General features: G+C 43.0%; 41 protein-coding genes and 1 riboswitch. Of the genes, 30 read left to right on the top strand and 11 right to left on the bottom strand.

Translation table 11 applies throughout. The annotated features are described in order from the left end of the window. Window positions 1-265: 265 nt before the first annotated feature. The 4 genes from J2Z37_RS23085 to J2Z37_RS23070 all read right to left on the bottom strand — a co-directional run bounded on the left by J2Z37_RS23085 (window position 266) and on the right by J2Z37_RS23070 (window position 5,434). On the bottom strand, window positions 266-2,410 hold the full coding sequence (locus J2Z37_RS23085) for a PAS domain-containing sensor histidine kinase (RefSeq protein WP_209812691.1): 2,145 nt from the start codon (window positions 2,408-2,410) through the stop codon (window positions 266-268). Between the two features lie 352 nt (window positions 2,411-2,762). Beyond that, on the bottom strand, window positions 2,763-4,037 hold the full coding sequence (locus J2Z37_RS23080) for a sensor domain-containing diguanylate cyclase (RefSeq protein ID WP_209812690.1): 1,275 nt from the start codon (window positions 4,035-4,037) through the stop codon (window positions 2,763-2,765). Between the two features lie 240 nt (window positions 4,038-4,277). Next, a complete protein-coding gene (locus J2Z37_RS23075) occupies window positions 4,278-4,580 on the bottom strand; it encodes a hypothetical protein (RefSeq protein ID WP_209812689.1) in 303 nt (100 codons plus the stop codon). 83 nt (window positions 4,581-4,663) lie between these two features. After that, window positions 4,664-5,434: an SDR family NAD(P)-dependent oxidoreductase gene (locus tag J2Z37_RS23070; RefSeq protein ID WP_209812688.1), complete on the bottom strand. Its 771-nt coding sequence runs from the start codon at window positions 5,432-5,434 to the stop codon at window positions 4,664-4,666. A gap of 258 nt (window positions 5,435-5,692) precedes the next feature. Between J2Z37_RS23070 and J2Z37_RS23065 the strand changes: the two genes are divergently transcribed. The 12 genes from J2Z37_RS23065 (at window position 5,693) to J2Z37_RS23010 (ending at window position 18,133) form a co-directional block, all read left to right on the top strand. Next, on the top strand, window positions 5,693-6,307 hold the full coding sequence (locus J2Z37_RS23065; RefSeq protein WP_209812687.1) for a GntR family transcriptional regulator: 615 nt from the start codon (window positions 5,693-5,695) through the stop codon (window positions 6,305-6,307). A gap of 161 nt (window positions 6,308-6,468) precedes the next feature. Next, on the top strand, window positions 6,469-7,590 hold the full coding sequence (locus tag J2Z37_RS23060; protein ID WP_209812686.1) for a TRAP transporter substrate-binding protein: 1,122 nt from the start codon (window positions 6,469-6,471) through the stop codon (window positions 7,588-7,590). A 64-nt stretch (window positions 7,591-7,654) separates the two neighbouring features. Then, the gene (locus tag J2Z37_RS23055; RefSeq protein WP_209812685.1) at window positions 7,655-8,152 is read left to right on the top strand and encodes a TRAP transporter small permease; all 498 of its coding nucleotides are present in this window, start codon (window positions 7,655-7,657) and stop codon (window positions 8,150-8,152) included. Further along, window positions 8,149-9,417 carry a TRAP transporter large permease gene (locus J2Z37_RS23050; protein WP_280922259.1) on the top strand — a complete coding sequence of 423 codons (1,269 nt, stop codon included), beginning with the start codon at window positions 8,149-8,151 and terminating at the stop codon, window positions 9,415-9,417. Before J2Z37_RS23055 ends, J2Z37_RS23050 begins: the two co-directional genes overlap by 4 nt. Before the next feature lie 57 nt (window positions 9,418-9,474). Next, the gene (locus J2Z37_RS23045; RefSeq protein ID WP_209812683.1) at window positions 9,475-10,605 is read left to right on the top strand and encodes a mandelate racemase/muconate lactonizing enzyme family protein; all 1,131 of its coding nucleotides are present in this window, start codon (window positions 9,475-9,477) and stop codon (window positions 10,603-10,605) included. A 334-nt stretch (window positions 10,606-10,939) separates the two neighbouring features. Further along, on the top strand, window positions 10,940-11,443 hold the full coding sequence (locus J2Z37_RS23040; protein ID WP_209812682.1) for a hypothetical protein: 504 nt from the start codon (window positions 10,940-10,942) through the stop codon (window positions 11,441-11,443). A gap of 845 nt (window positions 11,444-12,288) precedes the next feature. Then, window positions 12,289-13,308 (top strand): cytochrome c oxidase subunit II, encoded by a 1,020-nt coding sequence (coxB, locus tag J2Z37_RS23035; RefSeq protein WP_209812694.1) that lies wholly within the window; start codon window positions 12,289-12,291, stop codon window positions 13,306-13,308. A 16-nt stretch (window positions 13,309-13,324) separates the two neighbouring features. After that, window positions 13,325-15,163 carry a cytochrome c oxidase subunit I gene (locus J2Z37_RS23030; RefSeq protein ID WP_209812681.1) on the top strand — a complete coding sequence of 613 codons (1,839 nt, stop codon included), beginning with the start codon at window positions 13,325-13,327 and terminating at the stop codon, window positions 15,161-15,163. Beyond that, on the top strand, window positions 15,160-15,777 hold the full coding sequence (locus J2Z37_RS23025) for a cytochrome c oxidase subunit 3 (protein ID WP_209812680.1): 618 nt from the start codon (window positions 15,160-15,162) through the stop codon (window positions 15,775-15,777). The genes J2Z37_RS23030 and J2Z37_RS23025 overlap by 4 nt, the downstream gene beginning before the upstream one ends. Before the next feature lie 3 nt (window positions 15,778-15,780). Continuing rightward, window positions 15,781-16,059, top strand: a complete 279-nt coding sequence (locus tag J2Z37_RS23020; protein ID WP_209812679.1) for a cytochrome C oxidase subunit IV family protein — start codon at window positions 15,781-15,783, stop codon at window positions 16,057-16,059. Between the two features lie 98 nt (window positions 16,060-16,157). Then, window positions 16,158-17,123, top strand: coding sequence for a cytochrome c oxidase assembly protein (locus J2Z37_RS23015; RefSeq protein ID WP_209812678.1), 966 nt, complete (start codon window positions 16,158-16,160; stop codon window positions 17,121-17,123). Window positions 17,124-17,131: 8 nt separating this feature from the next. Then, window positions 17,132-18,133, top strand: a complete 1,002-nt coding sequence (locus tag J2Z37_RS23010; protein WP_209812677.1) for a COX15/CtaA family protein — start codon at window positions 17,132-17,134, stop codon at window positions 18,131-18,133. A gap of 819 nt (window positions 18,134-18,952) precedes the next feature. Here J2Z37_RS23010 and J2Z37_RS23005 read toward each other — a convergent pair. Beyond that, window positions 18,953-19,141 (bottom strand): hypothetical protein, encoded by a 189-nt coding sequence (locus tag J2Z37_RS23005; RefSeq protein ID WP_209812676.1) that lies wholly within the window; start codon window positions 19,139-19,141, stop codon window positions 18,953-18,955. Window positions 19,142-19,519: 378 nt separating this feature from the next. On the opposite strand from J2Z37_RS23005, the gene J2Z37_RS23000 reads away from it, so the two are divergent. Continuing rightward, window positions 19,520-20,059: a polysaccharide deacetylase family protein gene (locus tag J2Z37_RS23000; protein WP_245204166.1), complete on the top strand. Its 540-nt coding sequence runs from the start codon at window positions 19,520-19,522 to the stop codon at window positions 20,057-20,059. 312 nt (window positions 20,060-20,371) lie between these two features. Continuing rightward, window positions 20,372-20,752 (top strand): hypothetical protein, encoded by a 381-nt coding sequence (locus J2Z37_RS22995; protein WP_209812674.1) that lies wholly within the window; start codon window positions 20,372-20,374, stop codon window positions 20,750-20,752. 19 nt (window positions 20,753-20,771) lie between these two features. On the opposite strand, the gene J2Z37_RS22990 is transcribed toward J2Z37_RS22995, so the two are convergent. Continuing rightward, window positions 20,772-20,915, bottom strand: coding sequence for a hypothetical protein (locus J2Z37_RS22990; RefSeq protein WP_209812673.1), 144 nt, complete (start codon window positions 20,913-20,915; stop codon window positions 20,772-20,774). A 72-nt stretch (window positions 20,916-20,987) separates the two neighbouring features. Here J2Z37_RS22990 and J2Z37_RS22985 point away from each other — a divergent pair, with 72 nt between their 5' ends. From J2Z37_RS22985 to J2Z37_RS22970, 4 genes are read left to right on the top strand one after another with little or no spacing between them, the layout of a single operon-like run. Further along, entirely contained in the window at window positions 20,988-21,317 is a 330-nt protein-coding gene (locus J2Z37_RS22985) for an aminotransferase yhxA (RefSeq protein ID WP_425340347.1), read from the top strand. 35 nt (window positions 21,318-21,352) lie between these two features. Continuing rightward, entirely contained in the window at window positions 21,353-21,751 is a 399-nt protein-coding gene (locus tag J2Z37_RS22980; RefSeq protein ID WP_209812671.1) for a DUF350 domain-containing protein, read from the top strand. An 18-nt stretch (window positions 21,752-21,769) separates the two neighbouring features. Further along, complete coding sequence (locus J2Z37_RS22975) at window positions 21,770-22,231, top strand: RNA helicase (protein ID WP_209812670.1); 462 nt, start codon at window positions 21,770-21,772, stop codon at window positions 22,229-22,231. Then, window positions 22,228-23,448, top strand: a complete 1,221-nt coding sequence (locus tag J2Z37_RS22970; protein WP_209812669.1) for a glutathionylspermidine synthase family protein — start codon at window positions 22,228-22,230, stop codon at window positions 23,446-23,448. The genes J2Z37_RS22975 and J2Z37_RS22970 overlap by 4 nt, the downstream gene beginning before the upstream one ends. 4 nt (window positions 23,449-23,452) lie before the next feature. Here the strand turns inward: J2Z37_RS22970 and J2Z37_RS22965 are convergent, their stop codons facing one another. After that, on the bottom strand, window positions 23,453-24,247 hold the full coding sequence (locus J2Z37_RS22965; protein ID WP_245204164.1) for a DUF2935 domain-containing protein: 795 nt from the start codon (window positions 24,245-24,247) through the stop codon (window positions 23,453-23,455). A gap of 928 nt (window positions 24,248-25,175) precedes the next feature. Here J2Z37_RS22965 and J2Z37_RS22960 point away from each other — a divergent pair. The 3 genes from J2Z37_RS22960 to J2Z37_RS26050 are packed head-to-tail and all read left to right on the top strand — an operon-like array spanning window position 25,176 to window position 30,937. Further along, window positions 25,176-27,350 (top strand): bifunctional diguanylate cyclase/phosphodiesterase, encoded by a 2,175-nt coding sequence (locus tag J2Z37_RS22960; RefSeq protein WP_209812668.1) that lies wholly within the window; start codon window positions 25,176-25,178, stop codon window positions 27,348-27,350. After that, window positions 27,347-29,443, top strand: a complete 2,097-nt coding sequence (locus J2Z37_RS22955; protein WP_209812667.1) for a methyl-accepting chemotaxis protein — start codon at window positions 27,347-27,349, stop codon at window positions 29,441-29,443. The genes J2Z37_RS22960 and J2Z37_RS22955 overlap by 4 nt, the downstream gene beginning before the upstream one ends. An 18-nt stretch (window positions 29,444-29,461) precedes the next feature. Then, window positions 29,462-30,937 carry a diguanylate cyclase domain-containing protein gene (locus tag J2Z37_RS26050; RefSeq protein ID WP_209812666.1) on the top strand — a complete coding sequence of 492 codons (1,476 nt, stop codon included), beginning with the start codon at window positions 29,462-29,464 and terminating at the stop codon, window positions 30,935-30,937. A 17-nt stretch (window positions 30,938-30,954) separates the two neighbouring features. Here J2Z37_RS26050 and J2Z37_RS22945 read toward each other — a convergent pair whose 3' ends face one another. The 3 genes from J2Z37_RS22945 to J2Z37_RS22935 form a co-directional block, all read right to left on the bottom strand. Beyond that, window positions 30,955-32,244, bottom strand: a complete 1,290-nt coding sequence (locus tag J2Z37_RS22945) for a diguanylate cyclase domain-containing protein (RefSeq protein ID WP_209812665.1) — start codon at window positions 32,242-32,244, stop codon at window positions 30,955-30,957. Window positions 32,245-32,258: 14 nt separating this feature from the next. Beyond that, window positions 32,259-32,343, bottom strand: a riboswitch (cyclic di-GMP riboswitch). Window positions 32,344-32,445: 102 nt separating this feature from the next. Continuing rightward, a complete protein-coding gene (locus J2Z37_RS22940; RefSeq protein WP_209812664.1) occupies window positions 32,446-34,965 on the bottom strand; it encodes a bifunctional diguanylate cyclase/phosphodiesterase in 2,520 nt (839 codons plus the stop codon). After that, window positions 34,965-36,206 carry a DNA methyltransferase gene (locus tag J2Z37_RS22935; RefSeq protein ID WP_209812663.1) on the bottom strand — a complete coding sequence of 414 codons (1,242 nt, stop codon included), beginning with the start codon at window positions 36,204-36,206 and terminating at the stop codon, window positions 34,965-34,967. Before J2Z37_RS22935 ends, J2Z37_RS22940 begins: the two co-directional genes overlap by 1 nt. Window positions 36,207-36,827: 621 nt before the next feature. Here J2Z37_RS22935 and J2Z37_RS22930 point away from each other — a divergent pair. Next, window positions 36,828-37,775: a chemotaxis protein CheV gene (locus J2Z37_RS22930; protein WP_245204162.1), complete on the top strand. Its 948-nt coding sequence runs from the start codon at window positions 36,828-36,830 to the stop codon at window positions 37,773-37,775. 47 nt (window positions 37,776-37,822) lie between these two features. On the opposite strand, the gene J2Z37_RS22925 is transcribed toward J2Z37_RS22930, so the two are convergent. Then, the gene (locus J2Z37_RS22925) at window positions 37,823-39,508 is read right to left on the bottom strand and encodes a methyl-accepting chemotaxis protein (protein ID WP_209812662.1); all 1,686 of its coding nucleotides are present in this window, start codon (window positions 39,506-39,508) and stop codon (window positions 37,823-37,825) included. Between the two features lie 275 nt (window positions 39,509-39,783). Here J2Z37_RS22925 and J2Z37_RS22920 point away from each other — a divergent pair, with 275 nt between their 5' ends. From J2Z37_RS22920 to J2Z37_RS22885, 8 genes are all read left to right on the top strand, one after another. After that, a complete protein-coding gene (locus J2Z37_RS22920) occupies window positions 39,784-40,500 on the top strand; it encodes a nuclease-related domain-containing protein (protein ID WP_209812661.1) in 717 nt (238 codons plus the stop codon). 21 nt (window positions 40,501-40,521) lie between these two features. Next, on the top strand, window positions 40,522-41,301 hold the full coding sequence (locus J2Z37_RS22915) for a hypothetical protein (protein ID WP_209812660.1): 780 nt from the start codon (window positions 40,522-40,524) through the stop codon (window positions 41,299-41,301). Between the two features lie 3 nt (window positions 41,302-41,304). After that, window positions 41,305-43,224 (top strand): protein kinase domain-containing protein, encoded by a 1,920-nt coding sequence (locus J2Z37_RS22910; protein ID WP_209812659.1) that lies wholly within the window; start codon window positions 41,305-41,307, stop codon window positions 43,222-43,224. A gap of 15 nt (window positions 43,225-43,239) precedes the next feature. Beyond that, window positions 43,240-43,911 (top strand): vWA domain-containing protein, encoded by a 672-nt coding sequence (locus J2Z37_RS22905; protein WP_209812658.1) that lies wholly within the window; start codon window positions 43,240-43,242, stop codon window positions 43,909-43,911. An 11-nt stretch (window positions 43,912-43,922) separates the two neighbouring features. Further along, complete coding sequence (locus J2Z37_RS22900; protein WP_209812657.1) at window positions 43,923-44,660, top strand: PP2C family serine/threonine-protein phosphatase; 738 nt, start codon at window positions 43,923-43,925, stop codon at window positions 44,658-44,660. Window positions 44,661-44,758: 98 nt separating this feature from the next. Next, a complete protein-coding gene (locus tag J2Z37_RS22895) occupies window positions 44,759-46,102 on the top strand; it encodes a FecR family protein (protein WP_209812656.1) in 1,344 nt (447 codons plus the stop codon). A gap of 87 nt (window positions 46,103-46,189) precedes the next feature. Next, window positions 46,190-46,828, top strand: coding sequence for a nuclease-related domain-containing protein (locus J2Z37_RS22890; protein ID WP_209812655.1), 639 nt, complete (start codon window positions 46,190-46,192; stop codon window positions 46,826-46,828). Beyond that, entirely contained in the window at window positions 46,825-47,463 is a 639-nt protein-coding gene (locus J2Z37_RS22885; RefSeq protein WP_209812654.1) for a hypothetical protein, read from the top strand. Before J2Z37_RS22890 ends, J2Z37_RS22885 begins: the two co-directional genes overlap by 4 nt. Window positions 47,464-47,551: the final 88 nt, after the last annotated feature.

Genomic DNA, 47,551 nt, shown 5'->3' with positions numbered 1-47,551 from the left:
AAAGAAATGCACTTGACAGGATTAGTTTAGTGCGCAAAAAAACAAAAAGGGTGCTTAGGGGTTGACAGGTTTCGTTCATATCAGGGGGAGAAAATCACCCTAATCTAAAAAATCGCCTCAAATAAGGTGAAAGAGGGGGATTTTCCCCCATTCTATTAAAAACCTTGTAAACGTTTGCAACCCCGGATAGGGGGTGATTCCCCCCTTCTTTCCTCTAGGCTCGCTCCTTTTGGAAAAATAGGCGCAAAAACTCCCCCTAAGAAGCTTACTTCCCTTGCTCAACCGGCAGAATGACTTGTATGGTCGTTCCGTTATTTACTTTACTCATGATCTTCACGTCACCAGCGTGGTTTTCAATGATTTTTCTGCTTATCATAAAGCCTAATCCGGTGCCTTTTTCCTTCGTCGTGAAGAAAGGTTGCCCTAATTTTGCTAGGACTTCTTCAGGCATGCCGACTCCGTTATCGCAGAAGCTAATCGACATTTGTTTACTGTCTATTTTTTCTGTTCGAATAATGAGTCGGCCTCCGGATGGCATCGCATCGATGGCATTTTTTATATAATTGATAAAAACTTGTTTGATTTGGTTCTCATCACATTCAATGAAGGCCATTGTGGCCTCGAAATCCTTGACGATTTCTACATCATTCAGGATCGCCTGGGTACTTAACAAGGTAACGACTTGGTCTAACAGAAGGCTAATATCTTTTCTCACAAATTTGCTGACTTGGGGTTTTGCAAGCATCAGCAGTTCACTGAGGATCTGTTCGATGCGTTCAATTTCAGAAGTCATAATATCGAGATACTCTTTTTTATCTTCCATGCCTGACTGCATCAATTGAACAAACCCTTTAATCGCCGTGATGGGATTGCGAATCTCATGCGCGATTCCTGCCGCCAGTTGTCCGGCTACGGATAATTTCTCGGTTAATTGCAGCATTTCCTGTGACTTTTTCCATTGTGTTAGGTCTCTAATGGTGGAAGCCCAACCGTCGACCTTTCCACTTCCGTCGTAAATCGGCGACAGGTTGACCATGACATTCAGCTGGACGCCATCCTTTCTGAGGAGAATGAATTCAATCCCGTGCAAGGACCTGCCTGCTTTTACCTCTTCGCTATACTGTCTAACCTCACTTCTGTATCCCGCTGGGACCATAGGCAAGTCATCTAATTCAACACCAATGATCTCTTCCTTGGACCAACCAAAAGTCCGTTCAAAAGCTCTATTGGCCCGCTGGACAGTTCCGTGCACATTGAAGACCAAGATCGTGTCTTCATTGGTTTCGATAAAGGACTCCAGTTGCTGGGTTTTGGCTTGGAGTGTACTCTCTGCCTTTTTTCTAGGTGTGACATCGCGGCAGATTCCCGTTATGCCGATGACTTCCCCGCTGCTGTCGGTAATCGGCGAGAGGGTGGCACTGACATAGAGAAGTGTGCCGTCCTTCCTCTTGCGGATGGTTTCTAAGCTCGCTACCGAAATTCCCGCTTTTACACTTTGATGAATCTGGTCCATCAATTCTTTCATGAAATCAGGAATAATAGGCAGCTGTTCCCCAATGACATCTGCGGCGCGCCATTGAAACATCGTTTCAAACGCTGGGTTGACCTCCAACACGCGCTCTTCTAAATTAATCACCCAAATGGCATCGGCATTATTCTGAACAAAAGACTGAAGCCTTTCTTTCGTTTTGCGCAGTTCATTCTCCGCTAACTTTCGATCGGTAATATCGCGACTGATCCCGATTGCATGGATCATTTCGTCCTGCTCATCTTTCTTAATAGAGACGGAGGTCTCGACCCATACATAGTGACCGTTTTTATGTTTAACCCGCCGGGAAAAGGTGGTTCCGTCGATGTGATTCATCGAAGTGGAGCTTGTAAATTTCTTCGCGTCATGAGGATGCCAAAAATCATAACGGATGGAGCCGATCACTTCCTCCGGTTCATAGCCCAGCACGGTACGGATAGAAGGTGAAACATACACTACACGTCCTTCAGCGGATGTGATGGAAATCATGTCTTGCGTATTTTCTGTAATTAAATGAAATAGCTCTTCATGTTTCTGTTGCTCTAATTTTTTCTTCGTTACATCTTGAAAATAAATACTGAGCCCATTCGCCGAAGGATAGGCCTTTACATCAAACCAAGCATCCAGCGGAGCATAATAGGCATCAAAAGCAACAGGTGTCTGTTCCTGAACGGCCTGTTGATACTTCTCGAAAAATGGCAAATTCACTGCTTTAGGGAATTCCTGCCATACATTTTTGCCAACTAGATCATTGCGACTCCGAAAGAGCAGACGAGTGGCCTTTTCATTAACATAAGTAAAATTCCAATGTTGATCTAAGGCAAAAAATCCATCTTGAATTCTTTCTAATATCTCAAACGCATCTGTAATTGGAGCGCTCATCATGTTCCCCTTTTTCTTCGTATTTACCCACGTATACCCTAATGGGTATAATAGATAATAAACCAAGATAGTTAGTCTACTATCTTGGTTTATGTAATAGCTCAACGAAAGTTGTCTACATCATCATCCCAAAGGTCTAATATTATTCTATTTTCTGAAACGTGCAAGTATGTACGAAAACTGAGATCACGGCGTTGATCCATGCATCCTTTCTAATAGTAATTGAAATAGTCGATATTTTCAATAGAGTGGGTGGGGATTATGTATCCATCCAGACCTCGGGAAATCGGGTTTTTCCTTGGAATAAGTGCCTCTTTGTCGGCAACCCTAATCCCCCCGCTGTACTTCGAAGTCATTCCTCAGTGGAATAAACTTGAAAATTATTTCTCCCAAATTGTTTCGCGCGATACATGGCTTCGTCGGCTTTTTTTAACAATGTTTTAGCCGAGTTTCCATGTTCTGGATACAAAGAAATTCCGATGCTGGGGGTAACGATGACTTGACTGTTAGCCATGCCAAATGGCTTTTGAATCTCCTGAATAAATTTTTGTGAAATTCGGATCGCTTCAGCTTCATTCGCATGGGGGATGAAGATGGTAAACTCATCGCCGGCAAATCGGGACAAGACCCCACTCTCTTTGTTGCCAATACAGGTTTTACAGCGGACAGCAACTTCCTGGAGTAGAAGATCCCCTGCATCATGTCCTAAGGTATCATTCACTTTCTTGAAACCGTCTAAATCCATGAATAAAACAGCCATCTGTTCCATTTCACTGTCTTTCGCTTGAGTGATGGCACGAAATAGCTCTTTTTCAAAATAGCGACGATTAGGCAATCCAGTTAAAGGATCTTGAAAAGCCATGGCTTTGATCTTGTCATGTGCCATTTTTGATTCGGTAATATCAATGACTACACCATCAATTCGTCTCACGCGCCCAGATGAATCAGCAAGGGGAACCCCTCGATCCTCGACCCACCTTTCTTCACCATCACGTCTAATAATGCGATAGATCGCTTTGCTTGGCTGACCTGAGGATAATTGCTGATCCAAGTTTTCTGAAACCCAGCGATCCTCCGGATGGATCATTTCCTTCCACAAAGAAATCGGGTTCTCCAGAATCTCCTCACGGGTAATGCCATAAATCTTTTCTAGTGCGGTAGAAACATGGATAGACTGTTCCTGCACATCCAGAGACCAAATGGCTACATCGAGATGATTAAAAATATTTTGAAGCTGTTCTTTACTTTTAGTTAGCTCTTGGGTTACCGATTGAAGATGTGCTTTTTCCGCTTTCAGCTTTTCCATTAATAGACTTATAGGAACGATCAAAAGAATGTTGGCAAAGGCAAGTTCTGCAATAATGAATAGTTCATCTTTAGAAATGCCTTTCGGATCAATGAATTCCATGGTTAAATGAGCAGCCAAGAATAGGATAATGGAAAAAATTCCACCTTTTAATCCATAATAATACGAAAAAAATACGGAAGGAATCATATAAAGAAGCCAGGCAATGGCAGATACAACCTCTAGTAAAAAAGTATCCGCAGCAAAAAACTCAAATAAAATGGGGATTAAGAAGCAAATGAATAGGAGTAACCTGACTTTTATTGGAATGCGTTTTACCATGATGAATTCCCCCAGAAAGATGAAAGCTATCAATGTATTATAAAATATTTATCTTTTCTCTTCTATATAATAGAAAAGTGAAAAATTGGATAGGGGAAATAGGAGGGGTACATTCATGGAATACACTTTTGTGAATCTGAGGACCTCACGAGTTGTTAGATATTGAGGGGGCAATTTGAAGGGAAGACTAAGGATGGTTGATCAAGGCATAAGAAAGAAGGGTGGATGTGCCACCCCACCTTAAGTAATTGAAATGTCGTCACGGTATTCCCCGGTTTCATATCCGGAAGTTAATAAATGCTCAGCAAGAACGTCCCTGATTTCGTCGGCGCGTTCCCGGATTGCATCAATATTAATTTGATCAGGATCATCGAAACGAAATTCCAAGAAGCCTGTCATTCCCTTTTCGTGCCGACCCTGGAAAGGAACATCAGCCACTTGATTCATGCTCTCAATATGAGCCACTCCAGAAAACTGGGCGTTATTTTCTTCTTGGTTAAGATTATAATCGTGAATATCATACCCTCTGATTTGAATTGTCATCTATTTCCACTCCTTTCATCTCTTGTTAGTCTGATTCAATTGGTTATTTTTTATGAAAGAACCTACACGATTTTTATAGCTTACTAAAAACCATAAACACTCATCCCGCCATCGACAAAAAGTGTTTGACCCGTAATATAATTTGCTCCGTCAGAAGCTAAAAAAACAACGGGGCCTACTAGTTCTTCTAGGACTCCTATTCGTTTCATGGGTGTTCGGACGAGGATATCCTGTAAATATTCTTTCTTATCGAGTAGCTTCTCGGTAATTGGTGTACGGAAGTACCAAGGTCCGATGGAGTTTACTGTGATGCCATATGGGGCCCATTCCACTGCTAAATTTTTCGTCATTTGGATCATCGCAGCTTTCGTGGCACCATAAACTACTCCGGTTCGTAGGGAAACATGTCCGGCTACCGATGAGATGTTAATGATTTTCCCTCCACCATTTGATTGCATCACTTGGGCGACCTTTTGAGAGAGAAAGAATGCCGATTTTAAGTTTAGTTGCATCAACATTTCCCACTCTTCATTTGTCACATGATGGGCAGGCGTTCGAATATTTGTCCCTGCATTGTTAACAAGAATGTCGATCGTGTCTGCCCATTTTAGGGTTGTTTGGAGAATCTTATCTAGGTTATCCATTTCCGTGATATCCGCACGGATGGGATAGGCTTTACGTCCCAATCTTTCGATTTCTTCTGCTACCCCCCTTAGATCACCTTCTGACCTTGCAACGAGGACAACGTTTGCCCCAGCTTCTGCCAATCCAATGGCTAGAGCTTTTCCAATTCCACGTCCCGCTCCTGTAACTAAAGCAACTTTATCTTCTAAACGAAATGATGGTAAATACATCTTTGAACCCTCCCGTCAACTGATTCATTCTAAATTAAATTATATAGTTTTTAAGTTATAATTAAAATAAAATTGTTTTAAATATTATATTAATAAAATATAAATAAAAAATAATATAAAATTAGAATATTCAATTGACTGGAAAATAGAAAATTGCTACCATAGCCTTAATAACTAGATTCTGATGTGTAGCTCACATAAATAGAGGGGGGGTAAATAATAAAAAAGATTAATAAAAAAACGGTCCGATTCCGGGAATTGGCTTATGAGGAGATCCGTGGGGCAATTTTCAACGGGAATTTAAAGCCAGGCCAACTTATTGTTGAAACGGAACTCTCCGAAATTTTAGGGATCAGTCGTACACCCCTTAGAGAAGCTCTAGCCTTACTAGAACATGAAGGTCTAATTGAAACCATTCCTTATAAGGGGACCTTTATTGCTGGGCTAGATAGTAGAACCGTAAGAGAAATCTATGATATTCGTATGATTTTGGAATGTCGGGCAATCGAACTTTCAGTTGGGAAAATTCCAATGGAACTACTTCTTCAACTTGAGTCAGAGATTCTATCGGCTTTCTCTGAACAAGATTATAGATTACCAGTTTTACTGACGGGGAAAAAGTTGCATTATCTCATTTCCAACTACTCAGGTAATGAAACATTAGCAAAACTTATCTATACGTACACCGAAAAGATTCACCAGTATTTAATTACTGAACAAATTGTTTTTGAATTTAAACATTTAAAGCAGGAAACAGAGGAACATTTGGAAATTGTACGAGCCTTGATTGAAGAAAATGAAGTTTTAGCGAAAAAGAAGCTTTGGGAGCATTTGCACTTTACCCATCAAAGAACCCTACCCTATTTCCGCTAACTGGTACTTTAATGGTCATATTGTATACAATCATACGTTATGACAATGAGAAGAAAATGGTTTATCGATATGAGTTTGTCGGAAAGTGCTTAAAGTGACATACGTGATCAGCGATCATACCATATCCATTTCTTATAAAATTTTGGAGGTGCTCAATCTTAATGATCAATAAAAAATATTTTTTGTCGACAGCTATTTTTAGTATGTTAGCTCTATCGCTTGTAACAGGTTGCGGAGGTTCAACTAGCAGTTCAAGTTCTGGAGGATCTAACGGTGGGGCGTCTGGAGGCTCTTCAGATAACCAAAATTATCAAGGCACTAGTGAAAAACCGCAGGCAGAAGCTCCTAAATTTGAGAAGATGACAATTAAATTTGGACACAGCTCAGAAACAAGTGAACCCACGCACAAAGCAGCTTTAGCGTTTGCAGAAAAAGTTAAGGAAAGAACGGGTGGTGCTGTAGAAGTTAAAGTATATCCTGCAGAGCAAATCGGGGTTGAGCGGGATATGATCGAACAGACTAAATCAGGTGCCATTCAATTGGTATTCAGTTCACCTGGAGCCTTAGGTGTATTTAACCCGGAGATTGAAATCTTTAATGGACCGTTTCTATGGGATAACTGGGATCAAGCGAAGTGGGTAATGCGTGAATCCGATCTAGGAAAAGAAGTGTATGCAAATCTTGAAAAAGACCACGGATTAAAAGTTCTTGACCCAGCTTGGTATTGGGGTTGGCGTCATATCACGGCAAATAAAGAGATTCGCACACCCGCCGATATGGTCGGCCAGAAGTTCCGGGTTTCTAATGTTCCAATCTTTGTAGAGATGGGAAAAGCCATGGGAGCTAGCCCGACACCAATTAACTTCTCTGAGGTCTACACGGCTCTTCAGCAAGGGGTAGTAGATTCTCAGGAAAATCCAATCCCAACCATTTGGGCAAAGAAGTTTTATGAAGTGCAAGACTATGTCATGATGAGCGGCCATATGCTTCAGTCCAACCATGTGACAGCAAATGCAGCCTGGTTCAACGGCTTATCCCCTGAGCTGCAGCAAATTATCCAGGAAGAGATTACAGCAGCAGGCGATGCCATGACAGAAATGCAAATGGAAGCGGAAATAAGTGATTTAGAAAAAATCAAAGCTGAAGGTGTAAAGATCATTGAGGATGTAGATAAGAAAGCTTTTGAAGAAGCTACTCGGGGCGTTTACGACCTATTTGCCGATAAATGGGGAGCAGACCTTTATGATCGCGTACAAAAAGCAAAATCTGAATTTAAACCCTAATAGCTTAAACTAAAATGTCCCGGCTGTTATGCAGCTGGGACTTACACACATCGGAGGTGGAAATGTGGGGGGATTGCTGAAAGGAATACGCTGGATAGAAAATATCATCTCTGGTCTAACTTTGGTTGTCCTAACTGTCAGTGTTTTTCTGGGGGTTATATTTCGTTATGTGCTTAATAATCCTTTGGTTTGGTCAGAGGAAATGGCGTTAGTTTGCTTTATTTGGATGACCTTCGTTGGAAGCAGTATTGTTCTTCGAGAGAAGGGTCACATCCAACTTGATCTTACCAAATTAATTAAAGTGGATAGGCTCCGAAACGGTTTGGAATGGCTTGGACATCTTGCAGTAATCCTTATTTTGGTCGTCTTTATCTATTACGGATTTAAACAGGTTGCCTTTGCAACTGATAAAACAACAGCCCTTCAACTTCCTTGGAAATATGTTTTCTTAGCTGTCCCCGTCGGTTCAATCCTTATGCTGATTCGCATGCTGGAAAAACTATCAAAGCTTATTTTCACGAAAAAAGAGGCAAAGGAGAGTGATTCCTCTTGGTCTCTATGATCCTCTTTGTCTTATTCGGGCTTTTTTTATTGAATGTCCCTATTGCATTTGCAATTGCATTGACATCTTTTGTCTTCATTATGCTGGCAGACACACCTGGGACCATGTTTATTCAACGGGTCATGGCCGGAGCAAACAGCTTTCCTTTGCTGGCGATACCGCTCTTCATTTTGGCTGGATCTATTATGAATCACACAAGCATGGCGAACAAGCTGTTTGGTTTAGCGAATGCAATTGTTGGTCATATCCGTGGGGGGCTTGCCCAGGTTAACGTCTTGGCCAGTGTGATGATGGCGGGAGTTTCTGGAAGCTCGATTGCGGATGCAGCCGCCACAACAAAGATTCTAGTTCCTCAAATGGTGGCTAAAGGATATCCTAAACCATTTTCCGTTGCTGTAACAGCAGCGTCAGCTACCATTGGGCCGATTATTCCACCGAGTATATTGTTCGTCGTCTACGGTTGGTTAGCCGGTGTTTCGGTTGGAAAGATGTTTATTGCGGGGGCTATCCCCGGTTTAATCGTCGGACTTTATTTGATGATCACCGTGTACATTCTCTCCAAAAGATACGGGTATGGGTTAAGTGACAAAATGAAGTTTTCATTACTAAACCTGTGGAACAGTACAAAGGCTGCTTCTTGGTCATTGTTTATGCCCATAGTCATTCTCGGGGGAATTCTTACCGGTGTATTCACCACAACGGAAGCTGCAGCGGTAGCGGCTGTCTATGCTTTAGTCGTAGGAGTTGTTACTAGAGAGCTGAAATTGGAGCATGTGCCTTCCATTATGAAGGAAACAATCATGGATACGACCGTGATCATGCTGATTGTCGCAGCTGCCTCTCCTTTTGGATGGATTCTGGCGCTTGAGCAGGTTCCTCAAATGGTATTGGAACTGTTCACTTCAATCTCAAGCAATGTGTATATCACACTCTTCATGCTCAATATTTTCTTCTTTATTTTAGGTCTATTTATGGAAACCATGGCAGTCATGATTATTCTGGTACCAGTCCTTATGCCTTTGGTTACTGAATTAGGGATCGATCCCCTTCACTTTGGGGTGATTATAGTGATTAACTTATTAATCGGGCAATTAACGCCACCTCTCGGCATGCTAATGTTTGCCACTTGTTCGATTGCTGGCGTAAAAATTGTTGATTTCCAGAAAGCTGTATGGCCTTTCTATATTGCGTTATTTGTTGCTCTTATTGTAATTACCTACTTGCCCCAGTTATATATGTGGCTTCCAGATCTAGTTATTAAATAAAGGGGAGCAAGTAAGTCGAGTTCAAATAAATTTACTAAGAGAGGGTGTTCATTCGTTATGAGAGTAGCTCAAATCGAAACCAATACGTACAATGTTCCTTTAAAAAAGCCTTGGGGTGATCAGACCCATCAGGTCACCCACATCGAAGTGGTTGTAACCGATATTACTGCCGATAATGGATTGGTTGGAACAGGCTTTAGTTATAGTGTTGGAGTCGGGGGAAAGGCCATCCAGGCCCTCATCGATTGGTATATTGCTCCTAAATTGATAGGTGCCGAAATTGCCCCTCGCGTACAGTGGCATCAATTATGGAAAGAAGCACATGATGCAGGTGGCGGCGGAATTTCCACCATGGCATTATCAGCCCTTGATATTGCATTATGGGACCTTGTGGCAAAAGAACAAAATAGGCCGCTTGTGCAAGTGCTTGGCCAAACCCGCCAGGCCATTCCGGCTTATGGAAGTGGTGTGAATCTGAATCTAAATCTTTCTGAGCTTGAAGATCAAATTCGTCGCTGGTTGGATCAAGGTTATCAAGCATTTAAAATCAAAGTAGGGAAGCCAGATCTAGAAGAAGATTTGGAACGGCTAAATATGGTTCGTAACTTAATTGGAAAGCGCAATCTGATGGTCGATGCGAATCAAGGGTGGGATATTACTTCTGCTGTCGAAGCGATCAAAGCTTATGCCCCCTTCAATCTTTATTGGATTGAAGAGCCACTCTTATCAGATGATACCCAAGGCCATGCCCGCTTGCGTCGTTTGGTAGATGCACCAATTGCTATCGGTGAAAACGTTTATACCAAATATCAGTTTAACGAATATCTAGCAAGTGGGGCTTGTGACTTTGTTCAGGCGGATGTCATTCGAGTGGGTGGGGTAACCCCGTATCTTGAAATCGCGAGTATGGCCCAAGCTTGGAATGTACCTATGGCTCCTCATTTCATGCTGGAAATTACCGGTCAACTACTCTGCTGTATCCCAAATGCTAGAATCCTTGAAGATGTGGAAGGAGGTTCGTTCCGCGAACTCGGCATCTTGGCAAATGATGTCGGTGTAAACAACGGATTATTTGTACCGCCAACTGAACCGGGACATGGAATCATCTTCAACCGTGATATATTGGCACAATATAAGCTCGGTGAAACACCGCCTAAAACAGCAGATCGGTTGTGGCATGCTATATAGGGTAGGTGGGGAGGATAGAGTATTCCTTGCAAGGGGCATGGGCAGGGTGGTTTTAACTTCACCTTAATAATCGTCAGATAATGTTTTGCCTTGGTTCTCATTTTGAGAATCAAGGCTTTTTTATTACTCATGACTTCACCGAGTACGGTATCCTTTTGGTACAGTTTTGATAGTAGTTGCACAACGTCAATCCAGGCTAGTAACCAGAACCTAGTAATCTAGTGGTTCCTATCAAACGCTCGCTGCAAATGGGAATTTATTCTTTGGAAATCGAGATGCGAATTCACTAGATGGAAAGACAGAACAGATCTCATACGGGTTACTAGCCAAAAATGTGTCCAAATATGAATCTACCATCCTGGAATTAGCCAATCTACGAATAGATGATATCAGGGAGTTTCAAAATGACGGGGATACCGTAACCGAGGCGCTCGCCCATTGGGGTGGAACCACACAGGATCCTGTTTATGTACAAATCGTATATTATGGGTCGAACAATATTACTAAAGGGGATCTAGCAACCGTGCGGGCCCTTCCGGTTGGCGAGTCGATCGTGTATCTAACAGATGCTTTTGGAAGAGAGTACACCCAACCCATGTATGTCGTTGTTGCTGGAAACTTTGGAAGCGTGTTGGATAACTATTTTTATGAAAAGGAAAAAGGGCAAAACCAGCCAGTCGAGTTGACCCAAGAAGCTCAAGACTACATGGAACAGATGCGGAAAATCCAAGATTCTGATGGAGGAATCCCTATCGACCAGCTGTCCGATCAAGCCAAAAAGAACATGGAGCAATATGAAGCAACCCAACGGGCTGTGGAGGAATTAACGAATAGATAGAGATGCCGAATCCGGTAGGATTTCGGACAAGCTTCGATGCATAATTGGATTTTCTCCACTAAACCTGAACGGGAGAGATAATAATCCTCAAAATAGTGGGAAAGGGTCCAATTATGCCAGTTTCAAAGGGCCAAAAATAGCATCTTTCAAAAAGGTAAGTGGAGAATTTCCAACTAAACCGCCTATCCAAAGGATCAATGATTGGGTTAGTTGGATTTGTTCCATCTATTCATCCCTTGATCAATCTGCCTAGTACTCTTTTGGACCCCTAATGAAATAGGGGTAAAAAATTCGCTTAAATCCAAAAAAAGGGGTAAAAATTCCCGAAATAGGAGGGGAATTTACCTCTATTACCTTCAAATACAATAAAATCCCCGACTTTTCCAGCAATAGGTGTAAAAAATTACCCTATTCCCGCCGAAATCACCCCAACTCAAAAAATAAGTGTAAAAAATACACCTAAAAAGGTTCCTTTCCCTCGCTCCAAGTCCGTCAAATCAACCCTATTAAACTTTAATTCAATTCTACCAAAAATACCCAATTTGTAACAATTTCGTCACCACTTTGTGTGACAAAAATCACATAGACCCTCTCCACATTGTGATAATTTTTCCTTAACAAAAAGTGGCGTTACCACCGTTTTAATGTAAAAAACAGTTTAGTTATTTTAAAACTGTACTATATACCTCTCAGAGGTAATGCACCGGAGGTGATTTAAGGGGGAGGCGCAAGGCCTACATTTTTTTCGGGGTATGAAAAGCTTCTATTAAATCCCATTCGATGAAGAAGCTTTTCCTAAAGGTAACAAAAGATGATCAGGAGGGTGGAAAGTGGTTCAAAACTCAATGAAAAATTGGAAGACAATAGGGCGCTACATCGTTCTACTAGCATTGGCAGCGCTCACATTATCCGGATGTGCGGGGCAGGAGAATCTGTCTGCGATGATCCCCAAAGGTGAGGGGGCAGAGCAGCAGTATGATCTGATTAAGCTGACCACGTATGTGATGCTTTTTGTAACAGTGATTGTCATTTTCCTATTTATATATGCACTCGTCAAATATCGCGCAAAGCCTGGCGACAACTCCATCCCAAAGCAGGTGGAAGGGAATGCGAAGCTCGAGTTTCTTTGGACGGCGATTCCGCTCGTTTTAATTATCATTATTGCCATTCCAACGGTGAAATCCGAATTTGCGCTGGCTGATGTGCCAGAGGATGCGATGAAAATAAAGGTTACCGCCAACCAATTCTGGTGGGAATTCGAATATCCGGAGTACGGTGTGATCACCGCGCAGGATATGTATATGCCTGTCGGGGAAAAGGTAGGGCTGGAGCTGAAATCCAAGGATGTCATTCACTCTTTCTGGGTTCCGGCGCTAGGTGGAAAGATGGATACGAACCCGGACAATACCAACAAGATGTGGCTTCAGGCGAAAGAAACGGGAGTCTATCAGGGGAAATGTACGGAGCTTTGCGGTGCAGGTCATGCCCTTATGGACTTTAAAGTAAAGGTTGTAACGAAAGAAGAATTCGAAGCCTGGATTGAAAAGATGAAGAAACCAGAAAACCCAGCACCAGCCACAGCAAAGGCGGAAGAAGGGCAACAGCTTTTCCAAAAAAGCTGTATGGGTTGTCACGCTACCGATGGGACACAAAGAAGCATCGGTCCGAACATGAAAGGATTTGGGGATCGTTCAACCGTTGCGGGTTACTTGGAATTGAACGAAGAAAATACGATGAAATGGCTGAAGGATCCGCAAAAGGTCAAGCAGCAAAATAAAATGCCAAATCCGATGCAGGATCTGGGATTAAATGAGGATCAGCTGTCAGCATTAACAGAGTATCTCTTGGGTCTGAAATTAGAATAGGGAGGTTCAATCACAAGTGGCGACGAGTTATTTAGATAAGAAGTTTAGTCTATGGGACTGGTTAACAACGGTTGACCATAAGAAAATTGGAACACTTTACTTTTTTGCGGGGATTTTCTACTTTGCAGTGGGCGGGTTAGAAGCCTTGCTCATTCGAATTCAGTTGATGTATCCGATGAACGATTTTCTCGACGGGGAAACGTTTAACCAAGTCATGACGATGCACGGGACAACGATGCTGTTCTTTGCCGCGACACCGCTCCTCTTTGCCTTTATGAACTGGGTGGTCCCGTTGCAGATTGGGGCACGGGATGTGGCTTTTCCGTTTTTGAACTCACTTGGTTTTTGGATGTTCTTTTTCGGAGCTTTATTGACCAACTCCAGCTTCTTCCTAGGTGGAGCACCCCAGGCAGGTTGGACGTCGTATGCACCTTTAGCACTCGACTATAAAGGAACAGACTTCTTTGTGCTGGGCCTACAGATTTCCGGTGCGGGGACGATCATGTCAGCAATTAACTTCCTGACCACCATCTTTACGATGCGTGCACCAGGCATGACTTTGCTGCGGATGCCGCTCTTCACCTGGTCTACCGTGGTAGCTTCGGCGTTGATCATGTTTGCTTTTACTCCACTTACTGGAGCCTTGTTCTTACTAATGTTTGAAAGAATGTTTGATGCCAAATTCTTTGATGTTGCAGCCGGCGGGAACGTCGTGTTATATGAACATATCTTCTGGATCTTCGGACACCCAGAGGTTTACCTGTTGGTGTTGCCAGCTTTCGGGATTATCTCCGATGTCATCGCCGCAATTTCCAGAAAGCGTTTGTTCGGCTATCACTCGATGGTATTTGCTACCGTTTTAATCGGATTTATCGGATTTATGGTTTGGGCCCACCATATGTTTGCAGTGGGGATGGGGCCAACGGTCAACTCTGTCTTCGGGATTGCCACGATGCTTGTCGGGGTGCCGACGGGAATCAAGGTCTTTAACTGGATTTTCACGATGATCGGAGGAAAAGTTCAATTCAACACAGCCGGACTTTTCGCGGTCAGCTTTATCCCGAGCTTTGTGATCGGTGGGATCACCGGGGTGATGCTTGCCTCTTCCGCAGCAGACTTCCAGTTCCACGATACGTATTTTGTTATTGCCCACTTCCATTATGTAATCGTCGGTGGGATCGTTCAGGCTATCTTTGCTGGGATGTTCTACTGGTGGCCAAAGATTTTTGGCAAGATGCTCAACGAAACGTTGGGGAAATGGATGTTTTGGCTATTCTTAATCGGGTTCAACTTAACGTTCTATATCCAGCACTACTTAGGGCTTTGGGGAATGCCGCGCCGCGTGTTCACCTATCTGCCGAATCAAGGATGGGATACCGCGAACTTTGTTAGTTCGGTCGGAGCCTTCTTTATGACTGCTGCGGTGATTTTGCTTGTGATTAACGTGATCGTTACTTTTGCCCGTGGGGAAAAAGCCGTGCAAGATCCTTGGTATGGCCGTACCTTAGAGTGGTCGATTCCATCGCCGCCGCCTGAGTACAACTTTGCCCGGACACCAATCGTTCGTTCCAACGATCCATGGTGGTATGAAAAGATGCAAGGGAAAAAAGAAATGCAGTACGCTGAACCGCTCGCCGAAATCCATATGCCAAATCCATCGATCATTCCGATGATCATGGCGTTTGGAACGTTTATCGCGGGTTACGGATTTATCTATTCAAGTTGGTTCGGGGTATTCCTTGGTTTCGGGATCACCGGAGTCTGTATGTTCATTCGGTCCATCAAAGATGATCATGGACAGCACGTCCATCCAGAAGGATTACACGTAGAAAAGGGGGTTCATCACTCGGCATGAGTACATTAGATTTCAAAGCGAATGGGCTTCCTGCACATCCGGAAAAAGCGACACAAGAAGGCAGAGCAAAGCTGGTTGGGTTTTGGTTATATATGTCGGCGGAGGCGGTCTTGTTTGCTACCTTTTTTGGTACCTTCATGACCTTCCGCAACTCAGTGAATGGAGGACCGACAGGGGCTGAGCTATTCGCTATCCCTATGGTCTTTACCGCAACTGCGATTTTGTTGGTCAGCAGCTTGACAAGTGTTTTTGCGATCATGGCGATGCAGCGCAACCTGGCCTCGAAAATGAGGTTTTGGTTTGCTGTCACCGTTCTGCTCGGTGCCTCCTTCCTAGGGCTTGAAGTTTACGAGTTTGTAGAATACGTCCATGAAGGACATACGTTTACGAGCAGCCCATTTGGTTCTTCCTTCTACACGCTAGTTGGCTTCCATGGTGCACACGTGTTGTTTGGGGTCTTGTGGATCAGCACCTTGCTTTTGAGAAATATCAATCGTCCGATCGATACCTATGTGGCGCCGAAATATTATGTGGCCAGCTTGTATTGGCACTTTGTCGATTTGGTGTGGGTGTTTATCTTTACGATCGTATATCTTTTTGGAATGGTGGGATAAAAATTGGCAAAAAAGCACGGGTACAAAGGCCACCTCATCGCCTTCGCCCTTTCGATTTTATTGACGGTTCTTGCTTTTATTGCGGTCGGGTTAGGCACGATCTCGAAGACTTTCGTGATTCCGTTCATATTGATCATCGGCATCGCACAAGCAATTTTCCAGGCTGCCTATTGGATGCACTTGAACCAAAAGGGACATGATTTCCCGATCACCTTTATGCTTTCCGGTTTCTTTGCTGCAATCATCGTCGTCTTTGCTTGTTCGTCCTTAGTTTGGTGGTAAGAAACCGTTCTACGCTTTAGCCTGGCAAAGGGGTCTGACCCCATCGCTACATCACCGGGCTAAAGCGTAAGCTTTTTCTCTAAAATGGAGGTCAGCAAATGATTATCTTTCAAACCTTTTCCTTTGCCCATCTATGGAGTCCGTGGTGGATTGCCGTTACGGTGATCATTGCTGTGGCTTATGCTTATTTCATTTTACCTGGTTCCGTGTCAGGGTGGCGGATGTTGTCCTTTTATTCAGGCCTCTTTTTATTTTACTTAGCCGTCGGCGGTCCGATCGACCTATTGGGACATTTCCTGTTTTTTATGCACATGATCAAGATGGCGATTTTATATATCATCGTCCCTCCTTTAGTGATCATGGGATTGCCAAATTGGTTTTACATGCGTTACAAACGAGACAATCGGTTCATGCGCGTTCTCGGTTTCTTCTCTCGACCCATTCTCGCTAATGTCATGTTTGCCACCCTGTTTTCTATCTACCACATGCCATATATCTTCGACCTTTCAATGACCAATCTGGTGGTCAAAACCGTCTACACCACAGTGTTGTTCATCAGCGCGGTGCTCGTTTGGTGGCCGTTGCTTTCGCCGATCCCCAGTCATCAGGACCTATCCGCGATTCGCAAAATCGGCTATCTTTACCTCGGAGCCTTCCTGTTGTCGCCGTCCTGTGCGTTGATTGTTTTTGGCAACCATCCAATCTATGCCACATATACGGATCCGCAGACCTGGGCAACCGCTCTCGGATTGTGTATTTCAGGCGACCCTGCTACGATCTTGCATTCACTGGGTGGACCACAGTTCTTGGGGGGAATGACCCCTCTAGAGGATCAGAAAATCGGCGGTGTGCTAATGAAGATCACACAGGAGATTGTTTATGGCGCGGCCTTGGCGTTTACGTTCTATCGGTGGGCGCATAGGGAAAGGGCGAAGGAGCCGGAACAGGTGGAAGAACCGGGTCAAGGGCTTGGCGGTCCGAAAAAAGGATTGGGTGGTTCGGTAAAGCCGGGCCAGTTGAAAGGCTCCGACAACCCAAGATTATGGTCGGTGCAAAGGGGATAGTGTTGAAGATGAAATTTGCGCGGCGATTCTCCCTGTTCACCACCGTCATGGCGTTTGTTGTATTATTCCAGGGAATCCTCGTTGTCGCTACCGAAGCGGGCGATGCCTGTGGAACGGATTGGCCTTTTTGTAATGGAAGTGTGATTCCGGATTTTTCCGATCCGCTGATTTTTATTGAGTATACCCACCGAATTGTCGTTGGGATGTTTGGATTCGTGGTGTTGGCTAATTTTCTCGTCGCTCTTAGGGTGAGCAAGGGGGATCGGGCCATCAGGCGATTCGCCGGGGGCAGCGTGTTTTTTCTCCTTGCCACTGCCGGAGCAGGAGGGATGAACGTCCTGCTGGAAACCCCTCCGGGATTCACAGTGTTGGATATTATCGCGGGGCTGTGCTTGCTCGGCAGCTTGATCTCGTTGACGATAGCTTTGAGGAGGAAGCCGGTTGTGGCTGAGGTCGGGGCACGGGGGTCTGGCAGTGAGAGACAATGTAGTGATGATCAAAAGCTATCCCAACCCTCGATCCTTGTGCTAGCTATGGTATTGGTTGAAATGGTGGTCGGCGCTTTCTTCAAGCACAGTGCAGCAAGTGAAGTCCTGATGGGGATTGAGCTTTCTGAGCGTTTGGTAGAGTCGATGGTCATTTCCCAATATCTATACTTTTTTCATGCGATCCTTGGAACCGTAATCTTGGTCAGTGTGGCGTATATCTTATTTTTGGCGACGCATTTTCGCCAGCTGGTTGGGGCGGCTTATCTCCTTGTCGGGCTGGTGCTGACGGAGATGTTCATTGGTTTTACGATGTTAATGAGTAAGCTTCCTGTGCTATTTTCATCATTGCACATGATCGTGACGCTGACCATCTTTAGCACGGGAACGTATATTGCTGCCAAAGCAAAGTTAAAGGATACGTTCGAGGTTGCGGCGGTGGAGGAGAAGGCGGGTGTTGTCGTTAGTAGTGGTGATGGCCGTAAGGCGCCGATCCAGCTACGACAGGAACCTGGCTTGGAGTGACCAAGAGTGGAGTGCCAGTTTGTGGCGCTCCATTTTTTGCTCCCCTTAGAAATAAGAGAGTAACCAACTCTCGCCACAATGGGAAAACAGATATGCGGGATCAAGTCTCTCAATTGGAGTCGAGCATGCCAACCTTTCGACAATTTCCCAGGAAATGCAACAGAAGGCTTGAGAGGAAATCAATAATCAGCCCTAATTGTGTTGAATGATGACGGCATTCGAGGGAGGCAGGTTGACGAGCTTTGTTATAATTGGCACAATATATTAACAGACTTACCTGAAAATTAAGTTTATAATAGAGACAAGAAAGGATGAAGACATTCCAGTCGGTCTCTCCGAATCCTGTATCCTGTGAGTCAGGAGTAGCCAAAGCCGAATGTGTCCAAAACCTAATGAAAAATGGAGGGGCTGGCTGTAATGGATTCATCCCTGTGAACAAGCCGGGAGGCTTGTTTTTTTACGTATAATTTATAAGTTATGGGTACAGTGAATGTATCCTTTTTAATTTTTTTGAACCATCAGTGAAGCTGTTCTTTCCAGGGGCGGGTGGGCCTTGTCGCCGCGATATGCTTGGCTTCTCTTCGTATGCCTTAAGGGTGATGTTAGGGAGGGAAGGTGTGAGGTGAATCAGCGAATGGGGTATTAACAGAGATTAACGAATATGGGAGGCGGTCGGCTAGTTGGGAGGAAACAATAAGTGGTATTGAAAAAAAGGGGTAAGCCAATCCGAATCCGATGCTATTTCGGAAAGGTTAGGGTGAAAATTAGGTCTGTGTTGGGACTTTACAGTAATAATTTTACTGGTCTCAGTAGGCCTTTTCAAACTGCCACTGATTTGGCCCCTGCACATACATCAGCACGCTGTCCTCTTTTTAATGCCGTTTTATCGATCCCTCGAAAGTAGTGGTCAAACCATACCACTTGGTAATCCTTAAAATCATAGGGCAAAAGATCATTGATGCTACTATGTGCACCTGGACCGATGATAAGCCTGCTTTTTCCGCCCATGGCACTGAATACTTTGAAGGGGATTGATCACCTCCTTGCTGAAAAGATAGTTCACTCACCTCTCTATACCGTTTAAATATTCTGATAAAATTAATAGTAAAATAGAATTAATTTCAATAAGGATAGGAATTGCCCTTGCAAATCAGGTGAAATAGGTGGATTTTCTCCCCCTATTTTTTCTGTCCCGTTCACCATTTTTAGGAGGTAACCGTCCCTTCTACGATTTAAAAGTACGCATAATTTAATTTATAGCTTAAAATAAACTGTAAGGAGGAGTGAGAAACAAGCATGCATAGTCCGTGAATAGTCGATGAAAAGGTCGTGTACGATCTTCAAGATAACAGGTGGATAACAAATGGCAACCAAATTAGGCCGATGATGAATGAGGTTATACTAACTTTTGATGATGGTCCGAGCCGCCATTTGAATTCCATTTTAGATATTTTAAAGGATAAGCAGGTTCAGGCCATGTTTTTTTGGCAATCGAGATTATTGTTCAAGGAAAGAGCATGGGAGCGGATCTTAAATGAAGGCCATAAAATCGGTGCACACACGCACACACATAAAAACCTGGTCAAGCTAACAAAGGAACAACAATATAAGCAAATTAAAAATAATATAGATAAAATCCAAGAGATCACGGGAAAAAAAGTCACCTATTTTCGACCGCCATTTGGGCAGTACAACGAAGATACGATGTCCATTCTATTAAACTTAAATCTGACTCCAGTGATGTGGGAGATTTCCTCTTTTGATTGGGACAATAAGGGCACACCAGAAAATATTGTCTGCAACGTGGACTATCATGTGCGAGAGGGTTCGGTCGTTCTTCTTCATGAACTAGAGCAGACGGTTCAAGTGCTTCCGCAGATTATTGATAGTATCCGGAGAAAGGGGTTTGAGTTTGCTGTGTTGTAGGGGGGGAATCCTCTTATTCGCGAGGGCCCGTGCGGCTTCCTCAGTCCGAAGCCAAGTATAATTGGGACTGAGATGGGAGGAACAGTGGAATTCAGTCCGAATTCAAGCTGATCTCCTTCTATTTGTCTGGTTGGACAGCCCCTCAGAATATAAGACACATGGTAATCCTATCTTCTCTGCTAACTCATGACGCATTGGGATTAGATTTCGATCCGGTAATATTTTTTATCTTGTAGGTTTAAATTAGATCGTTTTATCATTTCTTCCTTTTCCATAACAACATACTATATGAAAAAGGGAGAGTTGATAATTATGGGAATCAGAAATCGGTCTAATCGGTTTCAAGTAAGTGGATCAGTTGGAGGAGATAGTACTCTTAATATAAGTCCAGGAGGCGTTACCTTTTTTCAAAGAATTACAGCTAGCATTCCAGCGGAAAGCAGCCTTGTTATTAAAAGAACGAGATTCTTCTTCCTTGATGACCTAAGACTTTTTGTTGATACTTTCCCCTCAGGGGCAGGTTATGTATCCCAGTCTAATTTTAATGAAGAAATCCCCAATTCTACGATTTACACCAACAACTCCAACCTTCCTCAATTATTGAGAATCTTTATTGGAAGCACCAACACGAATGCTCTCATGCTTAATGCGAATCCTTCAGATGGTTGGTGGATCGAATTTTCCATAGAGTAATTTGAAAGTGGATACTTCCCTAAAAGGAGTTCTGTGTCCGCTCCACCCGATCCAGCTTTCCATTCCCCGCTCCCAACGAATCCCGACCTTGTACCCACCATAGATCAAAAGACCCCATTTGATTTTGCGACCATTGACCCTGTAATATTTTTACTTCGTACATTAGTATGTTTAAATGTATCATTTACCCCTGCATTGCTTGCAGGGGTACAGGGCTCTCAGGAAGGAAAGGGGAGTGAACGTATTGGGGAAAACGGGAAAGGTTATGGCTGGTATTTCAACAACCGTACTTGCACTAGGTCTTGCAGGATGCGGTTCAAATCCTCCAGGTCCACCTCCGAATGATCCAAGTTGTAGGGATTGGGAATGGGACAGTGATGATGGTGTCTGGGTATGTGATGACAGGAGTTCAAGTCACAGTGGGAGCTATTATCATGGCGGCAGGTATTATAAAAGCAAAAGCTCATTGCAGCATAGCAGTGCTTACAAAAGCTATAAGAGTAGCTCCTCATTCAAAGGAAGCTCTGGATTTGGCAGCGGATCGAAAAGCTTCTTCGGGGGATAAGCACCCTAATACGAAAGCCGAAAGGGAGGATCATCATGAATTTATATATCAATTTTGCATCTTATTTAGGGGTTTCCCTGCTTCTGCTTCTTTTAGGAGTGGTATTGTTTGAAATCAGTACACCGAAATTAAAGGAATTTCGCATGATTGCAGAAAAAAATGTAACGGCGGCCATGTCCCTTGGCGGGAAAATTTTTGGTCTGGCCATTGTGTTGGGAGCTGCCGCTGAATACTCTGTATCCCTGCTAGATATGGCCATTTGGGGAGTCATCGGGATTCTCTCGCAAATTATTGTGTTTTTTCTAGCAGAAGTGATTACGATCCGTTTTAGTATTCATCAAGCGATTGAAGAAGATAACCGAGCAGTGGGTACCATTTTACTATCCTTATCGTTAGCCATTGGCTGGGTCGTAGCAAAATGTCTAACATATTAATTAAGGTGGGGAAAGGCATTGAAGAAATTAGTCTATTATATAGATAAGGGAAATGGCCACTATGAGCCGTTTTATGAATATACCATTCCAAATGTAGAGATTGACGAAGTATACGCGAGGCAGCTTTGCACCTATTTCATTATGAGAGGAACCCAATACGAGCTCACGTCCAATGAGATGAACGGGGAAGAAGAGATCTTGGTGATTAAAGAAATCGGAAGAAATCTATCAGGAGAAGATGAGAAAAGTTTTCGCGGTGCAGGTTTGCATATCGAGTTCCGTAGCCCGAATGAGCGAGAGAACTTTCGGCTGATCTCCCGCATTTCCCGTGAGACCCATTTGGATGTGATTCGTTTTCTCTTAAAGGATGTGGTGGATATTCCCGGAATCGGGCAGAAAGTCGTCATGTCTACGGAGATTGATGAAGATCGCGGCGTGTATGTGCTGTATGTCAAGGATGTAGGAGAGGAAGAAGATTGAGCGGGCAAGCGTATCATGCGAAACGACAGCAATTTTATGGGGAAATAGAGGGGTTTTGGGCGGATCTATATGGAGAAGAATATGCGCTTTATGATATTAAGCTGATCAATCAGGGAGAGGCGGCACAGATTCGTCTTGTCAGTGAGCGGATTGGCTCCATTTTTTATAAAATGGGATCCTTGCTTCGAAAGGTGCCCGATGAAACGCTTCTTGAAATGGGGTTCCCAAAGGAAACTCTTTCTTTTATCAGGCTAAAAACCCTTCCTGCTGAGAGTGTAATTTCCCGACTCGATCTCATCCCCTATGGAGATAGTTATAAATGCATCGAAATCAATGCAGATACTCCTACTTTTATTAAAGAGTTATTTCATATCAATGGGCTGGTCTGCCAGGAATTTGGTGTGAAAAATCCAAACGAAGGCATGGAACGGCTGTTGCAAAAAGCAGTTCGGGAAAGTACAGAGCAAAGCACATCCAAGGAAACTCCGCATATTGTTTTTACCGCACACGAGGATAACATTGAGGATCGCAAAACCGTCCTGTACCTTCAAAAGGGGGTGCCATCGAGGTTCACTCCGCTCCATAAACTCCAGATCCAGCAAGGTGTCGGACTGTTTGATGAGGAGGGGAGGAAAATCGATATCCTGTATCGGCAAACCTTCCCCATCGAAAGCTTAATCACGGATGAAGATGAGGAAGGCAACCCGATTGGTTTATGGCTGCTGCAGCTAGTGGCGGAGAGGAAGCTCGCTTTGATTAATCCACCCTCCGCCTTTTTATTGCAAAATAAGGCTGTTCAGGCGGTGATCTGGGGATTACATGAAGAACACCATCCGTTTTTTACAGAAGAAGAGCATGGGTGGATTGAGGAATACTTTCTCCCCACTTATCTTGAACCGGATCCTTTTTTACACAAAGGTCTCCCCTACGTAAAAAAGCCGACCTTCGGGAGAGAAGGGGACACGGTGGAACTATTCGGTGGGGATGGCCAGCTGTTCCACGCTGATGCTCAGCGCTCGTACTCGCAATACATCCCAGTTTATCAGCAATATGTCGAGCATCCCACCATGCCTTTTCAGAGTGAAAAAGGACAACAAAATGGCCAACTTCTCCTTGGAAGCTTCCTGCTCCATGGAAAATCGGCCGCATTCGGTTATCGGGTGGGGGGAACGATCACGAATAATCTTTCCTATTACCTGCCAGTGGGGATCCTATAAGGATTTACTCCTCCACCCTCGGTTTCGCCGGATTGCAATCCGGCTTTTTCACTTCCGAGACCTGGGACAGCTTTGTCAAATAATAGCATTCCTCACGAAACATATGGTCCGCCATCAAGGGTGAAAAAGTCCCCAACACTTCATCATTTAACTTGTATTCCTCCAGCTCTCGAAGGAATCCCTGGAATAGATGCATCTCCAACTCAGCCAGACTGTTGAACCGCGTTAAAGCAGGAAATTGATCCAACTGGGTCCGCAGATAACCCGCCATTTCCACTGCCTTCAAATAAAAATCCTGAAAATGCTTCGTGAATGTATCGCTTTTTTCCTTCAACCTTCTTTCTACCAAATCAAGCTCAGCAGACAGGGACCCAGCATGGCCGACCGCATCCGAAAGCCACAGCAAATGATGATGCACCGGATGATCCGTCGGCACACCCCCCTGAGACAACACGCACTGAAGAATCCGCCAATATTCCTCCAATTCATTCACCATATGATTGATAAAAGTGGGAGGCAGCGAGATCGAGATTTTCCCTTGCAAATGCCGCCGGATCAAATGAAGCTTAAATTCCCGAAACTCCGACACAGGACGGCAAACCCACTGGGTGAGTTGAAGGATCTCCTCATCTGAAAGCTCTGCTCGCGCCCGTTCTAGCGTATTGTCGAAGAGCTGTTTAAAAATCGTAGCCCTTTGAATTTCCTGCTGCTCTTTCGGCGCAAGCGATTGCAAAATAAACCGGGAGTGATCCCCTAAAATCTGCAGCCAAAACCGATGTTCAAATAAAACCTCTTGCAAATTGTAATCCCTCCTTATTCGCCCACGATCAACATATGCGTTGGGAGGTGGAGGAGTGAGTTGGGGCTCCAATGCGGCCTGATTTTTCCGGACGGACCACACGATCTGCAAAAAAAATGTCGTAAATTAGTTTTCATCGGGCTATGAAGATCAATGAGCCCCTTGAAATTGGCGAGAATGAACTTCATCGGGCTTATGAAGATCAATGAGCCCCTTGAAATTGACAAGAATGAACTTCATCGGGCTTATGAAGATTAAAGAGATCCTTGAAATTGGTGAGAATGAACTTCATCAGGCTTATGAAGATCAATGAGCCCCTTGAAATTGACAAGAATGAACTTCATCGGGCTTATGAAGATTAAAGAGATCCTTGAAATTGGTGAGAATGAACTTCATCGGACTTATGAAGATCAAAGAGCCCCTTGAAATTGACAAGAATGAACTTCATCGCTAAGACCCAAAACCCAACGCGGCCCGTTTCCAAGATTCAGCCTCTCCCCACCCATCCCCCCTACGCAAGGGGATAGTGGCCAGAGGGAATAAAGATATACACCAATCCAGGGCCGGATTGTACTCATATTGAAAAAAATATTGCAATGTTTTAATGTTATTAAAAAATAATTACATTATACATAAATATTATACAATTAGAACCATTTACACTTGACAAAACGTAAAAAATAAATAAAATAAAAATCATTGTACAAATTACGACATAAATAGGCAAAATATCCCACTAAAAAATGTTTATTTAAGATTCAGTCTAGTACATATAGACTATTTTTGTTTGGTGAAAATATTTTTCATTAAACAATATTCTCATAGTGTAAACAACAGGGAACAGACTACTTAAAATCAATTGTACATTTTTGCAAGAATTGATTTTCGTAAGACTCCATGGAGTATGGCGGATCAAAGGAGAAAACAGATGAAACGGGTTTTGAAGCAAATCAAGGATATATGGGTAGCATATCGATCGTTACTTCTTCCTTTTCTCATTATTGCCTTGGTTTTCATCTTTAGAGAAAAATTGTACGGTGTTTTTGGTGTGGAGAATTATCTATCCATTCACACATTGCTAGAATTGTCGAGCCTGATTGTATCCTTTACGATTGCGATTCAGGCGTGGATGATCTTTCCGTACACACTTTCTAACCGCCATTTATTTATTGGATCCTTGTTTTTCTGTATGGGATTATTTGATCTGTTTCATGCTTTCAATTATCAAGGCATGCCCTTTTTCTTCACGGAAAGTTCAGCACATAAGGCCACATGGTTTTGGGTGGTTTCAAGAATAACATTGGCTTTCTCACTGCTGCTTATTGTCTTATCCCCTAGGAAGCAGCTTCTTCCCTGGAAAAGATGGCTGATGTATGCATGTTCTCTAATTTATTTTTTCATATGGTCTTTTTGTATTATATGGAAGAGTGATGCCCTACCCACCTTAGCGGTGGATGGGGAAGGGACTACTTCACTGAAAAATTCCCTAGAGTATCTCGTCATCATTCTCCACCTTGCAACATTGCTCATCCTATATTTCAAACGCAATCAAGATTCAACCCCTTACCCTATGCTGATCGTTTCACTGGTTTATTTTTCGATAGGTGAATATAGGTTTACGCTTTACCTTGGAGTTTACGATATAACCAATTTTATCCGACATTGTTTCAAATTAATGGGCTACTATTACCTGTTAAGAAGTCTGTATTTCTCTTCCGTAGAGGAACCTTTCTTGCATCAAAAAAGAGCGGAGGAGAAACTCACGTATCTTGCCTATTACGATGAGTTAACCAGCTTGCCTAACCAACGATTTTTTATGGAAGATTTGATGAAGCGGCTGCAGAAGGATCCAAAACAGAGATTGGCGCTTTTTATGTTGGAAATTGACCGATTTAAAATGATGAATGACTCCCTGGGATACCATGTGGGCGATCAAATTGTACAGTCAGTGGCCAATTGCCTGAAGCAATGTTTGCCACCTAAGATCATCCTAGCCAGGATGATGGGCAACCAGTTTGTCATTGCCTTACCCCATCTAGCAGATGAAAAGGAAATCAAGGAAATTTGCCTGCTCATTAAAAAAGCTTTTGAATCTGTGATACAAGTGCAACTGCTGGATCTAAAGATGAATGTGCGGATAGGCGTGACCATTTATCCCAAAGACGGAGATAGCGTCAACGTATTATTAAAAAATACCCATGTTGCGTTGAATGAAGCGAGAGATCAAAAGAGCAGCTGTATGATTTACCATCCAAGCATGGATGAAAAGGCTTATCGAAGATTGGTCTTGACCAATGATCTGTACCGCGCCATTGAAAATAAGGAGTTTCATGTTCTCTACCAGCCACAAATTGATACGAGAACAGGAAAGATTATTGCGCTAGAAGCCCTTCTCCGTTGGGACCACCCGAAAAAGGGAAGAATCTCCCCTGCTGAATTTATACCGATTGCCGAAGAAACAGGGTTAATTATTTCCATCGGGGAATGGGTTATTCGCAAGGTTTGCCAACAACTCAGAAAATGGCAGGATGACGGTTTTGCCCCTATGGGCGTCGCAGTGAATCTATCCACCCTGCAATTCTACCAGGAAAATCTTGCTGAGAGAGTAGAAGGAATTCTGAAAGAAGCGGGCATATCCCCCTTTTGCCTGGAACTAGAAATCACCGAAAGTATGACGATTAATATAGAGCAATCAAGAGAAGCACTGTTAAAACTGAAAAAGTTAGGAGTGAGTATCAGTATAGATGATTTTGGCACAGGCTATTCTTCATTACAGTACCTCAAACAGTTAGCGATCGATCGAATTAAAATTGATCAGTCCTTTATCCGTGGACTTGTGCATGATCAACAGGATGACGTCATTGTCACAACTTTTATATCTATCACGCAAAAAATGAATATTGACGTGATTGCAGAAGGCGTAGAGACAATTGATCAATTATCCATTCTGCAGCAAAAGCAGTGTCACCAAGTTCAAGGATATCTTTTTAGCCCCCCTTTAACACCTGAGACTTTGACCCAACAATATTACGAAATACAAAACAAAGCGAAAGAATACGTACGGGTAGGATTGAACCGAAAGATGGAGGAAATTAACAAATGAATCTGTTTACAAAGATATTAATATCCGTGTTAGGGACTTGCTTTATTATTTTTGGATCTGTTCTCGGGTTTACGCTGTATAAGACAAGCACTTTTGCCGTCGACTACGCGAATCAGCTAGCGATTGCCGAAGGGGAAAAACAGGCAAAAAAGGTAGATGCAGAACTTGATTTTACCATGGATACAACGAGGATGTTGGCTTCCAATTTTGCTGTCATGGTGCAAGAAAATAAGGCGGATCGTGAGCTGGCCAACTCGATGTTAAAGAAAGCATTGGAGGAAAATAAACATTTCCTTGGTACGTGGACCGCTTGGGAGCCGAATGCATTTGACGGGAAAGATGGCGAATTCGCAGGAACCTTAGGACATGATACAACGGGGAGATTCATCCCTTATTGGACAAAGGTGGATGGAAAAGTAAGTGTTGAGGGCTTAAAAGGGTATGATCAACAGGGAGAAGGAGATTATTACCAGCTTGCAAAGGAGAGCGGGAAGGAAGTAATCCTGGAACCCTATGCCTATGAGGTTGGAGGAAGGGAAGTGTTAATGACCTCAATCGTTTCTCCTATAAAAATAAACGGGAAGGTGGTAGGGGCAGTAGGGGTCGATATTTCATTAGATTTCCTACAGGAAATCAACTCTACGATCAAGCTTTATGAAACGGGATTCGGCGCCATCGTCTCGCATCAGGGGATAATTGTAGCCCATAAGTTACAAGATTTAGTAGGGAAAAGTAATTATGAGATTCCGGGACTTCGCGCCGTGGATCAAATTAAGAATGCTGTGGAGTCAGGTCAAACGGCCTCTTTTATAGATTTCTCACCGGTCACACAAGGGGATGTCTATAAAGTCTACTCTCCCATTTTTGTAGGGAATACGACGACACCTTGGTCGCTTTTGGTATCCATCCCAGAGGAGGAAGTGAAGAAGGAATCCAACCAATTATTAACATTAAGCATCTTGATGGGTGCAGTTGGAACGATTCTTCTTGGGATTGTCATCTTTTTCATTGCTAGGGCCCTTGTTCGTCCCATTCATAAAACGGTAGAGCAAATCAATCAAATGGCGAAAGGGAATTTAAGAGTAGAAAAGCTAGAGATTAAATCAAAGGATGAAATTGCCCAATTGGCGAACGCGATGAACGAAATGACGGAAAATATGAGAGTCTTAATTCAAGATGCCGCAGGCATTTCCGATCAGGTTGCTGCTTCTAGTGAAGAATTAATCGCCTCAACCAATGAAATTAAATTGGGCATAGAACAAGTATCTGCCACAACCGAGGAATTAGCTGCCGGTTCTACAGAACAAGCCCAGCTTTCCAACGACACCTTTGAAAAGATTCAACATGTCGATCAGGAAATGAAACAAATTAATCAGCATACAGAGAAAATGACGATTCGCTCCAAAAGAACGGAGGAGTCCTCATACAAGGGGATCGAAAGTGCCGAACAATCCATGCAGCAGATGAAAATGATCGAGGAAAAGGTTGCCACCACTGCAATGGTTGTAAAGGAACTAGGTGAAAAATCCAAGGAGATTAATCAAATTCTCCAAGTAATCAATGATATTGCAGCACAAACCAACCTACTATCCTTGAATGCTGCGATTGAGGCAGCGCGAGCTGGTGAACAAGGAAAAGGATTTGCAGTTGTCGCTAATGAAGTGAGACTGCTTGCCACGCAGGCTGCAGAGTCCACGGGGAAGATTGGAAAGATCATTGATGCCGTGCAAAAAGAAACATTGGAGGCTGAACAATCCATGAACGGTGTGGTGCAGGCCGTCCAAAGGGGATCCCAGGCGATTGTTGGCAATCGGAGGGCATTTGACGAAATCGCCCAAAATGTTGCTGATATGGTTAAACAAATGAAGGAAGTGAATGAGGCTTCCAAACGCATCGAACAAGAAAACCAGGAGGCTGTACAAGCTGTGGAAAATATTGCAGCGATTAGCCAACAATCCTCAGCAGGTTCGGAGGAATTGTCGGCGACTATGGAGCAGCAAAACGCTGCGATGCAAGAGATCGATGGGATGGCTAATAATCTTTCGGAGATGGCAGAAGCCTTACATCAATCCTTATCAAAATTCAAGTATTAGATATGTGAAGGGGACCAAGTGAATTTCAGACTAAAAATAACCGTAATCATGGTTTTGTTTGCGATTGTGATTTCTTTTACGATTGCAACGGTGGATTATCTAAAATTAAAGGAACAATTTATTGAACATAATCAATTTCAGGTACAGCAAATCGAAGAAACGGTGAAGTATTCCTTAAAGACTATCGAAAAAGCTTACTTTTTATTTGGGGAAGATCTTGCCACAAAAATGGAAGCGGCGTCCCATTTCGTCATAGAGCGCTATCAAGAGAACCCTCATTTGGATCAATGGGATTTCCAAAAGTTAAAGGATGCTCTTAATTTCGATATTTACATGATCAATCAGCAGAACGTGATCACCCATAGCAGCCTTTCGTCTGATCTTGGTCTGGATTTTACGGTTTGTTGCAAGAAGCTCGTCCCTATTTTAGAAAAGAGAAGAGCTTCGGGGGAATTTTATGCAGATGGAATGGATATTGAACAGCACACCGGGGTCATAAAGAAGTATAGTTACATGGCCACCCCCGATAAAAAGTACTTAATCCAGTTGGGGATATCTCTCGAGGATGGGAGGATCTTTAAGGAATTTAACTTCCTAAAGACAATGAACGATTTGGTTCAGCGGTATCCGTCCGTGTATGCGATGAATGTTTTAAATATAGGCGGTTATGCTCTAGGGGAGCCTGTTTTGGATGAAACGAAGCTACCGCAAGTGAGAAGAAAGGCGTTTGAACAGACGTTATCCTCCAAAGAAACTATCGAAATCAAAGGGGAGTGGAGGGGTGAACCGGCGATCTTCCGCTATGTTCATTATGTTTCAAATCTGGACACGGGCACGACAAAGAATAAGGTCTTGGAAATTGTCTACAACGAAAAGGAACTGCAATTAATCCTTGACGAGCAGAGGAAGACCTTTATTTGGCGGTTGGCCATCGTCTTAATCATTACGATTTTCCTGTCGTTTATTGTTTCCAACTGGGTTGCTCGATTTATGTATCTAGCCTTTCACGATAGTCTTACCGGTTTGAAGAACCGAGCGGCATTTGATGAATTATTGGCATCAATTCTGCAAGAAAACAAGGGGAACACTGCGTTGTTGTTGATCGATCTAGACAATTTTAAATTAGTGAATGATCGATTAGGGCACAAAACAGGGGATGAATTGCTAAAAGCAGTAGCTTACCGGATGAAATCAATCGTGCGAAAAGAGGATATCCTTTTCCGTTGGGGCGGTGACGAGTTTGCTATCGTGATGCCCATCACAAGTAAAGCGGAAGCCGAGCAGGTCGCGAAAGGGATTATTGAAAACTTGCAGGATTTGTGCACGCAGAGGGATTTGCAATTTGATGGAGAGAAAATATCTGTAAGCATGGGGATCGCCATTGCCCCTGTAGATGGGGTCGACCCGGAGTCCTTTCACAGGCATGCTGATCAGGCCCTTTATCGTTCAAAGGAAAAGGGGAAGAACCAGTACCAGTTTTATAATTGGGATTAAGGGGGAGAAATTCCCCCTTATTCCGTCACACCTACATTTTTATAGACCTGAACATTGTTTTTCCCCATTGCTTTCGCCCGGTACATCGCTTCATCGGCCCTTTTTACCAGGTTCTCAGGCGATTCTCCGTGCTCTGGGAACAAGGATATCCCGATACTCGGGGTAACTCTCGCCTGGTTGTCAGCGAAAAGAAATGGTTTTTGTATCTCATCAATTAATCTCTGCGAAACATCTATAGCCCGTTCCACACTGGCATTAGGTAATAATATGGTAAATTCATCGCCCGCTAATCTTGCTATAAGATCAGCTGGACCCATACATTTTTTACTGCGAGCACCCACTTCCTGAAGCAGACGATCCCCGGCCTCATGGCCTAACGTATCATTTACGTTCTTAAAGCCGTCTAAATCCATGAATAGAATGACCAACTGCTCCTCTCGGGATTTGGCTTGAGCTAGGGTGTCAGACAACTTTTTCTCAAAAAATCGCCGATTCGGTAGTCCTGTTAAAGGGTCGTAAAAAGCCATTTTTTTGATCTGATCATTAGCCAGCTTCATTTCTGTGATGTCAATGACGACACCGTCAATTCGGATTACTTTGCCTGAGGCATCTACAATAGGTACCCCTCGATCCTGTACCCATTTGACTTCGCCATCTCGTCTTAAAATTCGATACACCGCATTCCCAGGTTGACCTGAAAATAATTGCTGATCTAGGTTCTCTGCAAGGAATCGATCCTCTGGGTGAATCATTTTACTCCAAATAGAATCAGGGTTCATCACGATCTCTTCACGAGAAACACCATAAATTCTTTCAAGCTCGGTAGAAACCTGCAAGGATTGTTCTTGCACATCCAACGACCAGATCGCTACATCGAGATTATCAAAAATATTTTGCAGTTGTTCTTTTCTTTTCGTCATTTCAGTAGTTACTGATTCCAACTGCAATTTTTCTTTATTAAGTTTTACAAATAAACGACTGATTGGCACGATGAGGAGAAGATTGGCAAAGGAGATCTCCCCTAAAATTAATAACGAACCTACAGAAATTTCATCTTCAGGGTTATCTATTAATTCGACAAGGAGATGAAGAATAATAAATAAGAAAGCGGAAAAAAGGCCTCCTCTTAACCCATAATAGTAGGAAAAGAAAGTAGAAGGAATCAAATGAAGCAGCCAAACAATAGACGCAAATTCTTCCATAAAGGCCGTATTTGCAGCCAAAAATTCGAACAGTATAGGGGTTAGAAAGCTGACGAAAATAATCAGCCACACTTTGATCGGAATTTGTTTTGCGTTTAACACCATCTTATTTTTCTCCTCCCGGTAACCCAGCCATCCTAGCCAGAAGACAGTAGATCTGTAGTTTTGCGTCCTTACCTTTCGATAAGTTTGCCTTTTTCTAAGGATAATTCAGTATCCTATCATAAATGAGTAGACTATGAATTACAATACAAACCTTTTCCCACACTAAAAAAGGGGCTCACAAGGAGTCCCTTTCCCATTCTATTAACTTTCCGTATCTTTCTGATATCCCACTGCAACTTCCTGCAATCCCTGGAAAGCTTTCTCGAAATCGGCCACAGACAATGGCTTACTGAACAAGAAGCCCTGGATTTGATCGCAATCATGCTGTTTCAAGAAGCAAAGATGTTCGTTTTCTTCCACACCCTCTGCGATGACGTTTAGCTTGAGGTGGTGGGCCATGGTAATGATCGTTGTGATAATGGCTTCGTTATCGGTATCTTTGGAAATGTCCCGGATAAAGGAACGATCAATTTTTAGTGTATCGATCGGGAACTTCTTCAGATAGCTCAAGGAAGAATAGCCGGTTCCAAAATCATCAATGGCCAGCTGGATTCCCAAAGCCTTCAAGTTATTTAGTTTATCAACGACAGAATCTGCTTTGTTCATCGCAACAGTTTCTGTGATCTCAAGCTCTAAATACTGGGGATCAAGCTTGGTTCTTTCTAAAACATCAACAATGGTTTTAACCAGATCCACTTGCTGAAATTGTTTTGCCGATAAATTGACAGCTACTCTCATTGGCGGGAAGCCTTGCTGCTGCCACTTCTTATTTTGCGCACAAGCGGTTTTCAAGACCCAATCGCCGATCTGTGTGATCAATCCCGTTTCCTCAGCGATGGGAATGAAATCTCCTACAGGTACCATGCCAAACTCTGGGTGGAACCAGCGAAGCAGCGCTTCGACACCTGTAATCCGGCCGGTTCGTAAATCTACTTTTGGTTGATAGAAAAGCTGTAGTTGATCTTGCCGCAACGCTTTTCGAAGTTCTCCTTCAAGAATGGTGCGTTTGAAAAGGTGTTCATCCATATCTGAGCTGAAGAATTGATAGGTGTCTTTTCCTTCCTTCGCTCGATACATCGCGATATCCGCATTTTTAACCAAGACTTCTGCATTTTGGCCATCATAAGGGTATAAGCTGATACCGATACTTGTTGTTACGAAAACCTCATGCCCGCCAATGGTGAAGGACTGGGAAAGCAGCGAAAGGATTTGCTGTGCCAGGTCATCGGCCTCGTTTTTAGTCGTATCCTTAAGTAGAATGGTGAATTCATCGCCACCAATCCGGTAGACCTGTCCTAATGTCTGTTGCATTCTTTCCGCAACAGCAATCAACAACTGATCACCCATCGTATGGCCGAAGCCATCGTTGATCGACTTGAAACGGTCCAAGTCGAGGAACATCACAGCAATGATCTCATTTTCCTTCGCCTGTTCAATATAGGTTTTTAGTTCATTCGTAAAGGCACGGCGATTCGGAAGATCTGTCAATGCATCGTGCTCTGCTTGATAGCGGATTTGTTTCGTATAGTTATCCAGATTCTCAGACATCATATTGATCCCGTTACTTAATAAGCCTAATTCGTCTTTCCAGCTATTTTTTACGCGAGCACCAAAATTACCTTTTGAAATTTCTTCTACTTTGCTTAGAATATAATGGATCGGACGAACAATATAGTTGGCTAGGAGATAACTAGCTAAAAATACAATGAGTAGAAGAACAATAGAAATAATAATGTTGCTATACAGCTGCTCGTTCAAAATCTCCTGGATAAACATGTAGTCGGTTACTAACCCAATCACATAAGGTGTGTCACCCATCACGGGGTAAAAACTTTTAATGACGTGCTTCCCATTAATTTCCGTCTCGTAACTTTGAATGGCCTTCGTCTTGATGGCCAGTTGGACGGTTTCGATGTCTTCGGCTTCCTGTTTGTAATTATAGTTTCCAAAGATGATCGGGCGGTCTTCCTGGCGAATATAAGAAACACCGTTGGATTGCGTAATGATTGGATCCTTGCCAAAAGTATGGGGATTAATCCCGGTTATTTCTAGCAGCGTATCATTATTATTCAGTGTCTTTTCAAGGATTGCCTGCGGACCTGTCAGCTTTTCAAATTTGGCGATTTGGTCTGCTCTCAGGTAGGGACTAATAATATAGTTCGTAGTCCCGTCATAATAATAACCCCATTTATTGACTTCATCAGGATTAGAGCTAGAAACGTCGATCGGGCCCGCCCAGTAATGAGGAAGTTTTTGCCCGTAGGGGGTGGTGACTTCCTTGAGATCCAGCAGTTCCTCAAATGCCGTATACCAATATCCCCATTCTTTTGTACCAAGGTTTAACTCTTTTTCATCAGATGACTTCTGCATAATGATGTCATCTTCAGTTTCCTTCATTAAAGTAATTTCGGAGATTTGCAGCTTATCTCTTAATTCCATAAGCTGCTCATTCGTGACCTTATCGATATCAGGATCTAGTGCATTTTGGACGGCAATAGCAGCGGTACGAAGCTCATGGCCAATTAATTCCTCAACGTATTGTGCCCCATACTTTGAATGTTCAATGGCGATCCCGATTTCCTTTGCTACCATTTCCATCTGGCGTTCCTGGTCGATTCGCAGTTGCTCACGAACCGTGAGGTAGTGAAGGGTATTATTGACTAATAGAATAATCGTAACGATGCAAGAGAAAATGATGGAAAGCTTTGTTTTAATAGACATTAGCCAACCTCCTTCTGCCGTTTTAAATGATAACGATAACCAAAGATGTCTTTTAATTCGACATGCTCTTTATAGTAAAAAACCTCTTCGATCCATCTATTATTGATTTTTTCAAGCAAACCGTTCACTCTATTTTTTAAATTTGACCAGCTAAAATGGTATTCTCTCCATTTCTCATCAATCTGAACATGCACGATGTTGTATAGGACCCATTTGAAAGGATCAGGGACAACCAGTCGATAACCGCCATCGCTTTGAAACGGTACAGGCCGCGGGATGGTAGTCCATTCCTTTGAATCAATTCCATCTGAATTGATGAGGGGGACCAGAAGATGGAAATGGAAGATTCCATGTTCATTAGCAAGATCACAATCTGCCGAGAAATTCATTGCTTCAACAGTAATGGGTGAGGAAATGCCTGTTGATTTTTTTAAACCCTCAAGTTCTAGAAGAGAGACAGGAATAGGCGTTTTGTTGATATAGGTTGTACCATCGAACCATTCCGGCTTGAACCGGTTGATCAGTATACAGTCCTGATACTTATATCCGGCCTTGTCCAAACGATTTTTTGTAATTTGAATGGCATTATTATTTTGGTCACATGCAATCCACTTTCTGCGCATTCTAGCTGCAGTAAAAGGGAAAGAGCCACTTCCACAGTAAAAATCTCCTACTAAATCCCCTTGCATCGTCGTCAGTTCAAGGATTCTCTCCATCAATTTCTCGGGTTTTTGCGAAGGGTAAAACGTATTTTCGTCATCCAAAGTCTCATAGAAACCGACATCATCCCAGAGGGAGGAAAGGGTTGCGATGTTTTTCTTTAAATACTGTTCTGTTTTACTGTAAAACAACAGAACCTCGTGATTATAACCAAAATGAAAAGAATGCGGAGTTCTTTCATTGCTTACCTTCCAGATCACTTCCGCTAAATAGTTCTGACTTCCCATGATTTCGTCCAAAAGAACCTTTAGGTAATGACCCATCTTCGCATTACACTGCAAAACGATAAAACCTTCTTCGCGCAGCAGCTCCTTGGCAGCCAAAATCCGTTTGCGATATTCTTCTATGTAAATGGATGGATTATTAAATTGTGTGATCGTTTCCCTTTCGTAGCATGGGTTGACTAAATCGACACCTAGTTCGGGATGGGGGGCGGAGAAGATGCGCCCAGAATTAAAAGGCCCATCAAAGTATATGAGCTGAAATTCACTCGCCAACCCCTCTTCCAACAACTTCTGCATAACTAGGAGATTATGACCAGATATTAAGCAATTCTGATTTGGTTTAAGTCTAGGAGAAAAGAGCACTAGTTACACCACCATAATTGATATAACTAATTTTCTCACATTTTCGCTATAATTCAACAAAAACCTTAGATTAAAGGTGGTCTCTAGTTACATAAGAACACCTTGGTATTAGGTCTAATTTACTATTTTTCCGTTTGATCGTTCTAAATTATAGCATTTTTCCTATTGTTGGGATTAAGGGGGAAGGGATAATGTTTGTATTTGTCTAGGTTGTAAGCACAAAAACCTGGTTGGAATGGATGATGTTTTTTGAGAGGTTTTTGGGTAATTAGGACTACGTTTTTAATTTTTATGTGTCTTATGAACTGTTTTGGTTGTGTCAGGACAAAATTCTCTACTTTTTGGGGGAAGTGCAACTTTTTACGTGTTGGTGGACACAACGAAACGCATCTGGTGTTCGCGACGCTTGTTGCCTAAACCGAAAGTCAGTTCAATTCACATAATCCTTACATACAGCTAGTAAAAAAAGTTTCTACAAATCTTGCGAATCATTTACAAATTAGGCATAAAGTCGTATATAATCATTATCTAATATGATACCAAAGCAAAACGCACATGGACGAAAAAGGAAGGTTTGAAGATCCGATGAAAGAAGAAAATATATCACATGAAATTCTATTAGAAAGCGGCACAAATGAATTAGAAGTTTTGGAGTTAGGAATTGGAAAAGATCAATGTTTAGGAGTAAACGTAGCCAAGGTCAGGGAGATTACGGCTGCCAGTTCGGTTACGAAAATTCCTCATTCCCATCCGTACCTTGAGGGGATTATTCAACTTCGAAATGAGGTGCTACCCGTTGTTCACCTTGGAAGAGCCCTAGGGATTCCGACAGAGCTGAAAGAAGGTGAAGGGATCTTCGTCATCACCGAGTTTAACCAAACCAAGGTGATCTTCCATGTCGAGTGGGTCAATCAAATCCACCGTATTTCATGGGGGGCCATTGAAAAGGTGACAGGTATGATGGAACAGACGGCAAGCTCTGTGGTTGGGGTGATTAAATTTGAGGACAAAATGATTTTATTGGTAGACTATGAAAAAATCCTAACAGACATTAATCCAGATATTGGTGTTAGCTTAAAACGTGCGGAAAGAGTAGGGAACAAAGCCGAGAGAAATAAAAAGGGAATTTTGATCGCAGAAGATTCACCTATGTTGCGCATGTTAATATCAGAAACGTTGAACACGGCAGGCTATACGCAACTTAAAATTTTCGATAACGGGAAGGAATTATGGGATTTTTTAAATGATGGTTACCAAGAAGAGCAGTTGTTCCACCATTATCATCTCGTTATTACAGATATTGAAATGCCACAAATGGATGGATTGCACTTAACCAAAAGAGTGAAAGAACATCCGGATCTTAAGCAATTGCCAGTCGTCATTTTTTCCTCATTGGTTTCAGATGCGCTAAAACATAAAGGGGATATAGTGGGAGCCGATGCACAGGTTGGCAAACCTCAAATCGATACACTCGTCGAAACCTTGGACCGTTTGATTCTATAAGCATGAAAAAAATCCCTATCAGCCAATAGGGATTTTTTGTGTGCTTTTTACAGTTCGAACCGCTCTACCACATTTCGCAAGTCGATCGCCATTTGGTTTAAAGTATCAACCGACTCTTTGATTTCTTCCATAGAAGCATCTTGTTCTTCTATAGCTTCCGCTACGTTTTGTGTATTGCTAGAGGCCTTCTTCGAGATGGAGGCCATCCCTTCGATCATCTCAACCATTCCATGCGATCCGGCATTGACCTGTTCAATAATGGAGGAAACTTGTTGCGATTGTGCGGAAACCTCTTCGATCATTCCCACCATTTCGTTAAATGTTTCTTCCGTCCGGAAAACCATATGGATCCCATCGTTAACAGACGCTGTTCCTTCGTTCATTGAATCAACAGCCTTTGTGACCTCCAACTGAATTTGTGCAATTAGATGGTGAATGTCCCCGGCAGCACTGTTCGATTGTTCCGCTAATTTTCTAACCTCATCGGCTACAATCCCAAAGCCCTTTCCTAATTCTCCAGCTCTAGCAGCTTCAATAGCCGCGTTAAGTGCTAATAGATTGGTCTGATTGGAGATCTGTGTAATGATTTCAACGATCTGACTAATCGATTTCGATTTTTCCCCTAAGATTTGTATGACTTCTGCAGTCGCTTCTACTTTGTTTTGAGCGACATTCATTTGTTGGATCGTGTCATGCACGACCTTTTTCCCAATGGTTACTTTTTGATTCGTGGTTAAGGAAAGATCGGCTACCGACTGAACAGATGAGGCTGCTTCATTCATTCCTTTTGATATTTCATCCACAACTTGGGTTGAATCGATGGCATAGGCCACCTGCTTTTCAGACCCTAATGCAACTTCTTGTATTGCCCCCGTGATATGTTCCGTCGCTTTTTTTGTTTGTTCAACTCCTGCCAATAATTCCTCGGTTGAGGAGGCAATATGTTCAGACGTAAAGTTGATTTTTTGGATGAGATGACTAAGACTTTTCCTCATATGTTCAAAGGATTTTGCTAAGTTACCAAATTCATCCTTTGACTTTAATGTAATTTCGTATCGAAGATCGCCATTGGCAATAATCGCCGTCGCCTCTTCTAGCTTTTTTAGTGGTACTAAAATGGAGCGGCTTAGCAGAAAGGCGATTAACATAGCAATAAACAGGATTGCTATGACGAATATAACAAATATTTGTTCATTTCCAGCAAGCAAACCTTCTATATTTTGAATCGAGGTGTTAATTGCAGCGATTTTATCCTTTTGATAGGTATCTACTTTTTTCTGAATATCCATTGAGACTTTATCAAATTCACCCATCATTTGATTTCCCTTTTCAGGTCCACCATCGATGTATGTTTGGGCCATCTTCTTGCCGAAGGCGTAGTAGGTTTCAAATGATGAACGGATTGCTTCTAACTGTTCTCCCTCATTCGGATTAATTTCTTTTAGTCTGTTAAGATCCTTTGTAAATAGGGAATGAAATTCTTCAGCTTTGACAAATCCATCATCTAAACCATCTTGTGCGCGTGTTGCACTAATATCCGATAAAAACTGTTGAACCTGCACCACCGAAAGCTTCATCTCGTCTGCCAAAAGGGAGGATTGCAAGTTTCGATCCTTTATTTCTTTTAAATATTGAAGTTGGCTGTCGGATTGGATAAACTGATAGCCCCCCAGTGCTAGTATTAGCAGGAAAATAATACCAAAGGATAAAAAGATTCTTATTCTAGTTTTCATTCGATTCCCTCTCTAACCCCCATATTGGACGTGAAAATAGTAAAAATTTACTACAGCAAGTGTAATTATAATATCTTTTGAAATAAGAAAAAAGTCCTACTTATTAAAAGAGGGCGGATTGTTCATCTGTAGTTCAAACTACAAAAAAGATGATAGATTCATGCCATGATAAAATTATAGGACCTACAAACTACTTTACCCTTAACATAGTTCTATTTTATCTATTATAATAATTAAAAGGAACTATTTCCCACATTTAGAAAGGAGGTGTAAAAATGGCAAACATTATTGCGGGCTACAATCCTTTGCAAGAACAATATGAGGAATCTAGGAAAAAAAGCATAAAGTGGGGGATTCTATCATTTCTATCGTTTATCAGTCTCTCTATTTTGGGTCCCGTTGCTTTTCTTTTTATTTTGGTCTCTTTTTTTAAGCTAGGGAAACATGCGGCGAGATATAAACCTCTAAAAGCGGCCATATCAGGAGAAAAATACGTGGAAAAGGTATGTTCTTCGCTGCCAGATACCTATAGTGTTCTAAGTAATGTGGAATTGTTCTCAGAAGGGCAAACCATGTACCTCGATCAAGTGATCGTAGGGCCAGGAGGGGTATTCCTTCTTGAGGTCAAAAACATGAACGGTTTTATAGAGGGGAATGCCGATAACGCGCAATTAACGCAGCATAAAACAGGACGAAAGGGTGGCAAGTATAGCAAGCGAATCCGTAATCCGCTTAAACCGCTTGGTGGACAAGTCTACCACCTGTCAAACTTTTTGAAATACTACAATACAAATGTTTGGGTGAATGGGTTGCTTTATTTTTCAAACCCCGACGCACAAGCAGCGATTCATGGCTCCAACTTCCCAGTTTTCACGTTTTCCGATGGAGCGCCCGCTCTTCGAAATTTCATAATAAAAAATGAACAGCACACTTCACTGAGTCAAACGGAAATCAATCGTGTGGTGACCTTATTAACAGGAAAGACGACCTAAACCAAAGGAGAGAAGACTAGCATGAGTTTGCTGGAATCCTGCTTAAAGGAAGAATTTGTAGATATCACGGCCCAATGGCTAAGCCATAAACATGCAGTTCCCGTATATGAGATTTGGTCTCATCTAGTAGATACGGAGGTTGAGCCATCGGAAATTATTGAATGGTTTGAAGCCCTGAAACAAAGAGGAGTCATCAAACCAACCGCAAACGTTCAATTTTTCACAGTTCCCAAGAGGGGCTCTTTTGTATTTGAAATGCATCTTTTAAATCATGGGGAAAAAGTGATGGTTAAGCCCGTTGACGAGTTTCTAGGAGTAAATAGAAATTGGGATCCATCCAACCTGGAAGCGTTTTTTGATGAATTGACGAGTCTCTCAGATGATCAGCAAGAGCAAGAGTCATCGGAACCTGAAATCGATCCGCTGGAAGTGGATGCTGACTTGATTTCACCACATGTTGAACCGTTGTTCGACCTCCCTTTGGAAGGGGAAGTAGTATCGCAGGAACAAGAAGGGATAGGGGTTACTGACCAGGTAGCAGAACAGATTCAAGAGGAGGAAGAAGAACCAATGGAAATGACAGAAGAATATGCATTGATTACCCCCGAGCAGGAAAACAGAAAACTAGAAATTGTTCAATCGCTATTGCAGAAAGTTGAAGTTGCGTCGGAGGAGGCCATGTCCTTGCAGCTTGCAAAGCAGACAATAGTACCGAAGAAATATATCCGTTTATTTATGGATCTGGAGGAGGAATTAAACGAGCTGAAGCAGTCCCTCCAAACACCTGCCCAAGAGGAGTAATGGATGGAGATTACTGATCTGATTCAAAATTATATCGTTTTTGTTGACACAAGTTCATGGATGTATCCGGAAGGAACGAAATTTCTGCAACAAGAGTTTCCGGCAGCTCTTCATAGTCACCAGAAGAAGGTGCGAATTTCGGGAAAAGTTATTGAAGAAGTGAACAAGCACATCAAAGGGGACGATAAAAAGCGGGCAGAGGAAGCGAAAGTAGCAGCCAAATTGCTTAATCAGTACCACACACATAAAATATTGGATATTTATCAGGATCCGGATGATCCTTTTCAGGATCAAGCCATTCTAGCCATGTTTATGAAGTATCGAACCAAGTTCCATTTGGCGATGATTACACAGGACCGCAATTTTGCCAGAGATATTGAAGATTTAAATGAACAAGGTTCTGTTAAGAGTTCAAAAATAATTAAGGTCTTTTATCTTGATCGTGAGGGAAGGCTTCAACCTTGGGTGAAGGGTGTTAAACAGCATGAACTGGACCGAAAAAAAAGGGAAACAGCTACAAACCCGGCTTCAAGACCTTTGAAAATGCAAGAGAATATTCATCGCCTCCCACTAGGAACGAAAGTGGAAACGGGGCTCGACACGGTGATCCCTGTCAGCTATTTTCCCAAAGAAGGAGAAAGCGTACGAACCCAAAAATATGGGGAACTGACATTAGTCAAAGAAATTGGCAGCGGTGGAGAAGGAAGTGTTTTTCTCACTAGCAATGGAATGATTTGTAAGATCTACACGCAGATTACAAAAGCTCGAATTGAAAAATTAAAATTAATGTTAAAGATTCCCTTTGAGAAGAAAGGAATCTGTTGGCCGAAAGATTTCGCGACAAATAGTAAAGGCGAATATATTGGATATGTGATGGACAAGGCAGAGGGTAAGGTAATGCAAACCTCGATGTTCCATAAAAAACTGCTGCAAAAGAACTTTCCACATTGGACAAGAAGCAGCCTTGTAGAACTAGCCATAAATATTTTGGACAAGGTTCTATATTTGCATGAACGAAACATTATTATTGGGGATATTAACCCGTTTAATATAATGATCAAGGATTCAAATGATGTGTACCTGGTAGATACAGATAGCTATCAGATTGTAAATTATCCATGCCCGGTGGGGACGATTAACTTTACTCCTCCGGAAACACAAGGGATGCGGTATCATGAATATCTTCGCACATTTAAACATGAATATTTTGCCGTAGCTACATTAGTGTTCATGATTTTGATGCCTGGAAAAACACCTTACGCCCATCAGGGGGGAGGAACACCTGGCGAGGATATTAAAAAGATGGAGTTCCCTTATCCCTTTGGCGATTATCGCGGGAATGCCCCTGATGGGGTATGGCGCTATATTTGGAGTCATTTTACGTATGCATTGAAAAAGAGATTCTATCAAGTCTTTTCGGAGAATAACCGTTTAACTACCGCTGAGTGGGTCTCTGTGCTCGAGGAGTACCGGCGCAAGATTAAACTGGGACATACCAATGATGAGATCTGGCCGACATCCAGCAAAATTGCCGACGATGATGCGGCGCATGTAACCTGCAGCAAGTGTAACACCCCTTTTATCATGCACATTAATAAAAAGCGCGATCTTGACGCGGATGGGAAGAGCTATATTTGTAATTCCTGTCTGATGATCATGAAGGTGACGAAGGTGGCTAAAAATGAAGCAGCTGCAGCTAAGCAGACTGCGCCAAGACAAAGGCCAACAATGAGACCGGCAACTCAGCGGCCAAGAGCCATGTCTTCGACGTGGACACCATCTTCTACGCGGACAACCTCTTCGACAAGGCCAGCGTCTTCCACGAGGGTTACACCTCCGCCAAGGGCGCAGCAGCGTCAAAAACAAAACAACCAACAATCAACTGGTTTGTTTGGTATCATAAAAAAATTTCTTGGAATATAAGGAGTGGAGAATACCATGTCTAATCTTGAATTATTTGACGAAGACTTGCTTGACAACCCATCAGCACGTGTACCGGTGTGCTTAGTGCTGGATACTAGTTATTCAATGAGCGGAAAGCCGATTGACGAGTTGAACCGTGGCGTAAAAATGTTTATGGAGGAGGTTCTCGCAGATGAGATGGCCTCCCTTTCAGCGGAAATTGCGATTGTGACATTTGGCGGTGGAGTCCAAAAAGAAGTCGAATTTGCCAGCATTGAAAAGCAAACCGTTCCCTATCTGACAACAAGTGGGAATACGCCCATGGGCGAAGCGGTAAACCTCGCTTTGGACATGCTGGAAGCCCGTAAAAAAACCTATGCATCCCTTGGGATCAGTTACTATCAACCATGGATGGTGTTAATGACAGACGGTGCACCAACCGATGATATTTCTATTGCTGCTAGAAGAACAAGTGATTTAATTAACAATAAAAAACTGACCATCTTTCCGATCGGGATCGGGGACAAAGCACACATGGAGACGCTGCAGCAATTTTCACCGAAACTTCCGCCCGTTCGCTTGAAAGGACTTCATTTTAAGGAGTTCTTTATGTGGCTGAGTCAGAGTATTACGATGAAATCACGTTCAACACCTGGGGAAGATATCAAGGCTCTACCGATTAACCCTTGGGCAGATCTTTCCTTATAGGAGTGAAGCAATTGAGTACATGGAAGCAGGCAAGCGCCTTCGTCGTGGGGCGTTCGCATATCAAGGAAGAACTCCCCTGCCAGGACCGCACCGTTTGTTCAGAGGTTGAAGGGATCTTCATGATCGCTCTGGCTGATGGCGCAGGTTCTGCCAAGAAGTCAGATGTTGGAGCCGAAGCGGCCCTTCAAACCCTAACAGCCTATATTGGTGAACATTATGATGAGCTTATTGCAAAGGACCCTGTGGAGATCTCCGGAGAACTATTGAAAGTTGTGTTGACTCGGCTGACGGAGCTGGCTGAGGAACAGGAACAATCTCTTGGTGAATTTTCCTCGACCCTTTTATTTGCAGCGGTCAAAGATGAGATCTATTTAGCAGGACATCTAGGAGATGGACTGATCGCAGTGGAAAAAGAAGAGGGGCTAGGGACCTTATCCTACCCTGAGAATGGGGAATATGCAAACAGCACGTATTTTACAACCAGCAAGGATGCAGCAAGTCATTTGAGGATTTATAAAGGAGAACTTGATGAGATTCAAGCCTTTTTTCTGATGTCTGACGGAACAACAGAAACCATGCATCGAAAACAGGATGACACCCTTGCCCCAGCTTTAAAAGTGATTTCAGGATGGTTTGATGAACATCCGGTTGAGACGCTGACCGATGCGCTGCATAAAAACCTGGAGAATGTGATCAGACAGCGGACCATGGACGATTGCAGCATGGCGATCATGAAAAGAATGAAGTAAACAATCCAAAATGACCTTCAAAAGGTTTGCTTACTAGCGGTCAGGTGTTGTTGCACCTGGCCTTTTCGATTAGATGTTAAAAATGAGGGAGAGTCAAGGTGGACAAGAGAAGAACTATTTTACTGTTTTCTATTTTTATTTTCGTGATCTCTGTTTTTACCGGATGCTCAATCTTTACTCAAGGATACAGCATTCCGCGTGAAGCAACGGTGGAATTGATCGAAGGAACAGCAAACCTCATCCGGGATGGGAAGGAAGAATCGATTGATCAGAAGGTGGTTGTCCAAGAGGGGCAGCAAATTCAGACCGGTGAAAATTCCGTGGCGCGGATTGCGTTTGCGGATGGAACAGAAGCGATGATTGGTAGCCTAACGAGGATCACCCTTGCAGAGCTGGATCAAAATAAAGAAGAAGATGAAAGAACGATTATTAAGCTAGAATCGGGGAAAATTTGGAACAAAGTTAAACAACTAATGAATGCAGATGCTTATGAGATCGAAACACCAACCGAAGTGATGGCAGTCCGAGGAACTTTATACTATGTGGTAGTGGACAGTTCCAAGGAAGAGACCTATGTCGCTGCCCTTGACGGTGCGATTGCGATTGCCAGAGATCAGCAGACTTTAGAAGAGATCAAAGATGTAACATGGAATGGATCCAAAGGGGTTTTATTGCATTCTGATCAACAAATCATTTTGAACCCTACAGATCAAAATCTGCAAGAAAAGGTAGAAGCATTTAATCAGCAGGATTTAATCGACCGTATGGAATATGAGATCCTATTACAAGTCAAAAGAGATTTAAGAGAAAGAATTGAGCAAGGGTACTCTGAAACAGATCCGGAGTATACCACGGCTTTTATAAGAGATAAGCAAAAATCGGAGGAATTCCTCAAAAATCGATGGGAAATCCGCGCAGGAGGAATTGTTCAAGGAGTTCAAGAAGGTCAGCTATCGATCTCTTTAGAGAAAGAACAATCTGCGGAAATCTTTACTCTTGCTTCTTATTTACAATCATCCATTTCTGGTCTAGGAATTGAAGAATCGGGTGAAAACGGAACTTTCGATCTGCATGACTTTGATTATGTAGAGATGAATGGCGAAAAAATCATCACCAATATTGGTGAAATGATGATTTGGCGCAGCGGACAGCTCCCGGAATTTAGGCACTATGTTTCACCATGCTACAGCCTGACAGCAGCGGAAATCCAAGTAGTAGGTGACCATTACGAAGAGGCTATCTTCCGCAGGCAGATCGAGGAGAATGTGATCGAGTACCAAGTTCCGCTCCTTGGCTTCATCGTCCGAGCCCATTTATCCGAGCAAGCTGTAGAAGATCTTAAACCATTAAATCTTCAGGAAGGGGACAGAATTCTCTACCAACTTCCTAAATGTGCAGAGGATGATCGAAGAGGTTTAATTACTAGTTTAAAGAAAAAGTAGTTTTGTGGTCTGGATGACAAAAAGTTTGGCTCATTACTGGCATTATTGTTGGTATAAAGCAGATAAGCTATGAAGGAGAGTATCAAAATGCAAATGCTAGCGATCCTGTTTGGGGTGCTGGGTGTGTTCTTTCTTTTAAAGGGACGACTTGCCCCATCGAAACAGCACAAGAATCAGCGGGGTATTGACCATCGTCATGTTACAGCAGCACAACAACAGGCGGGAGAACAGGGGGAGCCAAACGTACGTTTACGTCTGCAAGCCCTTGATAGAGAGGCGTACACAGTGTTTAATGATATTCACCTTTCGTTTGATCGCATTGAACATCAATTGGATCACCTTGTGGTGGGACCTTGCGGAGTTGTTCACATTGAATCTAAAAACTATGGAGGCCAAATTTCTTTCACGATGAATGGTCTTGAGCAAATTGGTAGTAATGGGGAATTTGTGATTCACTCTGATCCGGCAGCTCAGCTATCGAATCAGGAGGGCTTGGTCCGGGAAATCGTCAAAACGATGGATTGTGCGATTCCGATCTATGGTGTACTATGCATCTCCAATGATCGGACGATCATTGAAGGAATACCCGAGGACTTCCACGTGTGCAAGGATGCCGTTATTGTACCGTATATTCAGAAGCTGCCCATCGTGTTGGACGAGCCGACTCATCAGCAACTTGTTCGTACTCTTCGTCATTATGAAGGAAAAGAGGAGGCAACCGCATGAAAAGGATTTATTATTCCCTTGGCGTCGCCTGTTTATGTATCTCTGGCATCCTATTTATGGTGGATAGTACGGTAACTTCAGAGGGGGCCGAAGAAATACTAGCTGAGCAAACGATGATCCCGCAGCAACCTGTGAGCGAGCCAACAGAGATTGTTCTAGCTTCTGAAGCCACGGAAAAGGAAGTAGCACCAGTGGAGGAACCTGTAACGCCAGCGCCTGTAACGAAAAAGTCGGATCCCGCACCATTTCAGGATCAAACTTCACAAACTCCACCCCAGGCCGCATCTGTCGCAGCAAAGCCTATCTCCGAGCAAAAGCCGGCTGACCCGATTGCCGCAGATCTAGAGCAGTTCGTCGCGATGGCAAACCAAGTCGATTGGTTAGCGGCGCCTACTGACATTTACAATCAAGTCTTCCCGATCGCGCAAAGATTGCAGCGCGAATTAATGAGACATCCAGGGGAATACAGCAGCTTGTTTATGGATATAGGCGCCGTGGTGGGGAGCTGCAGTGGAATTGAATTCCATACCCAATCCGGGGCACCAGATCATTTCATGCAGGGAATGGTAGAGGGGTTAAAATACGATGTTAAGGTAGCCTCAAACAACATTCAAGCATACCTCGAACAGAAATAGTTATAATGAACGAAACCGACGCACTTTTGCTATACGTAGGTTAAATTTGGTCAATACTTGGTAGCGACAAAACAACCAAAAAACCAAA

The sequence above is a fragment of the Ammoniphilus resinae genome, from assembly GCF_017873965.1.
GTDB lineage: Bacteria > Bacillota > Bacilli > Aneurinibacillales > RAOX-1 > Ammoniphilus_A > Ammoniphilus_A resinae.
The sequence above is the reverse complement of the archived record's forward strand: the minus strand, read 5'-3'. Positions and strand labels throughout refer to the sequence as shown.

What these genes read in the sequence shown, in the direction of transcription:
- J2Z37_RS23085 (WP_209812691.1), bottom strand. Translation starts at nt 2,410, where the DNA reads ATGAGCGCTCCAATTACAGATGCGTTTGAGATATTAGAAAGAATTCAA.
- J2Z37_RS23080 (WP_209812690.1), bottom strand. Translation starts at nt 4,037, where the DNA reads ATGGTAAAACGCATTCCAATAAAAGTCAGGTTACTCCTATTCATTTGC.
- J2Z37_RS23075 (WP_209812689.1), bottom strand. Translation starts at nt 4,580, where the DNA reads ATGACAATTCAAATCAGAGGGTATGATATTCACGATTATAATCTTAAC.
- J2Z37_RS23070 (WP_209812688.1), bottom strand. Translation starts at nt 5,434, where the DNA reads ATGTATTTACCATCATTTCGTTTAGAAGATAAAGTTGCTTTAGTTACA.
- J2Z37_RS23060 (WP_209812686.1), top strand. Translation starts at nt 6,469, where the DNA reads ATGATCAATAAAAAATATTTTTTGTCGACAGCTATTTTTAGTATGTTA.
- J2Z37_RS23050 (WP_280922259.1), top strand. Translation starts at nt 8,149, where the DNA reads ATGATCCTCTTTGTCTTATTCGGGCTTTTTTTATTGAATGTCCCTATT.
- J2Z37_RS23045 (WP_209812683.1), top strand. Translation starts at nt 9,475, where the DNA reads ATGAGAGTAGCTCAAATCGAAACCAATACGTACAATGTTCCTTTAAAA.
- coxB (WP_209812694.1), top strand. Translation starts at nt 12,289, where the DNA reads ATGAAAAATTGGAAGACAATAGGGCGCTACATCGTTCTACTAGCATTG.
- J2Z37_RS23025 (WP_209812680.1), top strand. Translation starts at nt 15,160, where the DNA reads ATGAGTACATTAGATTTCAAAGCGAATGGGCTTCCTGCACATCCGGAA.
- J2Z37_RS23015 (WP_209812678.1), top strand. Translation starts at nt 16,158, where the DNA reads ATGATTATCTTTCAAACCTTTTCCTTTGCCCATCTATGGAGTCCGTGG.
- J2Z37_RS23010 (WP_209812677.1), top strand. Translation starts at nt 17,132, where the DNA reads ATGAAATTTGCGCGGCGATTCTCCCTGTTCACCACCGTCATGGCGTTT.
- J2Z37_RS23005 (WP_209812676.1), bottom strand. Translation starts at nt 19,141, where the DNA reads ATGGGCGGAAAAAGCAGGCTTATCATCGGTCCAGGTGCACATAGTAGC.
- J2Z37_RS23000 (WP_245204166.1), top strand. Translation starts at nt 19,520, where the DNA reads ATGAATGAGGTTATACTAACTTTTGATGATGGTCCGAGCCGCCATTTG.
- J2Z37_RS22995 (WP_209812674.1), top strand. Translation starts at nt 20,372, where the DNA reads ATGGGAATCAGAAATCGGTCTAATCGGTTTCAAGTAAGTGGATCAGTT.
- J2Z37_RS22990 (WP_209812673.1), bottom strand. Translation starts at nt 20,915, where the DNA reads ATGTACGAAGTAAAAATATTACAGGGTCAATGGTCGCAAAATCAAATG.
- J2Z37_RS22980 (WP_209812671.1), top strand. Translation starts at nt 21,353, where the DNA reads ATGAATTTATATATCAATTTTGCATCTTATTTAGGGGTTTCCCTGCTT.
- J2Z37_RS22960 (WP_209812668.1), top strand. Translation starts at nt 25,176, where the DNA reads ATGAAACGGGTTTTGAAGCAAATCAAGGATATATGGGTAGCATATCGA.
- J2Z37_RS22955 (WP_209812667.1), top strand. Translation starts at nt 27,347, where the DNA reads ATGAATCTGTTTACAAAGATATTAATATCCGTGTTAGGGACTTGCTTT.
- J2Z37_RS22945 (WP_209812665.1), bottom strand. Translation starts at nt 32,244, where the DNA reads ATGGTGTTAAACGCAAAACAAATTCCGATCAAAGTGTGGCTGATTATT.
- J2Z37_RS22940 (WP_209812664.1), bottom strand. Translation starts at nt 34,965, where the DNA reads ATGTCTATTAAAACAAAGCTTTCCATCATTTTCTCTTGCATCGTTACG.
- J2Z37_RS22935 (WP_209812663.1), bottom strand. Translation starts at nt 36,206, where the DNA reads ATGCAGAAGTTGTTGGAAGAGGGGTTGGCGAGTGAATTTCAGCTCATA.
- J2Z37_RS22930 (WP_245204162.1), top strand. Translation starts at nt 36,828, where the DNA reads ATGGACGAAAAAGGAAGGTTTGAAGATCCGATGAAAGAAGAAAATATA.
- J2Z37_RS22925 (WP_209812662.1), bottom strand. Translation starts at nt 39,508, where the DNA reads ATGAAAACTAGAATAAGAATCTTTTTATCCTTTGGTATTATTTTCCTG.
- J2Z37_RS22920 (WP_209812661.1), top strand. Translation starts at nt 39,784, where the DNA reads ATGGCAAACATTATTGCGGGCTACAATCCTTTGCAAGAACAATATGAG.
- J2Z37_RS22915 (WP_209812660.1), top strand. Translation starts at nt 40,522, where the DNA reads ATGAGTTTGCTGGAATCCTGCTTAAAGGAAGAATTTGTAGATATCACG.
- J2Z37_RS22910 (WP_209812659.1), top strand. Translation starts at nt 41,305, where the DNA reads ATGGAGATTACTGATCTGATTCAAAATTATATCGTTTTTGTTGACACA.
- J2Z37_RS22905 (WP_209812658.1), top strand. Translation starts at nt 43,240, where the DNA reads ATGTCTAATCTTGAATTATTTGACGAAGACTTGCTTGACAACCCATCA.
- J2Z37_RS22890 (WP_209812655.1), top strand. Translation starts at nt 46,190, where the DNA reads ATGCAAATGCTAGCGATCCTGTTTGGGGTGCTGGGTGTGTTCTTTCTT.
- J2Z37_RS22885 (WP_209812654.1), top strand. Translation starts at nt 46,825, where the DNA reads ATGAAAAGGATTTATTATTCCCTTGGCGTCGCCTGTTTATGTATCTCT.